Source organism: Alkalinema pantanalense CENA528 (assembly GCF_050753345.1).
Taxonomy (GTDB): Bacteria; Cyanobacteriota; Cyanobacteriia; order Leptolyngbyales; family Leptolyngbyaceae; genus Alkalinema; species Alkalinema pantanalense.
Genome location: NZ_JBLZFX010000012.1, coordinates 1 through 57,671 on the forward strand (window position 1 = coordinate 1; position 57,671 = coordinate 57,671).

The following is a 57,671-nucleotide window of genomic DNA, read 5'->3' on the forward strand; positions in this document are numbered from 1 at the left end:
TCTCCATAGAGTTGGCAATACTCATCGACAAAGCGAATCGTTGGTCGAGCTTCTCTGGAGGCGGACATCAGTTGCTAGGCTCTCTAAACTCTACTCTCTCTATTCTAAATTCCTCTGCTTAGAGTGACTGAAGAGGGATAAACTGACTTGCAAATGAGAACCTGCGTGGCAGCTAGTGTCGAGAGCGTTATGGCTTAGAAAACACATAATCTCCTTTAGCTCGAACGTCATATCATTAAAGTTGAGTGGAAGTCTTGTGATGGCAGCTTTTCGAAATGATAGTTTAGATCAGTCATCTGACTTAGATTGGAGTACTCCTAATCTGCAGCTTGAAAAGGTGATATGTACGGATAAGGTTTTCCGGTACTTATCCCAGGAGGAAATTGAGCAGTCTCCAGAAATTGAGGAGTTTGTTACACTGTTTTTGCACTCCAATCAGTTGCCCCCTGAGCAAGTAGTAAATATCTGTCAGCAGTTGAATTTACTTCAACAAAGATTACAGCATCATCTGATTGTCTTGTTTGAGGCCCTAGCCCATATTGGTGATTTACAATTTTGGTTACCTATGGAGAATCAAAATAATATCTCTATGGATTTTATTAGAGATACAAAAGATTTGTGGGAGAAGACAGAACATTTACATGCTGATTGTGAACAATTGATTGAGCTTACGAATCGATATGCTCAATTACAGCCTAAATTACAGCAGGGTAGGGAGCGAACAGAAGAAACCCTAGAGTTTTTCATTGATAGTATTCGTTATATCAATAAGTATTTAATGGAGCAAGTTCCTAACCTCATGTTTGGAAGCCGGGAAGATTGGCCACAGAATTCAAGGCGCTTGTATCGCTATATCAACGAACTACATAGTTTTATTAATCGCGTGATAAGACTTTTGCAAGGACACCTACGAGATCGCTTGCCGTCTGATATTGTACATCATTACGACTTAGACAATATCAAGCAACTTGAAGAGCAAAAAGGAATTAATCATGGGAATTAGGCAAAAACTTCGCACATGGCTATTGAATAATGGGCAGGAGCATGGATTAAGAGAAATAGTCCAGCCAGTTCCTAAAAAGGAACTAACAGTGATTGACAATGCTCAGTTTCATCACTTGTATAAAAAAGGGGAAACTGATTTTCGGGATTGTCGTTTTGAGGGAGTTGATTTTTCAGGCGTGACTCTACGCAACCTTGATTGTCGAGGATCTTGTTTTCAAGCAGTCAAAGATCTGCACCGTCATAGTGTGAATTTAGCTGGGGCTGATCTGTCTGGAGCTAACTTCAGTAGAATGAATTTAAGTGGACTCGATTTTAGTAGAAGCGTACTTTGTAATGCTATTTTTGTGGGTACAAACCTGAGTCGAGCTTGTTTTTACGAAGCGCAGCTAGATGGTGTAGATTTCACAAAAGCTGATTTGTATTGGGCCGATCTTGCAGGAACCCAAATACGCAACGCAATTTTAAATGATGCAAATTTCGAGTGTGTTGACTTGTATGGAGCTAATCTTGACGCTAGTGTAACAGGGTGTAACTTTACTGGAGCCAGATTACCCTATGGGATCAGCTTTAAAAAGCCTGAAGTGGCGCAGAAAATGAGGATTTTTGGGGAATACTGAGAATATTGTAGGTTTCAGCGAAGTGGTTGAGGTGTGATATGACTCAAGGTAATTACCTTCCAAAATTACCAGAGGATGACAACTGGAAGGATTGGCTTGCTAGCTCTATTAAGTATATCTGTCATAGACAGTTGAAAGATCGTACTCGTTATATTAATCAACTGATCACCGGCTTATACAAGAGCAAAGTCTGCTTCGCTTTCAGAACCAAGTTCTCTACCTTATCGCAGCATGATTACACAGATGCCCTTCATGCTGCGTTGCTAGATCTGAGGAATAATCTATGCGAGTCTATCTCAAAAGATGAAGGACGGCAGAGGAAGTCCTACCTAGACTGTGGAGTTGGGGCCTTGCCCTATTTTTTGACGGTTTTACGAAGTAGATTGATCGATATTACAAGGGCGGAACAAGCGATCGCTAGGAAAGAGGCTGCAGGAAGAGATCCCTCTGATCTATCGTCAGGTGCGGAGGAAACACCGGCAACGAAGAGCTTGCTGGAAACCTACAGGGAGCTCTTGCACAAGGATACCGATGGAGAACTAGCTAAAACATCAAGTCGTAAGTATCCTCAAATGACGGCTCAAGCTGTCTTGCTTTTGCGGGCGGAAGGTATGAGCTTCAAAAAAATTTCTAAGCAGCTGCAAGTGCCTTATGATCGCCTAGTCAATAAGCGTGATGGATTTTTCCCGACTAAATGTCATCCTCTGCAGGAGAAATATGCTGAACTGGCAATGAAAATGATTGATAACGATGAATAACTGACGTAATCATGTTGAATTGAGGTAACCCTATGGCTACGAACTCAGACTATTCAGAAGAGTGGCTGCCAACGGCAGAAGAATTAGCTGAAATTGTTGTTCCTAATGAGCCAAGTGATATTGAAAATGCAGTTCCAATTCCGATCGCGAGTCAGGCACGGCATTTAGCGAATACTTATTCAGCGGAGCAGCCTAACTCTGAGAAAGCGCAACAAGTTCGGAGAAATACATTAGCAGTTTTAGTATTACGGAGTTATCTTGCGTTTCATGGGTATGTGGTTGATTTAGAGGCAAGTGAATGCTGGAATCCGATTTTACGTCAGTTGGGGGATGTAGCAGATCTTATGGTTTCTGAGCTAGGTCGTTTGGAGTGTCGAGTTTTTGAAGTAGGTGCAGAATTTTGCCCGTTGCCGGAAGAAGCGCAGTTAGATCGCATTGGATATGTGGCGATCGAGCTGTGTGCGGATGATTGCTGGGGATGGGTGCTGGGATATCTGCCAGAGCCGGATCATGGTGAGATGATACCTGCTTTGCAGAGATCGCAATTAGTGCCGATTGAGCAGTTAAATGAGCAATTGGAGCGGCTGGGGCGGTTGAATCAGGTTATGCCTGTTGTGTTTCGAGAGCAAGGGCTGGAGGAGCCTTGGCCTGAGGAGGATCGATTGGCTGTTGTGGCACTACTAGAACGGATTTATCGAACGAAGGGTACTTTGAAACGAGTATGGGCTGCGGAGTCTGCGATTCAGGAAGAGTGGAGGGCTGAGGATGTGAGCACATCTGATTCTGAATTGGTGACGGGAAATCTACGATCTCTGAATGAGGATAGTAGGGCGAAATTACGTAGAGTGTTAACAGAAATATATAAGCAGTTAGCTGAATAATCTGTGTGTGAGTGGCTGAATACTTTTTAGCTGGATCTGGCAAAGGTAGGTTTTTGAATGGAAGATTGGATTACGAGTTACCAGGAGCAACTTAAGATTTACACTCGCTCTACTTTTCCGTTGCAGTGGGCCAAGCTTCAAAAGGATTTGGGAGATGGTTACCAGAAGCAAACTTTTGGAGATCGCAGCACGAATCTAGAAATGGCGATTATAGCCTATCAACAGGCTTTGGGTGTTTATAGCCAGGAGAAAAATCCTGAAGAATTTGCAGAGGCAGCATTTCAGTTGGGAAATGTCTATCGCGATCGCGGGGTGGGTAATCGATCTGATAACCTAAAGTTAGCAGATGCATCCTACCAGCAAGCATTGGCAGTTTTCACCTATGAAGCATTTCCTGATAAGTGGGCACTGGTTCAGATTAATTTGGGTTGTGCTTACCAACGTTTATCTTCCAAGACTTTAGATGATCTGGAAGTAGCGATTTCAGCCTATCAAAAAGCCTTACGGGTCTTCACACCGGAAAAAGATCCAGTCAATTGGGGCTGGACAATGTTTGCTCTTGGCTCGGTCTGCCGCGATCGCCCCTCTGAAGATCTACAGGAGAATTATGAGATTGCGATCGGTTATTTCAATCGAGCCCTAGAGGTCTATAACGTATCAACAGATCCAATTAATTGGGCGGGTACCCAGATTTGTTTGGGCAATTTGTATCGCAGCCGTTTAGCAGGCGATCGATCTGAGAATTTAGAGCAGGCGATCGCGATTTTCAATCATGTTTTCGATGTTTACACCAAGGAGCAGTATCCAGAAGGGTGGGCACTGGTTCAGCACAATCTAGGCTGTGTTTACTTTGATCGAATTGTGGGCGATCGGGCAGACAATATGGAGCAGGCGATTGCTTGCTACAATAGAGCGCTTGAAGTGAGAAGTCGTGAGAACCAACCCTTTGATTGGGCAAGTACGTTGAGCAATCTAGGAGCTGCTTATCGTAATCGACTCATTGGCAATCAACAAGAGAATACTGAGGTTGCAATCCGGCTATATTATCAGGCATTGGAGGTACGAACCTATGAAGCTTGTCCACAAGACTGGGCATTGACGCAACAGAATTTGGGTAATGCCTATAAAAACCGTTTTGCAGGTAGCAGCCGGGAAAATCTGGAGCAGGCAATTAAGTGTTATGAGTCAGCAGCTAGGGTTATTGGGTATGGTAAATTTTATGAGCAGTGGGCTAGTGCTCAGGAATCCTTAGGGCTATGGTTTCATGATGCTACAGAGGGCGATTGTGCAGAGAATCTAGAACGGGCTATTGAAGCCTATACTCAAGCGCTTTCATTCTATACAGAAGCAAATTATTCAGAGACGTGGGCAAGGCTGCAATATAATTTGGGATTAGCTTACCAAAATCGAATTGAGGGAGATAAGGCTGAAAATCTAGAATTATCCATTTTTCACTATCAGCAGTCTTTAGAGGTTAGAACCCGTGAGACTAATCCAGAAAAGTGGGCAGCTACCATTTCCAATTTGGGATTGTCTTATAGTGAACGCATTGAGGGCGATCGTGCAGAGAATCTGGAAATGGCGATCGAATGTTATCTCCAAGCACTAGAAGTACAAACTCGTGAAACTTTTCCTACGGATTGGGCTTGGTTACAGGCTTCTCTTGGATATGCTTATCGAAATCGAATTGAGGGAGATAGGGCTAAAAATCTAGAATTATCCATCTTTCATTATCAGCAGTCTTTAGAGGTTAGAACCCGTGAGACTGATCCAGAAAAGTGGGCAGATACTATTTCCAGTTTAGGATTCTCTTATAGTGAACGCATTGAGGGCGATCGTGCAGAGAATCTGGAAATGGCGATCGAATGTTATCTCCAAGCACTAGAAGTACAAACTCGTGAAACTTTTCCTACGGATTGGGCTTGGTTACAGGCTTCTCTTGGATATGCTTATCGAAATCGAATTGAGGGAGATAAGGCTGAAAATCTAGAATTATCCATTTTTCATTATCAGCAGTCTTTAGAGATTAGAACCCGTGAGACTGATCCAGAAAAATGGGCGGATATTCTAGCTACTTTGGGTGATTTGTATAAACACCAAATTGAGGACGATGAGGCTGCAAATTTAGAACGAGCACTTGAATGTTATCTCCAAGCACTAGAAGTAAAAACATACGAAGTTTTCCCTGTAGAGTGGGCTTCCCTACATGCTGCTCTTGGATCTACTTACGGATCTCGTCTTCAAGGTGACAAGGCTGAAAATCTGGAATCATCCATTTTCCATTATCAACAGTCTTTGCAAATCAGGACTTGTGATGCTGACCCTGAAGGATGGGCAGATACTATATTTTATTTAGGAACATCTTATAGTCAACGAATCTTAGGTGACCGTGCTGAAAATCTGGAACAGGCAATCGAGTGTTGTCTACAAGCGTTGTCAGTGAGAACTCGCGAAGCCTTCCCCAGAGAATGGGCCTGGTTACATTCTGCTCTTGGATATCTTTATAGGAAGCGCCTTAACAATGAGAAAGCTCAAAATTTAGAATGGTCTATTTTTCACTATCAGCAGTCTTTAGAAATTAGAACCCGTGAGACTGATCCAGAAAAGTGGGCAGATACCCTTTCCAGTTTAGGATTCTCTTATAGTGAACGCATTGAGGGTGATCGAATCGAAAACTTAGAGTGTGAGATCCAGTGCTATCTCCAGGCATTAGAAAAATTTGACTCTACTCAATTTTCGCAATTTTGGGGGAGCCTGATACTAAATCTGGGTGCGAGCTATGCAAATCTCTACTTGGCTGATAACCAAAGGCTGGAAATGCTAGAGGAGGCTATAAAGTGGTCACAATACAGTTTGCAATTTTTTGATTTTCATGATTTTCCGATGGAATGGGCTGGAGCTCAGCTTAATTTAGCAACAGCAAGTATTTACTATTCCAAGCACAGGAATGCTAAAGATAATATTGAACTAGCTATTCAGTGTTTTGAGAATGTACTTCGAGTTTATGAGTCTTGCACAGAATCTTGGGCTTGTGTTCAACTGAACTTGGGTGTAGCTTATGGAGATCGCATTTTTGGGGATCGAGCTAATAATATTGAACTAGCTATTCAGTGTTTTGAGAATGTACTTCGAGTTTATGAGTCTTGCACAGAATCTTGGGCTTGTGTTCAACTGAACTTGGGTGTAGCTTATGGAGATCGCATTTTTGGGGATCGAGCTAATAATATTGAACTAGCTATTCAGTATTTTGAGAATGCACTTCAAGTCTTCACTAAAGAGCTTTTTCCTAGACAATGGGCACTAATTCAACAAAATCTATGTGCGACTTATACTGACGGAATTACTGCTACAGTTGGTAGAAAGAACTTTGAGTTAGCCATTCAATCTGGTCAATTAGCATTAAAAGGACATGAATTTTCTTCAACTTCATGGGCACGTACACTACGTAACTTGGCAAATGCATATGTTTTGAACAATGAAACAATAAGATCAACTCAACATACTAACCTTATTGTTTCTTACTGCTATCAGGCTCTAGATGTATTCAATTATAGTATTTACCCAGAACAGTGGTCTGCAACCCAAAATACCTTAGGTCTGATTCATAGCCAAAACATAGTTAGTATTCATGATGATAATTGGAAAAAAGCATTATCATGCTTTCAAGCAGCTTTGACAATCAATACCCCATCAAGCCATCCTCTTCATTGCCGTATCTCAGGTGGAAATATGGGGGATATGGCTCTTCGCTTTGATTCTTGGAGTCTGGCTATCCAAGGATATCATTTAGCCATCGAAGCCACGGAGCAGCTTCGTAATTGGGGGATTACTGTCACGCGTCGTCAAGCAATCATTGAAGAATCATTTTCGATTTATGAAAAGATGATTCACGCTTGCATTCAGAACAATCAACTAGATCTCGCCCTCCAAACCCTAGAACGCACTCGCTCCAAGCGTCTCACCGACCTCATGGGCGCGCCCGATCTCTACCGAGACGGCAACATTCCTGAAATTGTCCAAACTCTACTCAAAGCTCTAGAAGAAACCCAACAAGAACTTAACCATCTCTACCATCAACAGAATGAAAACGAAGGGCGGACTTTCCTGCGAGATATTGTCCCCATCTCACTATCCCCCGAAAATCGCCAACAAAGAATCCAAGAACTAGAACTCCAAAAACGCACCATACTCGACGAACTAACCCGCCACGATGCCGTCTCCGCTGGCCTCCAACAAGTCCAACCCCTCCAAATCAGTACCCTCCAAACCAAACTCCTCACCACCCCCACCACCGCCCTCCTCAGCCTCTACACCACCGCTACTGATACCCACATCTTCATTCTTCGGCAGACCACCGTCGAACACTTCACCTGCCCTGGTCAAGGTCGAGATACCCTGCAAGCATGGTTGCTAGAAACCTGGATACAACCCTACGCCCAAGGCAAACTCCAGCGCTCCACTTGGCGCGAACAAATCCCTATCAAACTCCAACAACTCTCCCAAAAACTCGAACTCGATCGTCTCATAGCCCAACACCTCACCGACGTAACTGAACTTATCCTCATTCCCCATCTCTACCTTCACCTCATCCCCTTCACCGCCCTCCCCATCCACAACCAAACCCAGCTACTCGGCGATCGCTTCATTATTCGCTATGCCCCAAGCTGCCAAATCCTGCAATATTGCCACGATCGCGACCCACTCCCCCCCCAGCCACACTACGGCACCGTTGAAAATGCCACCGACGACCTACCCTGTGCCACCCTCGAAGGGAACTGGATCGCCCAACTTTTCAACGTTCCTAGCGATCGTCGGCTACGCGGCTCGCAACGAGCAACCCTCAACCAATATCGCCAACTGCTTGAACAAACTCAATCGATCGTCTCCTCCCACCACGCTACTTCCCGCCTCGATAATCCCCTCGAATCCGCCCTCATCCTAGGCAATCACCAACGCCTCACCCTAGGTCAACTCCTTTCCCCAGGCTGGCGATTTCCTCATCTCAATGATCTTTTTCTTTCCTGCTGCGAAACTGGAATGACCCTGCCCGAAAACTTAGCAGAAGAGATTCTCACCTTAGGGACAGGTTTCCTCTGTGCAGGCGCTCGTAGCGTCATCACCTCCCAATGGGCTGTCGATGACCTAGCCACTGCCCTCCTGTCCCGGTTCTACCATGAATATCGTCTTCCCACCAGCGATCGCCCAGCCTACAATCGCCCCCTCGCTTTGCAAAAAGCCCAACAAAAGCTTCGCACCCTTTCAGGCCAAGAATTTTCAGATCTTTATCAGCAAGAGATTGCAGCTTTTATCCAAGACGAGTGCGATCGTCTTGAGCAGGAATGCCAAATAATTGAGACTCACTATGAGCAAATCCCATCCAACTCCGAAGTCGCAGAACAGCTACAAACTCAGTACAACAACTATGCACTCTTAATCCAAAAGTTAGATGAGATCAAGCAATCTATTCCCTATCGAACTCAGCTAACCTTTCCGTTCCAGGAACCTTTCTACTGGGCAGGCTTCAAATGCGAAGGACTACCCTAGAAACACATAACACTCCCAAGCCGCTCCGTTAAGAAAGCAGAACCGATTAGATAGGTTCTAAAAGCTGTACTTACATATCAGGAGCTATTTATGCCTTGGAGTCAATACTACGAATGCCCCTTTAACGACAAAGGGGAGATTGATATGCGTCCCGTTGAGCACCATGCCCCTAACCGCAAGGGCATCTACGTCATTGCCACTAAAAACGGACGAACCTACAATCCGCAGTACATCGGTCGCTCTGGTAGCAGCATCTGGAAACGCTTGAAAGCCCACTTCTCTGGCAAAGGCAATCGAGTTGTTGCTTCCCTGCTGCAAGCAAAACGTAACGGTAACTACGGTGGCATTTTACCTAATGCTCTGTACTTCGCCTTTCTAGAAACCGATGAGCACAAGCTAATCGAAGCCGCTTACATTGATGCCAACGATCGACCCATTTGTAATCTCATTCGTGCTCGCTTGCCAGAAGGTCTACGAGAAGATGCTGTCTTGCATTCTGAACTAGAAGATTAAGCTGAACTCTCCAAATCACGATCGCTGTTCTCATAACTAATATTTTTAGGAGGGAGCAGCGATCTATTTTATGCCTGTAGATGAACCATAACTTCATTCAGAACAGTATGAATAATACCGTTCTATATCAAATTAGGAGATTCCTGAATGACTAGAAAAACAACTCAAAATAAATCCACAACGAAATCGACAAAAGGTAAATTTAGGATGCAATTTAAAGAAATGCTGATAAGCAGTTATTTGTGGTTCATCGCTAATCTTGTACCTGATCCAGAAGATTTCATGGGATTGGGGTACAAGTCTCCTGAACTGCGGAAAAATGCAGCGAAAGTAGCCTCTATTGTTTTTTGGGCAAGTTTTGTTGATTTGCTAACGAACCAATCACTGATGGAACTTTTCGTTGCAGGTCTACCTCGTCCTTTTCAAACTCTGCTAGGATTTGGCGTGAACTTTAGTCTTCTAGCCATCACCAATCACTTCGCCAGCCTTGCTACGAAGCAAACTGCAAAAACTCGTAAGCTTGCTAAAGTTGCAGTCACAGCTTTCATTGGTCTTAGTATTGTGAGATCGCTTTGTGCACCTCTCGGTACAGAGATCTTTCTAAACAGTGATGGCATTGCAGCCACTCATGCAAAAAATCTTGTTGCAGAGCAAGCGCACAAGATTGAAGAACTGCGCACTAACAAAGAGATCGAAACTTTAACAAAAAAAATTGCTGAATTAGACGAAAAATTGAAAAATCGTCAAGACCCAAACTGGGATAAGTATCAGATCGAAGTTGAAGGACGCTACGGTACAGATCCCTCCTGTGACCTCCCTGTCGAAAAACGTCCCTACAGAACTCACCTTAAGTGCCTCACTCAAGCAGTTGAGTCTCGCTATCAAGGGAAACGACAAGACTTCGAAAATAAGCGAATTGGGCTCGGCAACGATCTTCTCTTTCTAGAAAAGTACATGCCCGAAGTGTATGCCTTGAATTTTACCCCAGAGCGTCAGCTACGTTCTGGTATCGAAACCGCAAGGATCGCTATGCAGCACTTAGGTGGACGAATTCTGCAATTTGACTTGATGGGCTTAAGTCTTCCTCTAATTGCCTTTCTGATTTCAGCTATTACTAGCTATGGGGCTTGTGCATCTTCCATTAAGCTAGGTTTAAGTTCAGATGCAATGCTCTCCTACAATGAAGCTCTAGCTCGTGCACTCAACGCAAAAATAGCTGAAATCCAACAACTTCATCTATTGAAGCAATCAATTCTGGCCAAAAATGGAAGTAAAGGGGCTTAATAAGTAAAGGTTGCCCTCGGTGCAAGCACTAGCAGGCATTCCGTTACAAGCTTCAGGAAATCAGACTTCAGTCAAGTCAACCTAGTGAGGAATTTTCTTGCAAAATCCCTGTCAAAATTTATACTACAGTCAGACCTACTGGCTAGATTTTGCTTCTTATGACAAACTATACTCCCGGCTCAATTGTTACTTGCCGCGATCGACAATGGATCGTTTTGCCTTCTGATAGTCCAGCAGTTGTGCGGCTGCGTCCCTTGAGTGGGAGTGAAGACGAAGTTTGTGGAATCTATGAACCACTGGAGATTGAGCAGCTTAATTCTGCGACATTTCCGACTCCGCAGGCACAAAGTGTGCAGGATCATACAGCCGCGATTTTATTGATGGATGCAGCGCGGATGAGTTTGCGGAGTGGGGCAGGGCCATTTCGGTGTTTGGGACGTTTGTCAGTGCGGCCTCGACCTTATCAACTGGTACCTCTATTGATGGCGTTGCGGTTAGATACCGTACGGCTGTTGTTGGCAGATGATGTAGGGATTGGGAAGACGGTTGAAGCGGGACTGATTGCGCGCGAGCTACTGGATCGCGGAGAGATTCGCCGTATTGCCGTGTTGTGCCCACCCCATTTATGCGATCAGTGGCATTGGGAATTGCGGGATAAGTTCAATATTGATGCGGTAGTGGTCAGGTCAGGAACTGTTTCCAAACTCGAGCGGCAATTGCCGAATGGCGATCATCATATTTTCGGCTATTACCGTCATGTAATTGTGAGTTTGGATTATGCCAAGTCAGATCGCAGAAGAGCAAGTTTCCTAACCCATTGTCCCGATTTTGTAATTGTGGATGAAGCACACACTTGCACTGCTGTAAGTGAACAAAAAGGATCTGCTCAGCAGCAACGACATCAACTAGTAGAGGCCATCGCAGCCAAGCCTGAGCGCCATATGGTGTTGCTAACGGCAACGCCCCATAGTGGGATTGAGTCGGCATTTTTGTCTTTGTTGGGGTTATTGCAGCCGGAGTTTGAACAGTGGAACTTAGAGTGTTTGACCGAACAGCAGCGGGATCGGTTAGCTAGTCACTTTGTGCAGCGGCGACGGGCAGATGTGAAGCAGTGGCTGGGAAATGATACCCCCTTCCCGGAGCGGGACGCGATCGAGTCAGCTTACAAGCTATCTAAAGATTATCGAGATTTATTCGATCAGGTTTATGGGTTGGCAAGAGGTCTACTCACCGGAGCAGACGGATTATCTTATGCTCAGCAACGGGGACGCTATTGGGCTGCATTGGCATTGATTCGCTGTGTCATGTCTTCTCCAGCAGCAGCGATCGCGACTTTGACCCGGCAAATGGATAAGACAGTGGAGAGTGAATTACCGGAGGAAAGCCTAGATGAGGCACTGATGGGGGCTTATGTCTATGACCCAACGGAGCAGGAACAGGTGGTGGATGCAGCTCCATCGATGGTGGTGGAGCAGGGAACAACGTTTTATAAAGAGTCTGAACGACGGAAGCTAAAGTCGTTTGTGCAGGCGGCAGAGAAGTTGGTTGGGGCGAAGGATTCTAAGTTTCAAGCGGTACTATCGATCGTAGAAGGGCTACTAAAGGAAGGACTGAATCCAATCATTTGGTGCCGCTATATTGCCACAGCAGAATATGTAGCAGATTTGTTGCGGCAAAAGTTAGAGAAGAAAGGGCGACAAATCCGTGTCATGGCAATTACGGGAACGCATTCGGAGGATGAGCGGGAGATTCGGCTGGAAGAACTGATGGAGTATCCCCAACGAGTGATGGTTGCAACGGATTGCTTGAGTGAAGGGGTGAACCTTCAGGAGCATTTCAGTGCAGTAGTTCACTATGATTTACCCTGGAATCCCAATCGTTTGGAACAACGGGAAGGTCGCATCGATCGCTACGGCCAACCTGCAAAGGAAGTGAAAAGTTTCTTGCTACATGGTGATAATAATCCGGTGGATCAGGCTGTTCTGGATGTTTTGATTCGTAAAGCGGTGGAGATACACAAAGCATTGGGAATTACGGTACCTGTCCCGATGGATAGTACGTCGGTTTCAGAGGCAGTGTTCCAGTCGTTGTTCGACCGAGCCGATCGAGCGGAGCAGTTGACGCTGTTTGGGCAATCGGTGGAAGCCGAACAATTGTCTTTAATAGATTTATTAGAAGATGAAGTTTCTGCAATTGGTCTGGTACATAAACGCTGGAAGCAAGCCGTCGATCGGGAACGGGCAAGTCGGACGAAGTTTGCTCAAAGAGCGATTAAGCCAGTGGAAGTAGAACAGGAATTGCTAGAGTCGGATCAGGTTTTAGGATGTGAAGCGGATGTGGAGCGGTTTGTAGTAGAAGCTTGTAAGCGGTTGAACTATCCACTAGTGAAGCAAAAGCATGGCTACCTTTTGAAAACGATTCCGGTGTTTTTGGAGTTGAGTTTAGGGAATCGATCTCGGACAATTGCGTTTAGTACGCCCTTAGCTGAAGGGGTAGAGTATATTGGGCGGAATCATCCGTTGGTAGAAGGGTTAGCACGATATTTGTTGGAGGAGGCGCTGGATAAGCTGGAGGAACCAACTGCCGCGCGTTGTGGCTTAGTAGTAACGGATGGAGTAGAAAAGCGAACAACCCTATTGTTGTTACGGTTGCGCCATGTACTAGAGGAAAAGCATCGTGGGGCAGCGGGGCAGCAGCTTCTGGCAGAGGAATGTTTGGTAGCGGGGTTTGTGGGACCTCCCTCTGATCCGTTGTGGTTGAAGGATGAAGCGGCACTGAAATTATTACAGTCGGTGGAGCCGGTTGCTGATGTTCCGATCGCCTATAAACGGGCAGAAATTGATGAGTTGTTGGAGCGCTTGGATGAGTTGGCAGAAGATTTGGCACTAGTTGCACAAATTCGGGCAAAGGTTTTGGAGCAATCACACTGTCGGGTGAGAAACATCACCAAAGAAGGACAAGTTAAGGTGCGACCTCAAGTGCCAATGGACGTGCTGGGGATTTATATATTAGAACCAGGCAATCGAAAAAAGTAATGTTAGATAGGCATTACAGTAGGTCTTGATGCAGCAGCAGTCGTGGTTGAGCTGCCATGCATGTTTGATATGTGTATCGGATAGGGCGGCTCCCAGCGATCGCGAAATCTGCCTACATCAGACGGTGCACTCTAGTTTTTTCCTGCTTCATATTAGTTGGTCAAAACTTTAGAAATTAGTCGTGATTGTCAGTGCTATATTATTTTCTGTTAGATGAATATAATAAATAACTCTTTTGTGTGATTGCAGAAGTGATGTTGTTTATGCAGGTTTTAATGATGCAGTTCAGGTGATTGGGGTTACTGAAAATTCCAAAAAAGCCTGAGAAATCTTGATAATCAGTCATTTTTTGTGGGCACTCTATCTGGGAAAGAAAAATTTCCCTGTTTATTCCTGATGAGTGTTCTCGCGATCTGTACAGAGAACAGACTACGTGGATCTGCGGTACTCAAGGCTATGTATTTGACTTTACTCGGCTAACGGTTAGATCCATCTACCCACTTCTCAATCGGAGTTACGAAAATGACTGTTGCAGGAATCTCGCTCGTTGGGGTGCAGATTGAAGGCAATTTGCTGGCATCGGATATGCCTATGGAGCTTTTGGCCGGTGGGCTAAAGGGGCAACAGAGTGAAGATTTTGGGTTGAGCCGATCGGATAAGTTGGCGGATGAGATTGCGATCGCTTGGGGTGATGCAAAGGCTTATTGGGCAGCGTTTCAGCGGATGGTGGCGCGGTTGCCGGAGGAGGATACGGCGACGAGTGTGACTCGCGAGTATTGGGTAGTACCGTTGCTGAGAAGTTTGGGGTTTGATCCGGTTTATACGCGGACTGCGGAAGTGGTGGATGGGCAGACGTTTGCAATTTCCCATCGAGCGGAACCGGGGGAGAATAAGCCACCACTCCATGTTGTGGGTTGTCGGGTGGATTTGGAGAAGCGGCCTCCGAGTGGGAATCCGCGTTTGTCGGCCCATGCGTTGGTGCAGGAGTATTTAAATCGGACGGAGCATTTGTGGGCGATCGCGACCAATGGTTTGCGTTGGCGCTTGTTGCGGGATTCGTCGCTGATGACGCGCTTGACTTATGTGGAGTTTGATTTAGAGCAGATTCTCAATGGGGAGAATTTTGCGGAGTTTTGTTTATTTTATCGATTATTCCATCGATCGCGGTTGCCGCAGGGGATGGAGGATGCGGATGATTGTTTGTTGGAGTTTTACCATCAGGAGTCGATTCAGCAGGGTGGGCGAGTGCGAGATCGCTTGCGGGATGGGGTGGAGCAGGCTTTGGTGACGTTGGGGAATGGATTCCTTCAGCATCAGGCGAGTGGGGCTTTGCGGGAGCAGTTGGCGAGTGGGGAGTTGTGTGCGACGGATTATTATCGGCAGTTGTTGCGGTTGATTTATCGGTTGCTGTTTTTGATGGTGGCGGAGGCGCGGGATTTGCTGCTGGAGGGCAGTGATGATGAGAAGCGCCGGGTTTATCAGGAATATTACAGTGTGGAGCGGTTGCGGTTGCGATCGGAGAAACTCAGTTGGCGACGGGAGGGGTTTCAGGATATTTGGCAGGGCTTGTTGGTGACGTTTCGCTTGTTTGAGGGGGATACGGAGAATTGGCGGGGTGCTCTGTTGGGGTTGTCGCCGCTGAATGGAGATTTATTTGGGAAGGGCAGTTTGCCTGCGCTTTCCGCCTGTGGGTTGGATAATCATGATTTACTGACGGCAGTTCGATCGCTCTCCCTCTACGAACAAAAAGGTCAGTTGCGGCGGGTAAACTATGCGGCTATTGACGTAGAAGAGTTTGGCTCCGTGTATGAAAGCCTGCTCGATTTTCATCCTCAGGTACGGCAGCGTAATGGCATTTATGAGTTTCTTTTGGTGTCAGGAAGTGAACGAAAAACGACGGGAAGCTATTACACGCCACGAGAGTTGGTGCAGCAGTTAATCAAGTCTGCATTGGAACCTGTAATGATGGATCGATTGCAGGGATTGACAACTGCTAAGGAAAAAGAAACGGCTCTATTGAATTTGAAAATCATTGATCCGGCTTGTGGTTCAGGCCATTTTCTGTTGGCGGCGGCAAGGCGAGTTGGACTGGAGTTGGCGCGGGTGCGGACGAATGAATTGGAGCCGGGGGATGCACCGCGTCGGGAGGCCCAGCGGGCAGTCATCCAAAACTGTATCTATGGGGTGGATTTGAATCCGTTGGCGGTGGATTTGTGTAAGGTTGGGCTATGGATTGAGGGCTTTTGTAAGGGGCGGCCTTTGTCGTTTTTGGATCATCGGATTAAATGTGGGAATTCATTGGTGGGGGTGTTGGATTTGGAATGCCTGAAGGATGGCATTCCGGATGAGGCATATAAGCCTGTGACGGGGGATGTGAAGGCGATCGCAGCGGATCTCAAGAAGCGTAATAAGAAGGAACGATCGAATCGTGATCAGTTATCGATTTTTGAGGAGTCGATCGAGGCAGATTTACCGGAGATTGCTGAAAAGTGGAGTGCGGTGGGAGCTTTGCCGGAGGAGACGGCGGCGGATGTGCGATCGAAGAAGCTGCGGAATTTGGAGTTGAAGCGAGATCGGCAATGGCTGACGAGTGTGGAGGCTTGTAATCTCTGGACGGCGGCGTTTTTTATGCCGTTGACTGAGGAGAATTTGGCGGTGTTGCCGACGAGTGAGGGGTTGACGCGGTATTTGCGGGAGCAGAAATCGGGGACGAAAGTTAAGAATTCGCTGGGAGAAATTGTTGCAGCCGCTAATGAGTTGGCGCGGAAGAATCGCTTTTTCCATTGGCCGCTGGAGTTTCCGCAGGTGTTTGAGCAGGGTGGTTTTGATTGTGTTCTAGGAAATCCACCTTGGGAACGGATTAAGTTACAAGAGAAAGAGTTTTTTGCAGCAAGAGAGCCTGAAATTGCTAGTGCAGCCAATAAAGCTGAGCGAGAAAAACTAATCAAAAAATTAGCGCACGAGAATCCATTGCTATTGCAGCTTTTTGAGGATGCGAAACATCAAGCAGAGGCTCAAAGTAAATTTGTTCGTGAGTCGGGTCGGTTTCTTTTGACTGCGGTAGGTGATGTCAATACTTACGCAATTTTCTCGGAAACTGCACGTAATCTGCTTTCCACATCAGGCAGTGCAAGCATTATTGTCCCGACTGGAATTGCGACTGATGATACTTGTAAGAGGTTTTTTGGAGATTTAGGACAATCACAAACTCTTGCAAGTTTATACGATTTTGAAAACCGAGAGAAACTTTTTGCTGCGGTTGATAGCCGTATGAAATTCTCGCTGCTAACCATGACTGGGAAAGCAACTGACATGAGTAAGTTTTCGTTCTTCTCAACGAATGTCAGACATTTGGATAATCCTCAGCGGGTCTTTAGGTTATCGGCTCAGGAAATTGCGTTACTGAATCCGAATACTTTGACATGCCCGGTGTTTCGGACAAAAGCTGATGCTGAATTAACCAAGAAAATCTACAAGCAAGTTCCAGTTTTGGAAAATGAAAAAACTGGCAAAAATCCTTGGGGTATTTCATTTGCTCGATTATTTGATATGTCCAATGACAGTGGATTATTTCATACGGACGTAGACGATTCGGATGAAAAATTTGTGCCACTCTATGAAGCGAAAATGCTGCACCAGTTTGACCATCGCTGGGCAACCTATGACGACGAAGGCAACACTAGCGACATCACTGATGCCGAAAAAGCTGATCCGGAGTTTCTGCCATTGCCGCGCTATTGGGTAGAACGATCGGAAGTGAACGATCGATTGAGCGATCGATGGAAAAAAGATTGGCTCATCAGTTTTAGGGATATTTGTCGATCGACCGATGAACGCACAGCCATTTTTAGCTTGCTACCAAAAGTTGCGATTGGAAATAATGCACCTATTGTCATTCCGGCTATTGATGACGCTCGAAAAGTAAGTTGTCTACTGGCTAATTTTTGCTCACTAACGTTTGACTTTGTAACTCGCCACAAAGTCGGCGGAACTCACATGAACTTCTTTATCGTGAAACAACTCCCCGTCCTCACCCCCGAAACTTACACCCAATCCGACATCGACTTCATCGCCCCTCGCGTCCTCGAACTCGTCTACACCGCCTGGGACATGCAACCCTTCGCCCAAGACATGGGTTACACAGGCGCTCCCTTCCCTTGGAACCCAGAACGTCGTGCAACGCTCCGTGCCGAACTCGATGCCTACTACGCCCATCTCTACGGCCTCACCCGCGACGAACTGCGCTACATCCTCGACCCCGCCGACCTCCACGGCCCCGACTTCCCCAGCGAAACCTTCCGCGTCCTCAAAAACAAAGAAATCAAAGAATACGGCGAATACCGCACCCAACGCCTTGTCCTCGCAGCTTGGGATCAAATGTTCGAGCAATCCACCCGCAAATCTCCCCGTCAGCAGGCAGCATAACCATGACCTACACCAAACAAAACCCACCCGTAAACCCTTGGCAGAACCTCGTCGCTCAAAGCATCCATGAGCCAGGAACGATCGAATGGCTGGAATCCAACATCGAAAACATTTACCGTTCCACCCTGCACCAAATCGGCTACTACGGCAACATCGACCACCTCTTCCCCACCCCCAACCTCGAAAACCAATGGCTCTATGACGAAACCACCAATAGCTGCATCGGCTACTTCATCACCCGCTACGAAGAGCTTTACGGCAGTTGGAGCCATGACTACGCCTATCGATCGCACTTCTTCCAAATCCACTGCGACGATCGCCCTGCCTACTACACCGCAGGCGATCCACCAGAATTCCTAATCGAGCAATTTCGCGATCAAGGTAAGGAAATCGTGCCCTGGGAAAAAGCACTCAGTTCAGATCATCCCCTCTTACAAAAAGCCAAAGCTGAATGCCTAGAACTGGGACTCAACAAAGGAACAGCAACCCGCATCTGGAATAAAACAATCCCAGATAGCTTTTGGGAAGCCTGGGAAAGTCGGAAAAATCAAAAATAACACCACCACTGCGATTTATTTATTCTCCACCAACCATGCTTCCAACTGTTTCACTGTCTGCAAACCAAACATGGCTTTCCCCAAATCACTCATCCGTTCCGGAGACATCATAGAAACCTGAGCCGTCACCGTTTCTGGCAAATCTCCCAAATGATTTGTCAATAACTCCAGCAAGAAGCTCGATTTGACGGTATTGCCCTGCTTCTCAGCAATCTCCTGATAAGCCCGCGTATCTTCAATCCGCACATCTTGAATATTAAACATTGCCTCTACTCCTTCCCAGCCTAACTGTGGAAATCGATAAACCATGATAGTACTGATCCACTCAATTATATCGCGCCGTTGCCCAAGCACTGTCCCCCGCTCCAGCAGTACCCTCGCCCGATCGACAACCTCCGCATCCGACACCACCGTCAACAACGCCAACCCCACTGCTAGCGGCTGATCCTGCCAATCTTCAATCTCATCCAGATAAATCCGTACCACCTGTTCACCCAACAGCAGCGATCGATACCACCCCCACTGCGTCGGCTCCAAACTCCGCGAACCAAAAATAATCACCCCACCCCAATCGTCATATGCCACTTCCGATCGTCGTAGGAAAACAAACAGTTCCGCAAAAAAGCGCTTGTAAAGCTCCTCATCTTTCTGAAACTGCACCTCCCCAAAAAATACCACCTTGGGCGATGCATCCTCCGGTGGCAAAAAGACCCCATCGATCCGAAACGCCGTTTCCTTCACCTCAATGGACTCAAATCGATAGCGTTCAGCATTGGGAAAATTCGGATCAATCAAATCAAACAATAATTCCGGCGATCGCTTAAACAATTGATAAAAAATCGAATCCCGTTTCATTCTCAACTCAGCAATCAGAATCAATCAATCGTACTACTGGCGGATACACTATGAAATTCTCAGTCAACCTCCAAGACCTGCTCCAACAAAACGAAGAAGCGATCGTCGCCATGAGCACCTTCATTGCCCAAGGCATGGCCGAGGTTGACTGTAGCGCTGTTGCAACAATCCCCCCAACCCAACTCGAGCTCCTCTTCAGCAACATCCCAACCACCTGGACAGAAACCAACCTCACCAACGCCTTTCACAACGCTGCCAACGCCCTCCAGCAGCAATTCCTCCAACACCTCGGCCTCACCCCCGTCATCCCTACCCTCAGCCCAAAACAACACACCCAATCCAATCGCCTCGATATCTTCAACCTACGCGATGAAGTCGTCCAAGACTACCGCAGCTACATCGAGAGCTTCCTCCGTATCCGCGACTCTCGCGTCAAAAACTTCGTCTCCGACCAACTCGACAGCGGTGCACTCTGGAAAGCCCCCCTCCTCCAACTCAACCCCGCCTACAAACCCGGAGCAACGGTCACAGAACTCATCCAGCAAGGCATCTTCCATCCAGACTGCGCCAAATACTTCTCCAAAAACGGCCAACCCTACCGCTACCACTACCACCAAGAACAAGCCTTCCGCACCGCCCAAAGCCAACAGCCCTACGTCGTCACCACAGGCACAGGCTCCGGCAAAAGCATGACCTATGTCGCCCCCATCTTCGACGACATCCTCAAAAATCCCGACATCAAAGGCGTTCGGGCCATCCTTGTCTACCCCATGAACGCCCTAATCAACTCCCAAGAAGAAGAACTCAACAAATTCCTCAGCCAAGTCCCCGATACCCCCATCCGCGTTGCCAAATACACCGGACAAGAATCCCTCACCCAAAAAAACGACATCCAAAATAACCCGCCCCACATCCTCCTGACCAACTACGTCATGCTCGAACTCATGCTCACCCGAATGCATGAGAAAACCCTAATCGAATCTCCCGACCTCAAATTCCTCGTCTTCGACGAACTCCATACCTATCGCGGTCGCCAAGGAGCCGATGTCGCCCTGCTCATCCGCAAACTGCGCCAACGATCGGGCCGTGACATCCTCTGCATTGGTACTAGCGCCACCATGTCTAGCCAAGGCAATCGCAGCGATCGTACCCGCACTGTCGCTGCCGTCGCCAGCAAGCTCTTCGGCATCGAAATCAAACCCGAAAACGTCATCGGCGAAACCCTCCAACGCGCCATCACCCGCCCCGATCCCACGATCGCCGAACTCCAAACCAGCCTGACCCAAGGACTTCCCCCTGCAACCGAACAGACTCTCGAAACCTTCCAAGCCCATCCCCTTGCTGCCTGGATCGAAATGAACTTCGGTCTAGAAAACGAAGACGGGCACCTAATTCGTCGCACTCCTATCTCTTTAGAGACTGGCGCTAGAATCCTCTCTCAGCAAACGGGTATTAACTTCGATCGTTGTCTTGATACCCTCAAGCAAATGTTCCGTTGGGGTAGCCAAGCTAAAGGACTCGCCTTCCGCCTCCACCAATTCATCTCCCAAGGCGGCAGCGTCTATGCCACGATCGAACCGCACGCCAAACGTGAACTTACCTTAGAAGGCCAATACACCACCACCGAAAACCGTCTCCTCTATCCCCTAGTATTCTGCCGAGAATGCGGCCACGACTACTACGTCGTCAAATACGACACCGAGCAACAACGCATCGAACCACTCCTCCCCACCGCCCTCAACACACCCACTGACGACAACATCTACGAAGGTTATCTCACCCTCAATGAACCCGATTTCTGGGAAGACGGCGACATTGATCGACTCCCCGACACCTGGTTTAAGGAAACCAAGCGCGATGGCCGCGCCCCCAAAAAGGAATACGCGGCCTTCATCCCCCGTCGTCTTCAAGTTCTCGCCGATGGCACCATCGCTAACTCTCTGCTTAAAGGTACCGCCTGCTGGTTCATCCCAAAGCCCTTTCTTACCTGCCTACAATGCGGTGTTGTTCACGATCGTAAGAAAAACGAATTTACCAAACTCGCCCGTCTTAGCAGTGAAGGACGCAGTACCGCCACCACACTACTGTGCCTATCCACCGTCAGCCGTTTAAAGCAAGTCCTCGGCAAAAACTCTGAAGCCACCAAAATTCTCAGCTTCACCGACAACCGTCAAGATGCCTCCCTCCAAGCAGGCCACTTCAACGATTTCGTCCAAACCAGCTTCCTCCGCGTTGCCCTCAACCAAGCTCTCCAAGCCAACCAAGCCCTGACCCACAGCGAATTAGCGATGGCCACCTTTGAAGCCATGCAACTCGACCCGATCGCCTATATCAAAATCGTCAAAGAACACCCCGAAACCATCCTCACCGAAAGTGCCAAACGCCGTGCCGACGAAAAGTTCCGTGAACTGATCGAATATCGTCTCTACGAAGACCTTCGACGCGGTTGGCGCATCATCCAGCCCAATCTTGAACAGAGCGGACTCCTTGCGATCGAGTATCTTGATCTGCAAGAAATCTGTGACACAATCGATCACTGGCAGCATCCCATTCTCCGCCAAGCTACCCCACAGCAACGATTTAGAGCCACTAAAGCCCTCCTCGACCAACTTCGGCGCGAACTCGCGATCGACGCTGCCCTCCTCCAACCCACCCGCCTCGAACAACTCAAACGTGATGTTCAGCAATCGATCGCCGAACCCTGGAGTTTTGATGAATTTGAAATGCTCCACAAAGCAACCTGGGCAATCAGCAAATCCCAAAATACAGCGAACGCAAAAGCCCAAGACCGAGGTATTAAACTAACTGCCAAGAGCAAAGTGGGCCGCTTTCTCAAATCGTCTAAGGCTTGGGATTGGCTGACTGATTCTATTAGCGATCGTGAGTACGATAATTTAATCAGATCGTTATTAAACACATTGCGTAATGCTGGACTGCTACTTGAAAAAGATAGCGCCTTCCAACTCCGCATCGAAGCATTAATCTGGCGATCGCAACTAACCGATACAATTCCCGCCGACCCACTTACCAGCCGTCGTCTACAAGGCGAAGAAGACGCATTTCTATCAATTAATCAATTCTTCCAAAACTTCTACAACACCCCAGGCACCACTGTCCTCGATATGGCAGGTCGCGAACATACGGGTCAAGTCCCTGCCAGAGAACGTCAAATTCGCGAAGCCAAATTCCGCCAAGGAGACTTAGAAGCCCTCTTCTGCTCCCCCACCATGGAACTAGGAATCGACATTTCCGACCTCAGCGTCGTCCACATGCGCAATATCCCCCCCAACCCAGCCAATTACGCGCAACGTAGCGGTCGCGCGGGCCGAAGTGGACAGGAAGCCCTCGTCATTACCTATGCCTCCGTCGGCAGTGGCCACGACCAATACTTCTTCCGCAACCAAAACCAAATGGTCGCGGGAGTCGTTATGCCCCCCAAGCTCGAACTGGGCAACCCCGATCTCGTCAAATCTCACCTCTATTCCATCTGGCTAGCAGCCACCGGAGTCCAGCTAGGCGACTCCATGAACCAAATTCTGGATTTGGAACAAGAAACCTATCCACTCCGCGAAAGCCTTGCTGCAAAATTACAACTCCCCACCGCCACGATCTCAAAATGTGTTAGTGACGCTTACACCATTCTTTCTGACATTTATGCCCAACAGGATCTAACTCGATTTAGCTGGTATTCAGACGAATGGTTAACCCAAGTATTTGAAGGTGCTTATAACGCATTTGATAGAGCCTGCGATCGATGGCGTAGACTCTACAACGATGCAAATAAACAACTTATTAAGGCTCGTGATCTCAGCGATCAATTTCGTCGTGGCACGATCAACCAGGAAACCTATGATAACGCTGAAAGCCTAGAAAAAGAGGCACAACGCCAATTAGCCCTATTAGTAGGTCAAACAACTAGCGGAAAGGGGAATAGTGAAATGGAATTCTATCCCTATCGCTATTTCGCCTCTGAAGGCTTCCTACCTGGCTATAACTTCCCACGACTTCCCGTTCGGGCCTTTATTAAGTCTGGTGACACAGGAGACTTTATTTCACGCCCTAGAGTTGTTGCATTACGTGAATTCGCACCGAATAACGTTGTTTATTACGAAGGGAGCAAGTTTCAAATCGATCGAACTCGTCTCCCGGCAGGCGAAGTCCCTTATAACCGCGTCAGCACCTGCTTCCATTGCGGCTATTTCCATACAGGCGACGACTGGAATCGTGATACCTGTGAAAACTGCGGTGCTAAACTCACGGATGCCAACGGGAATCATGCAAAACTGAATCGTGTTCTAGCCATGGATACAATGCTAACCCGTCGCCGAGAACGGATTACCTGCGATGAAGAAGAACGTCTAAAATACGGTTACAAATTCACTACCCATTTCCGCTATGCCGAAAACAAACAGCAATCGGCTCAAGTCATGGCTGAGAGCGGTTCTACCTTACTCGATCTAAATTATGGAGAAACAGCTAATATTTGGCGGATTAATCGTGGCCTTCGTCGCAATCAGGAGCAAGGATTCAAACTAGATATTCAAACTGGCACCTGGAATCCTCAATCCGGAAACACTAATAATACAACTCTGCATCAAGATGTAAACTTGATGATTCAGGAAACTTCCAACATCTTAATCATCGAACCAAAAAATCTGCCCGTGGCCAATACGGAGGCATTTCTAGCAACACTACAACACGCCTTAACCCGTGCCATTCAAGCTATCTATAAACTAGAAGACAACGAACTTTCCTCCGAACGACTCGGCCAAGGAAAAACACTGCTCTTCTGGGAATCGGCTGAAGGTGGGGCCGGAGTGCTAACGCAGATCCTCGAAGATCCTAAGGCATTTCAAACGATCGCCCAAACCGCTTTAGAAATCTGCCACTTTACAGAACCGAAGAACAAATGTATACATGCCTGCTACGAATGCCTTCTGTCCTATAACAACCAGTTTGACCATCCACTCATCGATCGGTATTTAATCAAAGACTGGCTCATTCAGCTCCAAAGTAGCCAAGTCAAGAAAAATCAAGAAGATAAAGCACGGAAAGCACAATATGAAAAGCTACTGCAACTCGTCGATCCCAATTCTTCCTTGGAGAAAAATGTTCTAGAAACCATCTACATTAAGGGCTTACCATTACCCGATAGCTGCCAAGAGATCATCAGCGAAGCCAACATCAAACCTGACTTCATTTACAAAGATGCAAAAATTGCCATCTTTTGTGATGGCTCCGTCCATAACGCACCGGACAAGCAGCAACAGGATCGCATTGAACGAGATAATTTGAAGTATCAGACTGGCTACAGAGTGATTACGCTGAGATACGATGAAGACTGGCAAACCCAGCTCAACAGCATCCAAGGATTAGTTAATTCAGGGCTGTTTTCATAAACTCTTTTGGATTTTAGAAAATCGTCTGATTCATGAGACACTCAAAGTAAAGCGATGGTTAAAGTAAGATACACAACAGATAGTGTTTGTTACACACATACTTTCTGGAGAAGACGTGAATGGAATCTTTGCTTTAATTGTCAAATCGGCAGGACTTACGCAAAGCCACTAAATATGAGGGGTGTCACTGCTCAATCGCATGGGTAGAGTGGATGACTTCAATTGCTCAATCAAATAGTTCGATAGCAACCGAGTCCACACCAGCAACGCACAGGCAATAGGATTGCGCTGAATCCGTTGCTTACAACACTGACAAGCCTCAAGGCCCGTTGTTGGCTTGAGTTCCCGGTGAAATTGCTTAATCTTCCAGCGCACAGCACACAATTTTTGTGTGTCGTCCGTCGAATCTTGAGACAAGTCGTTGATAGCGATTAATAGTGTCATGGCTAAACGTTTGCAAGTACTCAGCCAAGTGAGTCAGCATAAAGTTTATCTGACTGCTCAGTAAGTATTGGCAATAAGCGAGTTTGCTAAAGGACATATAGAACCCATTTGACATCTTTGTCGTAACCCTTTCTGGGAACGGATTTCAAGGCGGATTCTCCAATTTCGCTGAAAGCCTTGTGTAATCAAGGTTCTAGCTATAGATTTCAAATAGGCTCTATAAAGTCAATTACGCTCAGCAATAGAGTTACTGTACGGGATATTCTCTCCCTTGACTAGACCCTACCCATAGCGGTCTTGCGTAAGTTCTGATCGGTACTTGTTCAAGGTGTGGGCGTAGTGAAGCAGTGGTTACTCTTGCTAAATCTCGATTTTCTCAATCCACTTGGTCTTATCTCACGCCCGCCCGATTGCTCAATTTAAAGTGTATTGACAGGAGCAAAGCCTATCTGCTGACTCGATTACTCTAGCACTGATGACTTGGATGAGTTTCTTTAAATAGTTTCGCGCTTACCCAGAGCAGATTGCCCATAATCTAACTACAGTAGTGGAGATGGAGTGCGTCTGTAGCAAGTTTTAAACAATCTGACAAGCAAGCAATTCAGCGGCGGAACGGGCATTCTATCAGTCCATTGGGGAAGAACCTCCGCAGAATCGTCAACTGAAATGAGGCAACTCACCAAAATCGGTGTTTAATTGAACGAATCTTGATACATACTATTGGTTAGGTTTATCGCGTCTGACTGATGCCTGAAGAGGTTGTTGAGACAACATTTTCATTCCAATGTCTAGAATTGTAGTGAAGCTGAATTTGCTTAAATTTTTTGCTCTCGTTTTTGATGATCTCCAGCTCGTAGGGAGACTTCAAAAATGCTCTACAGTCTGTTTTTTGAGGTGAACCACAACGTTGTGGTTCAGAAATTAACGAACTCTAATCCTTGGAAAAAGCCTAATGAGTCGGATTATTGCCTTGTTTAACCAGGCGGGTGGAGTTGGCAAGACCTCGCTTGTCAATCAGCTCGGATACATGATTGCTTGTTGTAAACGGTTAGATCTAAAGACCAAGAAGCGGAGTAAGAAGAAAGGCGACTATTATCGAGTCCTTGTAGTAGACATGGATCCGCAAGCCTCTCTGACAATATTTATGGGGCTTGATCCCTATGAATTAGATCGGACGATTTATCACGCTATCTTGCAAGAGGAGCCCTTACCCGTTCATAAAGGGATTTATGCCCAGACTCAGCGAGAAGATGGGACTCCTGGTGTTGATCTAGTTCCGGCCAACTTGGGGCTTGCTCTAGCCGAGCGCGAGTTGATGTCAGCGGTAATGAGTGATTTCCGTTTACGAGAAGCATTACAGCCGGTCAAGGATCACTACGATTTTATTTTGATCGACTGCCCACCCAGTTTGGGGAATTTGGCGTATATTTCTTTGGTGGCTGCAACCCATGTGTTGGTGCCCGTTCAGTCTCAATACAAAGCATTCAATGGAGTACAGCAACTCTTTGACACCATCAAATTGGTCAAGACACGTCCCAATCGAGATCTGGCGATCGCCGGTTTTGTTCCAACGATGTATGACCGGCGTAATTCCCATGATGAGCGAACATTGGCAGCGATCCATGAACAGCTTTCACCTGTAGCAGCGGTCTACCCAGCGATCGCACGGTCTACAATCTTTGCAGACGCTTCTGAGGAGCATCTGCCGTTAGCACTTTATGATAAAAAACATCCTGCACTGAAGACGATGAAGCAGATTATCGAGGGGCTGGAACGGCTATGACACAATCCAAAGCTTCGAAAAAGAATAAGCCCTACGGGGGGAATATTGATTTAACTAGATTATTTGGTTCTACAAGTCAGGAGGTAGAACCGTCGGATTCTAGTGAGACCAAGAATTTCCTACCGATCGCTCAGATTCACCGTAAGCCCGAGCAAGTCAGGCGCTATTTTGATCCTCAGAAAATGGAGCAGATGACTGCATCTGTAAAGGAATACGGCATTTTAGAGAACTTGTTGGTTCGTTCGATGCCAGGGAAACCGGGGGAGTACGAGCTGATTGCCGGGGAGCGTCGTTACAGAGCTGCTCAAGGAGCAGGCTTAACAGAAGTTCCAGTAACCATTCTTGAACTAACCCACCAGCAGGCACTTCAAATTACGCTGGTTGAGAACTTGCAACGGGAAGATTTGAACCCTGTTGAAGAGACAGAAGGGATTCTACAGTTATTAGCGATTCGGCTGGAGGTCTCGGTTCAAGAGGTTGTCTCTCTCCTATATCGAATGCAGAATGACTCAACCCGAAACTTGAACCACAACGTTGTGGTTCAGGAAGAAGAGGTGGTTGAAGAAGTATTCAATGCTTTAGGGAGAATAAGTTGGCAGTCATTTGTGAAACATCGATTGCCTTTACGAAATCTTCCTGAAGAAGTGCTTGAGGCGCTTCAGCAAGGAAAAATTGAATATACAAAGGCGCAAACCATTTCACGTATCAAGGACGAAGGGCAACGTCAAAAAATTCTGCAAGCGGCGATCGACCAAAACCTCTCGATCAGAGACATTCGTGACCAGATCAAACAGCTCTCCCAGGCACCAAATGCTACCCCCCAGCCTTCCAACTATCTCAAGCGATTCAATGCTTTGAGCCGCCAGCTTAAGAAAGCAAATGCCTGGGAGGATAAGCAGAAACGTGATCGTTTGGAAAAACTGTTAAAAGCCATGGAGGAATTGGTGAAGTAAGACTTGAGGTTTTAAGGATGGAGTAAATCGAATTGAACTTTGAAGAGCGTCCCTTTACCCACTTCAGATTCAACTTCGATCGATCCGTGATGGGCTTCCACAATTTGTCGAGAGAGATAAAGTCCTAATCCATTTCCCGGATGGTGAGGATTCCCCTGTCTGAATCGCTCAAATAGACATTCCTGTTCTTCTGGAGAGATACCAACTCCCGTATCTTTCACGCCCAGTAGGATAAAATTTTTCTCTGAAGCAGCATGAGTTAAATACTCTAGATGAAGCTCTACTGAACCTGTCTCAGTGTAACGGATGGCGTTACTAATCAAATTGGTTATTAGCCGACGAAGCTCCAAGCGATCGCCCCCCATCCACAAAGAAGTTTCATCAGTACCTGTGGCTAAACATAGACTCAGCATTAAGCCCTTATTTACCGCTAGAGGGACTAGTTCTTTAACAACACTTTGGCTTAATTCCCAAAGGTTAACCTTATGAAAGTAAAGATCCTTACAGCCTGCTTCGTACTGATAGATTTCTAGAAGAGTATCAACCATCTCTAATAAAGTTTGGTTGCTTTGAGCAACTTGCTCTAGAGAATCTCGCATTTTGGGCAGAGTATTTCCAAAAGCACCCCGGCGGAGTAAATGTAGAACATGATCCGCTGCAATCAGAGGGGTGCGCAGATCATGAGTCAAACTGGCAATAAATTCTTCATGCTGCTGGTTAATTCTGATTTGTTCATCAATACTGTCTTTAAATCGCAACATTGCTAGAATCCTAGCAAATAGCTCTCGCTTTTTTACCATCGGAGGAATGACATCGTTTGCGCCTAAAGCGAATCCTTTCACTACATTGGAATGGTTATACTCTCCTACCAGCATAATTGGAAAAAAAGGTAGCTCTGGGTTCTTCCGAACCCGTCGCGTTATTTCATAGCCGTCTATGTCAGCAGTCTCTGTATCCAGCAGTAATAAGTCAGGGGGATACCGTTCCATCTGAACAAGTGCATCAAAGCCGCTATGAACACTGTCTACATGGTACCCACGCTTTTTCAGCATGGAATGCATGGAACGAAAACTACTAGAAAGGGTTTTCACCAGCAGAATACGTTTTGCTCCAGATGAAGCAAACCCGACCATGGGTTTTAAAGGTTTTGAGAGCATATTTCTATCCAACGCTTTATTTGCTTTATTTGTCGGTTTTCGGTGAAACTTACGGCAAACTGGCGGTATCCTATGCCTCATAACTGGCTCTAAGCCTGCTTAATACAGACTTCCTTACCCTTCATTCCAGGAAAATAAAAACGTACAAGGGAGAGAAGAAGACTTCTGGAGAGGGAACAGCAATGTAAAGAAATCAGTCTAGCGAATTTATCAAAACTTTGCAGCTCGTCAACAGCCTGTTTGATCTGGGGTTCGCATCTATCTGCCGTTAGGAGTCGTCACGATCGAGTGAATTATGGAAAAGATGCGAATTGCAATTATCGAGGATCACAGCCTGACCCGAACCGGGATTCGTAGCTCTCTGAATGAACAGCAGGACATCACTGTTGTAGGAGATGCTGAGACAGGGGGGGCAGGTTTAAAGCTACTTCAAGCAATAAAACCTGACTTGGCGATCGTAGATATCGGTTTACCAGACATTGATGGTGTGGAGGTTGTGCAACGGTATCGGAGTAGCCGCCCTCTAGCGTCAGAGGGGCAAACTCGGTTCATTATGTTAACGTCTTACACGCAGGAAAAACTGGTATTAGCAGCATTCGCAGCGGGTGCTGATTCGTATTGTGTCAAGAACACGAAGTTTGAGCTTCTACTAGAAGCAATCCGTATGACCTACGAGGGACAATCCTGGATTGATCCGGTGATCGCCCGCATTGTCCTTAAGTACGTTCGGCAATCAGCATCACCACCCTCAAGTACTAATGAGCCCCAAACAGTAACCATTAATGCCCTTGATTCTGAACAAGCTACAATTCTGGAATCTGATCCTCTCACGAAAAAAGAGTTGGAAGTGCTGGAGCTGATGGTTCAGGGCTACACCAATAATCAGATCGCTGGACAACTTTATATGAGTCTTGGCACAGTCAAAGTTCATATCCGTAGCATTCTCAATAAATTGTGCGCCAGCGATCGTACTCAAGCTGCTGTACTGGCAATGCGGGCGGGCCTCATCGCGTAACATATCAGCTTTACTTCGACACCATTGGTACAAGTTTACTTATCTGCTAACAGAGAATTCTTAAAATCCTGAATCGTAGTAGCAGTCAGGGAATAGATAACACGTCGTCTACGTTCAATGTGCGTGCCATCAACTGGAATTCCCTGCTTCCAGGCAGCGATGATCGCTTTCTTGTCGGCAGAGTATGTAACTTTCTTTTTGCGAAACTCACCCGGTAATTCCTTAGCATCCACTAGTAGCTCGCAACTGGGAGGGTTTTCACGAATCGTAATGCGGAGTGAATGACCGACGACTTCATCGGATAGCCCTCCTGCTATGTTTTGCTCCAGAATACTCTGGTCAAGGGCCTGCCGCCATCGTTCCAAGCGATCGAGTGCCTCTTGATGAACAGCTTTCAGGTGTTCTAGTCGCTGTTTGATCCCTGCAATCTCAGCTTCAAGCTGAAAGGCAAGCTCGGCATGAAGATCGATCGCATCTTCCTGGGCTTCCTGGGTTTCCCAAATTGCGGCGAGAAGTTCAGCTTCTTCCTCGGCAGTTTGGGAGTGAGTCAGCAAATCCCAGAGTTCTGCTGCTGCTTGAGAGAGTCCCGTCAGGGATTTTTGAGCGAGAGGAAAGGTCATGATTACCACCTCCCGCAAGATTCGTAATAGTCCCGTGTAGCTTCGATGTCTGCCAAAATCATCAAAGTGCTGGGGTCAATGTCTGCTTCTGAGAATTGATTGTATTCAAGAGATAGATCAGAATAGGTGCTACTCAGGCTGGTTATTAGAGTTTGCATAGAAGGTAACCTTGATCACACTGCATGAACCAGCGCGATAGCGCCCTACATCTACGTTTGATAAGATCTCAGGAGATCAGCAGCCAAATTTTTGTACCCGTTAAAATTTGTCTGTGCCTGAGAAAATGTTGTTACTCCTTAAGTAGCGTTAGCTGACCTTTGACGATCAAAGTTCTAATTCTCGTGAACAATTTTTTAACAATTTTGATTCCTGTTCATTTTTTGCCTCATTTTTACTTTTTCTACTATTTTCTGTATTTAGTATCTGTGTAAATGATTTTGTTTCGATTCTAATTTCAGATGATGAACTAATAGATTGTTCAATGAGTTTTTTAATTGATTCATAATCTCGGCATGATTCATAATCTACTTCCCGGTATTTCTGCAAACCTGTAAAGGTGTAGGCTTTTCCTAAATGAGTTCCACTGAAGGCGATACCCTTTAATTCGTAGCTAATTCCCTTTATCTGGTCAGTCTGCTGATTACTGACTCGAACGTTAATTCCCTTCTGCTGCAATTGCTCAATCAACTGAGGCATGGTGAGCGAATATTGAGTGAGTTGATCGAGCGATCGCTGAAGTTGCACTCGCACACTGTCTTCACCCGTGCGAGCCAGTAATCGCTGTTCTCCAGTGGTAGGGCTACGGCTGATTTTTTCCTGGTTGGAGTGGAGCGATCGCAATCCATACTCCTGTTCTAACTGACGAATTGCGGCTTCACTGCGGTAATAGTCCCAGCTATCTGAAACTGTTGTGCTGTCCAAACGAATCCGGCTAGCGACAATGTGAGCATGATCATGGCATGAATCGGTATGCTTCACCACCACATACTGATTCATGCCAAACCCCATTGTCTGGAGATAGTTCCAGGCAATTTCGTGCCAAGTATCATTATCCAGATGTTCCGTGGGCGGCAAACTCAGAGACGCATGGTAAACAACTCGATTTACCTTGGGATTGAGCCGCTGCGAAAACCGGAATTCGGCTGCCAGTTCCTGCACTGTCGTTCCTTCCATGTTGCTGCCAATAAAGACCGCTCCATCCTTGCCCAATAGGTAATAGAGCAGCTTACTGAAGCTCTGCCCTTTCATTTGTTTGCCAATCACGGGCCTACCTCAATTTCTATGATAGAGTCCAATTCCACTAATTCCCGACGCACCTGCCTGAGGAGAATTCTGGTTTGGTTCAGCAACTCGCGATCGACCACGATCGCAGGTCTTCCAGAGTTAGGGCCAAGTGTTGCCCCTGCAATCTGACCCAGGCTGTTACTGATTTTGGTTAATTCCCAATAGGTCAAACCAGCAATGCGAGTGACGCGGCGAGGGAGTTGATTGTTCAACGTCTTGGCACGAAATAATTCTGCCATCGTCAGGTTGTTCTCCGCTGCCATGCGGTATACTTGCTCCTTCTCCTCAACGCTAAGGGAAATATGAAATTTAATTGGACGTTTTTGTGGGGACATTTCAACAGGCCAGAAAGACGGCTATAAACCTAGCTTTGCCAGCCTTGAGCATTTTTGTTATCCTCCAGTTGGCGATCTCTTTTACGGCGATCGCAATGTCATATTTTATCTATGAGTAAACGAATATACACTCCAACATGGCTTGCTCTCTGTCCTGCATTTTGAACAAGTGCTGGCATGCATTGGAACTATGTGTGGCGATGGTGGAAAGTCGTGAGACATCTGTGGATAGTTGTGAGCATTGGGTTTCAACAAGTCCAGACTATTGAGAACTCGATCGTCTCATTCGATGTGGAATTGTGGATGACGATGAATCATTGGGCAAAATTGCAGCATAATGTGACGCTCTGTGGAACCAGGAATGCAAGTTGCGCCTTTTTATCCACCTGGATGAGGAGAGCTCCCGCAGGGCCCGCTAAGTTAAGGAAGCGTCAACTTATCGATCAATCCACAATGGCTGACCTCACGTTGACTTTCGATCCAGGTTCTTCACTCAGTAAAGTGATCTACCACTTGCTGGATGGAACCCCTCGGTTACTACTAATGGAGCCCGAAGTGATTCAGCTGAGCATACGTTCGATTGAGGCTCACCAAGTAACCAGAGGGAATCTTAATGTGGCTAGATCAAAGGATGATGCTTGGTTACAATGTGGGCCAGGTGAGCAATGTCAGGTTATTGGCTATCTAGCCCGTCAGTTTTTGGCAACTGTGCGAATGAATGAGGTGAAATATGAGCGGGCATTATATAAAGTGCTAGCAGCAGTAGGCACGATCGCTCAAGAAACAAATTTACCCCGAAAGTTTTCTATCGCTCTTTCGGCCCTATTACCCTATGGTGAATATCAGAATGCCCAGCGGTTTCAACAACTTCTGAAGCAGCATCTCAAGCATTACCGCTTTCGCGGTGAACGCCTTCAAGTCAAACTCGAAACCTTTGAGTGCCGTCCAGAGGGCGGTGGATTGGCAATGGCACGGGTAACGCAGAAGGGGGCCGAATGGTTCCAGCAACAAACCCTGGCAGTGTTAATGTTTGGACACCGGAACACCAGCCTGTTGTTGTTTGAACGAGGAAAGCTAGCGATCGGCAACACAACCGATTTAGGCTTTCATCAACTAGTCGATAAAGTGTTACATCGCACATCGGGTCAAACTATAGACGTATTAACCAGTGCAATTTATAAGATCGGTAATCGGATTACGCCCACTAATTTAAAGATTCAAGACTTGCTAAAAACACGATCGCCCACGGAGCAAGAATTGGAACGGGAACAGATTACCACCGCAATTTTAACTGCTAGAGAGGAATATTGGTCACGATTGCAGGACTGGTTAGATACCGTTCTGCCAAATGCCACAGAGGTCATTATTTCAGGGGGTGGGGCTTTTTATCTTCATGATGAATTAGAAACGTATTTCAATCGAATTCCAACTTACTGGGGCACAGATTTACAACAACAGTTACAAGAGAAATTGGGACTGGACTATCGCTCGAACCATCTGGATATTGAGGCTTTGTCCTTTCGCATGGTAGACGTTTTTGGCCTGTATTGCGATTTTGTTGAACAGTTAGCGGAGGTGGCATGAACGATATTCCCCCAACCTGCCGCAAACGTGAGGATTTCAGCTTTCGCTATTCACCCTATACAGGCACACAAGACGGTGCATTAATGGCATTTCTGAAGAAAGGGGATGGAGTCAAACAAGGCAAAGAATTAATGTTGGAGTCTGTCAGAGCATTTTGGATGGTAGCCGCTTGTCGATCGGAAGGACTATTGAGCCAAGAAGAGTTACATCAACTGGGACTGAACTGCTGCCGTGCTTTGGAGCGTCAAGTAGATTACATCCGGGAATGTTTACAGTTGCCAATTCCATCTACAGAATCTTCAACGATCTCACCCACAAAGGGCGATCACCAAAATGGCAGCATCAAGCCTGTTGAACGGGCGACCCGAACCATGTGGCAATAGGAGAGAGCATTATGGCAATCATTCATTTTATCGATGGTGAAAAAGGCGGTGTCGGTAAATCTCTATTTGCTCGCGTGATGGTGCAATATTGCATTGATCGCCAGTTATCTCATGTGTTGGTAGAAGCCGATCGCAGCAATCCTGATGTCGGTGACATCTACCCTACAGGCTGTGAACGAGCAATTTTTAGCGAAGCCGAACGTAAAGCCTACGATGCCGATCGCATCTTTGATCTGGCAATTAAAACTCCAGTCATTGTGAATCTTCCTGCCCAAGTTTTTCCAGCCGTTACCGATTGGATTGAACGTAATGGAGTACTGGAGATGGGCACACAGCATGGGGTCAGTATTTGCAAGTGGTTTATTTGCACCGGCGGATATGACAGTGTGCAGCTTTTCATTCAATCCCTAAAACAGTTCGACAGAAAAGTCCAACACGTCTTTGTCCGTAATTGGGGACTGTGCGACGACTGGTCACACCTAGAGGACAGAGATGAATTACAACAACTCCTAGCAAAGCAACAAACTCCTATCATTGATTTCCCCAAATTTAGCTACAGAGAACGGGATTATCTGGATGCCAAACGGATATCCTTTTCCGCAGGGAGAGAAAGCAGTGACTTGGGAGTTTTAGGTAAGCAGCGACTTCATACCTTCCTTAAGAATGCCTATCAGGCGATCGATCAAGCCAAGCTCTGGAAACTCACACCGTCGGAAGTCAGTCTTTCAAAGACAGCTGAGATTGAGGATGAAGTCACCAGTAAAGTCGCTATGAAAACGGCTACATCGGTAGTGAGCAGCTCTAAATCCCGTAGTAGCAAACGTTCCAGCCCAGGGAGGTGAGGATTTATGACCCATTCTGGTCAGGTAGAAGAACCTTTAGATTTGGATGATGATTTTCTGGCATCCATGGCGGCTAGGGGCAAAGGGCTAAACCGGATTCCCTACCCAACCCTGCTCGATCTGGCTATTCGGGGGAAGGATGATTCCTTTAAGGCCAGAGTGTGGGAAATTGTAGTGCAAACGGGAATTGACCCGGACGACCCAGCCTTCTTGATGCTGGTTGCAACTGGTAGGCTCGAGGTGCTGTTGGAAGACAGTCCCAAAGAAATGGAGGAGATGTTTGATCAGTGGCAAATGCAACTCTATGATCGGCTCCAAACCTATGAAAAGGTCGCGATCAAGGGGCATCAAAAGGCGATCGCCCAAACCGTTTCTGCCCTGATTCGTCGTACCGAGTTTGAACGAGCTATTCACTCAGTTCCCTCATTGATCGCAGCCGGAGTATTGCTCCTCATTACAGCCGGACTAGGAGCGCTCTTGGGCATTGTGGGCATTGGCTGGCAGCAAGCCAGTCGCCCAAGGGATCCCACTGGCCCTCGCCAATTAACGTTAGAACAAGCCAAGGCATTAGACTGGGCAACCAGTACCGAGGGACTATTTGCCCGGAGTCTAATCAACTGGAATCAGGATTTATTGAGCCGCGATCGTAATGGTCAGCTCGTTTGCACCAATGAAGTGAAACGCTTGGGGGTCACTCTGGAAATGCGACCCAATCAAAAAGCGACTGCTGGCTTCTGCACATTATGGGTTCAGCCTCCTAATCAGCGTGAATTTGCACTGGTTCAAGGAAACTGATCCGCTATCCAAAAATGGAGGGGATTTACCAATGGGAACTTGTGAAACGATTCAATTCTGGACAGTTCTGATATTAATCGGGTTAATTGCCGTGGGTTGTACGCCTCGCACAACCACAGGAACTCGCAATGAAGCCTCTCAAGCACAAAATCCTGCAATCCCAGAATATCCACCACTGTATAACGTAGATGTGAAGGTCTGCGGCAACATTATTGCGCCCTTGAAGGATGGAAAACGTTGCATTACAACTCAGCTCCAACTTTGGGGGCCAGTCGGAGCAGCTAAGCTGGTTCAGACTGGGGTTTCTCTACCATCGGTATCTGCTGTGCAGCATAAGGTTGCGATCGCCTCCGCAGGTTGCTACCCAGCGTACTCCCAGCCCTCACAAGAACAGTTTTACTGGGCAGACACGATTATCCAGGTTAACCGGGGCGGGGAAACGACTATCGAAGTAAAACCCACTCAACTCGCCAACCAGGAAGTTCATGAATTGCTGACTGGGAAGCTTGCAAATCCCAGGGTTTCAACGTTCAGCGGCGTTAGTTGTGAACCTGCACCCGTCAATTGACATTGAGCGTCTTAGCAATTGTCCAAGACCGCTTGGACAATTAAGGGTTAGATGAGTTTATAGCTTTGTTTTGCCTCCTGTTACCTCAAATAATCGAACCGATCGCACGGTATAGTAGAGTCTGGATTAGGCTCTCTGTACTGGTTTGTGAAAGGCATGGCAAGTAATTTGTCTCCAGATAGCTACGATCGCTTTTTGGACGATCTCAAGGAATGGATTCAGAGTGCCCAACTACGAGCCGCGACGGCTGTCAACCGGGAGCTCGTCATGTTGTATTGGAGAATTGGACGTGCCATTCTGGCTAAACAACAGCAGGAAGGTTGGGGCACGAAGGTCATTGAACGCTTATCGAAAGATTTAAAACATGTCTTTCCTGAGATGAAAGGCTTCTCCCGTTCTAATTTGCTCTATATGCGAGCTTTTGCCCAGTCTTTTCCGGATGAAACCGTGATTCTGGCTGTCATGGGACAAATTACCTGGTACCACAACATTGCTTTGCTAGACAAGCTCAAAACCAATGAAGAACGGTTATGGTATGCCCAGAAGACGATCGAACATGGCTGGAGCCGCAATGCCCTGGTGCACCAAATTGAGAGCGGGTTATATCAGCGGGTTGGGAATGCCGTTAATAACTTTGACCATACCTTACCCCAAAGCCAATCGGATCTGGCCCGCCAGATTTTGAAAAGTCCCTACAATTTTGAATTTTTGGAACTGGCGGAAGCGGCCCAAGAGCGGGATTTTGAACGAGCACTCGTAGATCATATCCGGGATTTCTTGCTGGAATTGGGCGTAGGCTTTTCCTTTCTGGGCAGCCAGTATTCGCTGGAGGTGGGCGGCAAGGAATATAAACTTGATCTGCTCTTCTACCACGTCAAACTGCATTGCTATGTGGTCATTGATCTAAAAATGGTGGAGTTTGAGCCGGAGTTTTCGGGCAAGATGAGTTTTTACATTGCGGCGGTGGATGACCTATTGCGGAGTGAGATGGATAATCCAACGATCGGGATTGTTCTATGCAAGTCTAAAAACAAGGCAACCGTCGAATATGCTTTGCGCTATATTCAGCACCCAGTGGGTGTCGCCACCTATCGGCTGAAGGACACATTACCAGAACCGCTCCAGGGCAGTTTGCCCAGTATTGAGCAACTTGAAATGGAGTTAAACACCTTATCCGTAGAGGCTCGCACAGACTCAGCAGAGGGAGACAATTAAACTTCAATAGAAAGAAATAATTGTCCAAGACCGCTTGGACAATTAGCAGGTCTTGGGCTTAACTGGATGGGATTCCAGCAGTGTTTGAGCAGCTTTGATTCTGGAAGTTTCCCCGATCAGAATGCAATCTGACAGCACTTGGAGATCGATCGAGGCAAGCCCCGGAATCCGACTGTGGGTCACTTTTTCGGGGTTGCCAGACTGGAGGTGGTAAACCGTCAGGACGCCATCTTCCCACATCCATACTTCATGGACTCCTAGTGCTCCATAGCGCTCTAATTTTGAGGCATCACCACTGGTGAAATTGACTTCGATCGCCAGTTTAAATCCCTCAATCTCGTAAGATTCATCCGCTTCAGCGGCAGCAATCCCTTCCTTTTCCTGGGTCATTGACCCTGTTGGCTTGAACTCAATGCCCCAATTGAACAGAAACGTCTCAATCAGAAAGCCAATAATGCTTTTGAACAACTCGTGGGCTTCACCGGGCATCAGAATCTCTATGGTACCGTTGTAATAAAACAGTCTGACCCCACGGGTGTTCTCAAACCCCTTTTGCAGATGTTTAAACTGCTCCCAGGTTCTTCCCCATTGAACCGTGCGGATATCTCCTTGACTAGTTTCAACTCGAATGGGTGAAGGGCTTTGGGCGACTGTCATGGGCATTGTTGAAGGCTAACTACTATCTATCATATCTAGCGGGGAAGCGATCGTTTCAGGCATAAGAATATTGCCCTGGGTGCAGCGGCATCCAGCAGGCACTGCCTTTGTTACCTCCAACTGGTCATGGAGAGAAAAAAGAACCCTGCATCAGTCCAACTCATGCAGGGTGAGCAATCAGGTAGTGAGCAAGGCTGAATGGAGATTATTCCTCCTCCAGATCCTCGTCTAACTCGTCATCTAGATCGTCATCTAATTCGTTGCTGATTTCGTCATCCAGTTCATCACTAAGATCGTCATCCAGCTCATCATCTAAATCATCCAGATCGTCATCTTGCTCGGCTTGGAACGAGTTGCGACGCTCCAAGGAGGCCCGGTTGAATTCCACCAGGTCTGCCACGGCTTGCTCTGGGTCAGTGCGAATCGTGTCATACAGCAAGCTCAGGACGATCGCGACCACTTCAGGCGGGTACTTCAACGCATCTGGCTGTCCAAATAGTCGAGGGAACACCTTTGTATTCCACCGCTGCCAGTCAAACTTATTGTTACCACCTTTCTTTTTTACTTGCGCGGCAATGTCGAGACCTAGTTTTTCACGAGTGGCATGGCCAACTTTTGTTGAGACGCGAGCATCCCGTAGTTGCAGCTTCACGCCATACTCCTTGAACACCAGATTCCGTAATTCCTTCAGCAATGCTGCTGCATGAGTTTCCGGTAATCCATCGACGATCGCGACTTTAGCAGTTGCCGTTGAGGCTGTTCCATTGGTTTTCGATGCCTTAGAAATCGCACCATTGCGATGACCGTTCAAGCTGCGAGGTTTTGTCGTTGTTGCCATAACATAAACTCCAAATTTCAGATTTTCACCCCCTCGCCGCATTAGCGGCATTTCCTTCCAACCCTCCATCACAGTGTTGGCAAAAGTGTCCAGTTGACTGAGGTCAGGAAGGTCTGTGTTTCGTTAGAACCAGGGAAATCCTTACGGTTTCAGACCATGCAACAGTTGCAGGATTGGATAAAACTGATTGAGCAGAACGCTCCGATCGTAGCGTTAGAGTATCAAATTCCGGATCGCATGGCAGTGTTGAACCAATTTTATCGATGGGGTGCGGCACGATCGCTGCCAGTGTACATCTGGAATCCTGGTTTTTCAACACTTCAACAGTTGTTTACATCACAAGAGCAAATCATTCTGCAATCCACAACGTCAACGATCTCACAAGACATTCTCCAATTCCTGTTAGATCAACCGCAGTCTGGTATTTATCTACTGGAAGGGGTTCTGAATAGCACGGTTGCAGAGATGAGTCAGCAACGTTGCTACCAACTCCTAAATTCCTACCATCAGGCGCTATGGAACTCAGTGCCTCATTACTGGGTTTTGCTAGAAACTTACGTTCAATTGCCATTAGAACTGCAACCCTTTATTCCAGTACTGTCTTATGCAATGCCCGATCGCCATCAGGTAGAAGCGATCGCTACCCAGTTTTGTACCCAGCACCCCTGGCTGGTCAAAGATGACCCGGAAGCTACACAAAAACTGGTCACGGCTTGTCAGGGATTGCCATTGGGTGAGATTGAAATGGTGCTGGATAGACTGTTGATGTTTGCGAATACTCCTGAGCAACTGGTTCAACGGATTCTGGATCACAAGATCAACAAACTGCGGGGGCGGGGATTGGAGTACATTGCAGACCCCGATGTACCCACGGCTGCCGGATTAGATTTGCTAGAGCGCAGGTTGGAGGCGATCGCTGCCCTGTTGCGACCCGAAGCTCAACAATACGGGTTGAGCTTGCCTACGGGTATGGTGCTGTGGGGACCACCCGGTACAGGCAAGAGCCTATCTGCCAAATTAGCAGCTAAAAAGATGGGGTTGCCCTTGCTAGCTGCAAATTGGGGAGTTCTTTTGAGCAGTGCTAATCCTGATCGCGCCTTGAAGGAATTCATTGCGGTGGTCACGTCTCTGGCTCCCTGTGTGCTTTACTGGGATGATTTTGATAAGGGCTTTGCTGGTTGGGATTCAAATGCGGATGGTGGGATTGCCCGTCGTCTTTCGGCGGCTCTACTGACCTGGATGCAGGAACACCAGGAACCGATCTACACGATCGCAACGGTCAATCGTTTAGGGCTGCTACCCCCTGAATTGGTAAGGCGATTTGAGGACATCTTCTTTGTGGATTTGCCCCATGAGGGAGCCAGATATGAGGTGATCAATCTGCATCTGGCAAAGTACTTTTCGGTGTTTCAGGAAGACGAGCGATCTCACTGGACAGATGACCAGTGGCGCAGGCTATTGACAGAGTACCGCATTTGTACCCCTGCTGAGATTGGCAATGCGGTGCGGCGTTGTGCAGAGGAGGCGTTTTACCAGGGGAAACCAGGGCAGATTAAACTGGAGGATTTGTTGGAGCAGCGACAGCAGTTTACGCCAGCAATGGAACGGGAGTCAGAACAGATGCAGGCAATTCGGAATTTAGCAACCTATGCAAGACCTGCGAGTGGGGGCGATCGATCGAGATTTGCCTATGTGCATCGGGAATTGTTTGATTGAGAACAGAACTCTGCCGCTCTGTTTTCAATCACTTTAATTAAGTCTACAATTGCCCCTTCTGCTTGGGCACAAATGAGCCAACACCTGCTATGGAGGCATTTTTATCTAGTAACCTGCTTGTCGATCAACGACATTCTTTAGAGGCTGTCCCTGCCGATACCGCTCCAAATTCGCTAAAAAGAAATCAACAACCCTACGGCGCGATCGAGGTGAACTCCAGGAAATGTGTGGTGTAACAAAGAGATTAGGGGCTGACCACAGGGGGTTCTCTGGTGGGAGGGGTTCTGTCGCAAAAGCATCGATCGCGGCTCCAGTAATCCACCCTTGCTGGAGGGCCGTTAATAAGGCAACTTCATCCACAAGCCCTCCCCTTGCAATATTGATGAGGTAAGCCGAGGGACGGAATAATTTCAGTACATCAGCGTTGATAATATGTTTAGTCTCCGGTGTTAACGGTAGGGCCAATACAACAAAATCAGCTTCAGGGAGGAGTTCATGCCACTGATTGGCTCCAACCACTTTCTCAAAATGGGGATGGGGTGCGGGATGTTTTCGGCTACCCCAGACCCGCATGCCAAAACCACTGGCTCGTTGCGCGATCGCCTGTCCGATCCCGCCTGCACCAATAATTAAGACTGTAGCCTCAGATAATTCTTGTAGGAAGATGCTGTTTTTCCAATGCTGATCCCACTGGTGTTGGGCTTGGAAGCTATGGAGTTGGCGTAGCCGTTTCGCCCGATCGAGAATCAAGGCTAGGACAAATTCTGAAATGGGGATAGCATGAACCCCCGCACTATTGGTCAAGATTAAATCTCGTGCCAAGGCCGTAGGAGTCAGCAGATGATTAACCCCAGAACTGGGCGTATGTTGCCACCGCACCACTGGAGCCGCATTGAGTACCCGATCGAGAATGACTGGTTTCAGTAAGCCCGCACTGAAATAAATTTCAGCATCACTGGGATCACCCTCAAAATGCCCTTCTCGATCGACTGGAACCACTTCAAGATCATTGGGTAATCGCAATTCTAGAAAGGGAAGGAACTCGATCGAGATCAGGACTTTCATGGATCTAATGAGCTAGTTTTTAGTATTGAGAACCTCGGGGGGCAGAATCTTGGCGTATTCTTCGGGTTTTAAAAATCCTTCTCGCACCTTGGGCACATTGGGAATCTGCTTGAGATCAAACCAGAGCTGGGCAAGTTCTTCCTGCTTTTTGATGACATCTTCATCAATCCCGCGAACCCCAAAGGTTAGCTTGGCATGCATTTTCTCCAAGATGTTGGGCTCTAGCTTGGTGATAGGTGCAAGAATTTGAGCGGCTTCTTTAGGATGGGTTTTCAGCCATTCTTCCGATTTTTGTAACTCAGTAAAAAAGATCCGAATCAGTTCCGGATTATCTTCGTAAAATTTGCGGCTAGTGCTATAGAAGTTACGAGTGTCGGCGTACTTTTCACCGCTCTCTAAGACCCGACCTGCACCACTCACTTCTGCTCGTGTCACAAACGGTTCCCAGATGTACCAACCATCCACCTTCGCTTGGGCAAAGGCTGTAGCCGCATCCGGTGGTGGCAAAAAGACACTTTCTACGTCATCCAGTTTTAGCCCAGCCTGCTGTAGCCCTTTGTATACTAAATAATGACCGATCGAGGCTTTCTGGAAGGCAATTTTCTTGCCTTTAAGTTCAGAAATATTTTGAACTGTCGATCCCTTGGGAACTAAAAGGGAAATGCTACCTCCATTGATGGGAGTTGTTGCGAGATAAACTAATTGATTGCCCGCAGCTTGAGAAAAGACGGGTGGATGGGCCGCAGTAGAAGCAATGTCTAATCCGTTAGCATTAATGGCTTCTAACTGTTGGGGGCCAGCAGCAAATTCAGCCCATTTGACGGTCACTCCCAAGGGTTGTAGCGCTTTCTCAAGATTACCTTGGGACTCTAAAATGGCTAAGGAAGTTAATTGTTTCGATCGAACAATGCGAATTTCCTTTGCTTTAAAGCCATTATTCTGTCCACTCGTCCCAGCAGTTGAAGCGCTAGTAGCAGAATTGTTGTTAGAAGTTTGAGGCTTGTCTCCGCAACTCACTAGGCCAGTGGATAAGCACACTAAGGCACCAATGGAAAACAACGCTGCTCTACGAGTAATCTTGGAACCGTATCCATGAAGATACTTAAACTGAAACCGTTTCATGCACTTTTTTCTTTTCAATACGATGATTAGTTTACATGGTCAATATTTAATCTCTTAGTTCATCTATATACAATTTTGATTCTCTACATATATTTTTCTAAGTTTTTTGAATTTATGGCACTGGTTCCGCCGCGTGGGAAAAATCGCCGAAACCCTTATGATTAGCCAATTCTGAGAATTGCGCCTTTGAACGGCTGTATCCCCTACTGGATAAGGATTTCAGCCCAAATGCCCCGTAACACGGAACCAGTGCCGTCATATTAGCTACGAAAATCAATTAAATACTCAACAAAAAAGAGTCAAGTCATCTCCCTAGTAACAGGCATGATTCTTGACTCAAGAGTTGCAATGAGGATTTTAAAATCAACTTTCTAAATATAGACGCAATGGTCTTCTATTGGCTAGTAGATCCCCAAAGGTAGACAATTTTGTAAGACAGCGTAGCGGTTCTACCCGCTACACATTATCAAAATGGATACAACTAATTCACCCGTAAAAGTTCCTTAGATGAGACCCCAATTGACTGGAGAATCACAATCAACTCTTGTAAAGAAGCTTCTAAGCGTTGTTTAATTTCCTCATCTGGTATCACACTGCCATCTTCTTGCCGCTGTAATTGCTGGTCAACTGCATAAACTGTACTCACAAATCTCCGTGCACCCAATTCTCCCAAAACGGGTTTGAGCGAATATTCGATCGCCAGTAGGTGGGCGATCGTGCCTGCGGTCACCAACGGTAACACTGCTTTATTCACCAGTGCTTTTTGGGGGAGTAAATCTAAAAAGGATTTGAGCAGTCCCGTATAGGAGGCTTTATACACAGGGGTTGCAAGCAGAATCGCATCAGCCTTCTCCAACTTTTCCTTAATCGGAACTAAAGCTGGACTATCGTAGCGACCAAAGACCAAATCCTCAGCAGGCAAATCCCGAACGGAAATAATGTCCACCTCGATTCCTTCCTGCTGCAAGCGCTGTGCTGCCAAGGATAACAATCCATAGGTTCTCGATGGATGGGTGGGACTCCCCGCGATCGCTAATACCTTTGCCATTGATAAAACTCCTAATACAAGAACAACTATGTACAAGAACGACTATGTAACAGTCAAAACTTCGTAATCGTCATTACTCCGTAACAACGAAGGAATGATTAAGGATCACTGGAATCATCGTGTTTGCTGGAATCACAGTGATCGCTGGGATTACTGTAATCATCGTGCTAACGTGAAACCATTACTCGATCGCGCAATCGATCCCATCACGAGCACAATCAAACCCAACGCTGACGATCAAATCCTTAGCTAGGGCTCGCTAACTCAGGCCATTGAACTGCAACCCCCGACGGCTGGGCATTCGGATTTGGGAAGCTCTCATTCGCCACAATTTCACCAAAGGGACTTAAGACTGCCTGGGTTTGCAAGCGGGCTTGATTCTCCAAAGGCAAGCGTGGGAACAACAATTCTGCTACGCGATAGGCTTCCTCTAGGTGGGGATACCCCGACAGGATAAAAGTCTCAACACCCAGTTCTGCATATTCCAACATTCTGGCTGCTACGGTATCGGCGTCCCCCACTAGGGCTGTCCCAGCACCACCCCGCACTAAGCCCACCCCTGCCCATAGATTCGGGCTGACTTCCAAGGAGTCACGGCTGCCATTGTGTAACTGCGCCATCCGTTGTTGGCCGACGGAATCCATACTGGCATAAGCCTTTTGAGCTTTAGCGATCGCCTCATCATCCACATAACGAATGAGTTGGTTCGCCGCATCCCACGCTTCCGCATTGGTTTCTCGCACAATCACATGGAGACGAATGCCAAACCGCAGGGTTCGTCCCTGGGCTTCGGCTAGCTTGCGGACGGCGGCAATTTTTTCGGCCACTTGGGCGGGCGGTTCCCCCCACGTTAAATAAACATCCACATGCTTAGCTGCCACTTGCAACGCCGCATCGGAGGATCCCCCAAACCATAATGGGGGATAGGGTGCTTGTACAGGCGGAAACATCAGCTTCCCATTTTGGACATCAATGTATTCGCCTTTAAAATTGACCGTTTCTCCGGCTTCCAACTGCCGCCATACCGTCAAAAACTCATCGGTGAGGTCATAGCGCGCGTCATGGTCAAGATGAACCCCATCCCCCGCTAACTCACTGGCGCTGCCTCCTGCCACCACATTAATCAGCAACCGTCCTGCGGACATTCGATCGAAGGTAGCCGCCATCCGAGCCGCCAATCCCGGTGACATCAATCCGGGACGAATGGCCACCAAAAACTTCATGCGCTGCGTTACAGACGCTAGGGCTGAGGCCAAAATCCAGGCATCTTCACACGATCGTCCGGTGGGCAGTAATGCACCTGTAAATCCCAAATTGTCCACCGCTTGAGCAATTTGTTTTAAATAGGGCAAATCAGTCGATCGGCCCCCCTGGGAAGTTGCTAAATATCGTCCATCACCATGGGTGGGAATAAACCAAAGTAATTGCATTGCTTAAATCTAAACTCCTTTGATTGCCGAGTGCAGAGGAACTCAATGGAAAGCAGAGAAACTGAATGGGAATGAGAATGGGAGTGCGATTGAATGTCGAGGTCAGCAACGATGGGGCAAACCATTACACCGGGTTTCAGGCGACTGAAATCTCCGAATGCAATCCCTAAAATTACAGCTACTTAAAAGGCCAGAAGGCTACGATGGAGCGGCCCAACGAGACAGCCCAAGGGGATAACAGCCACTAGGAAAACCGACGATCAAGATAAAACTAGTGAAGCTAGTTAAAAAGGTAAAGCTAGTGAAACTAATTAAAGCTAGTAACATTTGCCAAAACTACGGTAACTTGATCGATATACCGTAGTTTCCATAGCTCAATATCTCAGAAATCTGACAGAAAAGCAAGGTTGAGGAAAAATCTAAGCGCATTGCTAGCACAGGGAAGCCTGCAAGCAAGCTATTCCTAGGGCCTAGCATGGTGTATTCTTTGGAGCGATCGCACCATAGCATCTAAGCCATAGCCCAACGCACCAATTACTAAGATCACAGCCAGCAATTCAGAATAGGCCAAGCGATCGCGCGTATCCAGAATGTAGTATCCCAAGCCAGCACTCACCCCTAGCATTTCCGCAGGGACTAAAACAACCCAAATAATTCCAATAGCCAACCGAATACCCGTCAAAATATGCGGCACAATCGCTGGAAGAATCACCCGAAGCAGAGTTTCCCAGGATGTTGCACACAGACTCCGAGACAGCAATAGCCAGCGTCGATCGACGGCTGCGACACCTGCGGCAGTATTGAGTAGAATCGGCCAAACCGCTGCGATGGTCAACAGAAAATAAACGGGACGATCGCCCACTCCAAGAACCATCACTGCCAATGGCATCCAAGACAGGGGAGAAATCATCCGAATAAACTGAAACAATGCTGAGGTGACTTGATCCAAAGCACGGGAAAGACCAATGAAAATCCCGAGGGGAATTCCTATAAGAGTTGCCCCCAGCAATCCAACAAAAACCCGGCGGAGACTAGTTATCAAGTGGGGGAAAAGGGCCCCCGATCGTAATAACTCTAGTAATGTGCCTAAGGTCTTTTCAGGAGAAAAATCACTGAAAATCATCCCTTGTTGCCAGGGCAATCCCTGGAAGACTGGACTCGTCCACAGCCACCAAACCAGCCCTCCTACACCCAAACCAACCATGGGTCTTAGCCAGCGCCAATTGAATGATTTTTGAGCAGCAGATGGGTTGGAAGAGGTTGCTAACGCCATAGATTTCTGGTTTAACTAAGCGGTCTGACCAATTCGCGTTGCTTCAGGAACTTCAATTAATCGCCCTGTTTTGACATCATAGATATAGCCATAAATCGGAATGGTTGCAGGCACTAAAGGATGCGATCGAATCCGTTGCACATCCACCACTACACTCTGGGCTAAGTCTTGGAATGTCAGCCAATCGACAAATTCTGCTTCCGTTGATCCTGGCCCACTGCCCACGTCTTTCCAGCCTTGATCATCCACAACAGCGGTCACTAAACTCTGGCCTAACAAATCACGAATAATTTGATCGGTGAATAATTGCATCCCGCAGTCCGTATGGTGAATAACAAACCATTCACGGGTTCCTAACAATTTGTAGGAAATCACCAGCGATCGAATGGCATCATCACTCGCCCGCCCGCCCGCATTCCGAATCACATGGGCATCGCCTTCAGCGAGGCCAGCGTATCGTGCCGGGTCAAGGCGCGCATCCATACAGGTCAAAATCGCCAATTGACGACTTGGGGGTAAGGGCAGTTGCCCCTTTTCGCCGAATTGTTCAGCGTAGGTTTGGTTAGCAGCAAGCACTTCTTGCAGAATTTGGCTCATAGAGATTTACGTGAATGGATCATTTCAGAACTCTTGCGGAGGGGGTGTGGGCGATCTTCCGCAGCAATCTTCCGCGATCGCCCAAGCAATCAGCATTAAATTGCAAACGTCTCTGTGCGGATTAAACTATCGTCTAAACCGAATGCAGATGGCCCACCCACTAACGGCAACGCATTTTTGACAAACGAAGCATCCACCAGATCCTGCGCGACTTGACTCGGTTGCAGGGCTTGCAAGAAGCTATTCTCCCCTTCTAGTTGGGTTTCCTGTAATAACTTCACTAAAGACTCCGTGTAGGAGGGAAAGGGATAGGGTTGGAAATCAATGCGGCTTCCAGGCCAATCAGGATGGGTAATGGCCCCTTGTTTACCATATACCTCCTTATCGTAATAGCTCAGTGTCCGTTGCAAAATTGGCAAGGGATGGGGGGTATATTTACCACCATCCTTCGATAGGATTTGGGCAACCTCCCCACGGTGCTCCCGCATCCAATGCTGCGCATTAACCAGAGCGTTGACGACTTTCTGTGACCAATCTTTGCGCTGCGTTAAATCATCTTCATGCATAAAGACGACACAGCAGGCATGATCTTTCCAAATATCTCCAGTGAAGCGTAAGATTTTACCTTTTTCCTGGGTTTCTGCCGCTGCATTAAAGGGTTCCGCCACGATATACCCACCAATGCTCTGATTCGCCAACGCAGACACCATTTCAGGCGGGGGCAGAACCAGTAGATTCACCTCATTGGCTGCTAGGGGAGCATCCTTAGGCTTCCGCACTACTTGCAATCCCGCTTGTTTAAGCACTTGCTGTAGGACTACGTTATGAATCGAATACCAAAAAGGAACCGCAATCGATCGACCGCCCAAATCTGCCACTGTGGAAATGCTGGGTAGTACCGTTAATGCAGAGCCATTCGTATGATTCCAGGCCACCACTTTCCCTGGAAATTTTTTCCCGTAGCGAATCCAAATCGTTGCTGGCATGAGAATGTGAATCACATTGACTTGTCGCGCCAGAAACGCTTCTACAATCTGTGCCCAAGAACGGAATAGGGTTGGCTGATCAGCGCTTAACCCTTCGGCTTCGTAGAGCTTCTGGGAGTGGGCAACCAGTAAGGGAGCCGCATCTGTAATTGGCAAATAACCAATCTTGACGGCAGGATTTGCATTTTCTGGGGATGGTGAACTTAGGGTTCCTTGTTTGGATGCGGTATTAGATTGACACCCCCCAATCGCCGCTGTAGTAAATGCAGAAGTGCCTAATAGACCACTAAAGCGAAGGAAATCGCGCCGACTCATGCCACAGCAAGCACAATTGAGGGGATGGAGAAAAGATCGATTCAGTTTAGACATCAGTGATCTACTAGGGTGGAAAGTTCAGTCAAAATGGACAAGCGTAAAGCCGTAAGTGCTTGGGTTTGGTGAAATCGCGGTTTAGGGGGTGGAATTGACCATTCCCGGTGAATGCGTCCAGGACGATGGTTCATTAAAACAATTCGATCGCCCAAGAGAAGAGCTTCATCAAGGTCATGGGTCACCATCAAGACGGTACTGTGATGCTGTTCAATCACCTTTAAGAGCAATGTCTGCATTTCCAAGCGGGTAAAGGCATCCAGTGCACTAAACGGTTCGTCAAGGAGTAAGAGTTGAGGATGACGGATCAGGGTTCTGGCCAAGGCAACTCGCTGGGCCATGCCCCCAGACAGTTGATGGGGATAGGCAGATTCAAAACCTTCTAAATTGACGCTATGAATCACTTCTTCAAGGCGTGCTTTCACTTCCCGCCGAGAAAGACGGGGCATATGTTTTAACTGCAACCCCCAGACAATGTTCTGACGCACGGTCAACCAAGGCAATAGAGCTGCATCTTGAAACACTAAGCCCACTTGGGGTTGGGGATGGTGAATGAGCTGACCTTTGAGATAAATCTCGCCCCGATCGGCGGATTGTAAACCCGCGATCGTGGACAGTAATGATGATTTACCACAACCACTCAATCCCACTAAGCAAACCACTTCCTGGGCTTGAACCGTTAAATTAATATCGGTAAAAGCGGTCAAAGCCCGTCCACGAACTAGATATTGTTTAGATAAATTTTCTACTCTTAACAGACTCGTAGAACGTTGGCGAACCTGTAAGGATGCGTGTGACTGTGACGATTGTGATCCATCGACTAATCCCAACTGATTCAGCTCGAAATGTGAGGGTTCCAACGATAATACTCCCAGATATTCTACGGGAATGAATTTGTTAGAGATCTGCTAGGGATTTGCTAAGGATTTGCGTAGATAAGACAGATCATTTATTAGGAAATTTATTTAGAAATCCAGATGAATCATTCATCAGATCAATTTAATTAGAAAGCAAATTAGACAAAGACATTGGAAGTCACTTTCTGTTCTCCTGAAACTGTTCGCTGTAATTCAGTCTCGAGCTGAACTAAACTCGGGGTTAAGACTGCCAGAAATCCAACTTCTCGCAGTCGTCGAGCAGTACCACTGGATTTGAAGTAGGCCATGCCACCCGTGGCTTCTAGTTCTAAGCCCACCGCATCGATCGCAAGGCGAGTCAGTGCAACTCGCACCTCAAAAATCTGACGTTCCTGCAACAGGGATCGAACGGACAATTGACTAAGCGATCGTAGTTGAGTCTCCAATTGCTCTAAGGTAATTTGAATATATTGAATTCGAGGTTGCAGAATAGCAATGTTGGGGTGCAGATGAGCCTGAATTTCTTGGAGAGCACGGCGCACCATCCCTAGGCTTAGACCACATTGCAACAGAATAAAGGACGATCTCACTTGGGGTAAAAAGGATTGCGCGTTATCACTAATAATCCATTGCGGCGAAAGTTCCACGGCATCCAATTTGAGGGTACTTGTCCATGACGCCTGTAGACCTAATAACTGGAGATCGATCCCCCGCTGCAACCCTGGGGTCTGGGATGGGATCGCAACCACGATCGCCTCCGCTGGACTGACTTGAGCCGCCACTGCCACCAGAAAATTATTCGGCTGTAAGTTAGACACCCAAGGAAGAAAGCCCGTTAAAGTAACCGATTGCGCCGTCCGTTGAGCTTGTAACCGTAGGGGTTCAATGCCTGCTAAATGTTTCATCGCATTGGATAACCCCGTTGCTCCAGAAATCTCAGCGCGGAGCACCTTTGGCAAAATTTCTGCTTGCAACCCAGTATTCTGGGTGCGGACTAAATATTCAATAAAGGCTCGCTGGCACCAGAATACAAAACCACTAGTCAAACAACGACCGGAAACCGTTGCGATCGCTTCAATGGCATCCAGTAAAGTTCCACCCCCGCCGCCTAGCGATTCTGGCACTCCCCAGCCAAGCCATCCGGCATCTGCAATGAGTGACAACGAGTGACCCACACTCACCGTGGAGTCCCCTTCATCTAATGCATTAGCCTGTTGTTCGAGCAATGATTCCACTTGCTGAGTCTTAAGCATTCTTTTCCATTCCCTGAGCCGAGAGACATTAAGCTGTCAAGGAATGCCTAATGCACATTCCGAATTTCAGTTAAACGATCGATCGGGACTCCAACGACTTCCCGCGCTTCTTCAACGGTTGCGGCATCAGGGCTATCGTAAAAACAGAGGCATTTGCTCAGGTCTTCACACACATAAGTTCGCTCAAATTTCACCGCCGGAACCTGGGCATACAAAGGCGATTTCTCCGCCTTACGTTGCAGGTAGGCTTCCATGGTCAAACCCGCAGGCAAATTCCATTCCACTAAGTAATTGGCCTGTGCTTTGCGATCGTGCACAGTTTGTAGATCTTGACCAACTAATCGAACGGGCTGTAGGGACTCCACCGTCCATCCAATGTCTCGAAAACTTGCTTGAGCCTGTTCTGGGCTGGGGGCTTTTAAGATAATAAATAGTTGCTGTAAATCTTGGCTGACCTGCGCTTCAATCAAGTCACTAGATTGCTGAAGGGCACTCGCTGCAAGTCGATCTAATGAGGCTGCTAAAGCATCAGGATTGTGAGCTTCATCAAGCTTGCTTTCAACTAAATATAAGGTCATACACAACGACTCCAGAACAGACTTGCAGAATAGATGACATTCCACTACTTATAAGCCTATGGGCAGGAGTCTAGGGAGAAATAGTACAATGGATACAATTACAATGAGTTTTAATAATTCTCAGCCATGGGCAAAACTGAAGGGTTGGCTAGTACAATCGATACAATTAGAGTTAATTTTGACAAAGATTCTAAGCAGAATTCTCAGCAATTCAGAACTTTCAGTTACTCAGAATGCTAATCAATTTCAATTAATGTGTGGAGTAATTCCTGGAGCCGATCGTGGCCATCTCGGAAAATAGACCACCCATCTCCCACTAAAACCGCTTCAATTCCCTTCAATATAGCTAGACGTTGCACTGATGCGATCGCGGCGGCTCGATCCTGCAATTTAGCATCGGGTAATAGCGCTAAGGATCCTGCACGAGGAGCCCGGATTAAATCCCCGGTAATCAGCGTATGGCCCCCTAACAGTAGGGCCAATTCTCCGGGGGTTTTGGAGCCGGATAGTTCGATCACTTGCAGTTGAGGAACGAGTTCATCTCCATCTCCCAACCAGCGAATCGTAGAACCTAGGCTATCCTCAAGTTTGACCAGGGTTGCCCGTTCGGCTTTGGGCGCTGCAACCTGAGCCCCCGTTTGCTGAGCGATCGAGAGGGTATCCCGCAAGTGATCGGAGTTTGTGATCACAATCCAGTCTGCCCCTCCCAAGGATTGGAGATGCCTCCAATCATGCTTACTTAAAGGCACTGGATCAATTAAAATATTGCCACTAGGACGACTCCAGACAATTCCATTAAAGTCTATATTTCGATCTGAGTCGAAAATTGACCAACTATACAAATCTGAACGATGAAGAGACTTCATAACAGCTAAAATCAATAAACTTTAAATTGTTCTTTCTAGGATCCTAATGTATCGATAAAGGAGCAGTTTTGGCTAGCTTCTATAACATCTTAGAACAAGTGAAAGATTCTAGAGTTGATTTTTTCATTCAATTTTTTTCATTCAAATTTGTATCCTAAATGCTTGTATTTTAAGTGGGACTATGAAATACTCCCATTCAATTCACCTGTAATTATTTCCAATTCTTATAGAGTGAACGTAAAAATTCAGTCATCTTATCTTTCAAAGTATCCCGATCGATTGACTGAATAGACCTATGCGGAAAATTTAGCCTCTTCAGTTAGGCTTTCAGCACCCTTCGCTGACAACCTTGTAAGCATTTGTTCAATTACCTTAGTTTCTGAAGGAAAGTTTACCATGGCAACATTAGAGCTCTACTTTTCAAAAGCTTCAACGTTTTCTCAACGTACGCGCGTAGTTCTCTTGGAAAAGAAGATTGCCTTTACTCCCATTGAGGTGGATTTTCAAAATAAATCACCAGAGTTTTTACAGATTTCTCGTTATGGAAAAGTGCCAGCTATTCAGCATGGAGAGGTTAGGCTCTATGAATCTTCCATCATTAATGAATACCTAGAAGAAGTGTTTCCCGACCCAGCACTACTCCCGAAATCCCCTGCTCAAAGAGCGATCGCGCGGATCTGGATCGACTATGTCAACACCCGTGTTGTGCCCGCTTTCACAAAATTGCTGCGGGGCAAGAATGTCGAAGAACAGGAACAAGGACAGCGAGAATTCCTAGAATCCCTGCTTTATCTAGAACAGGAAGGGTTCAGTAAGCTGTCAGGCGATGGGCCGTATTGGTTGGGTGAGAACCTTAGCTTGGTCGATATCAGCCTCTATCCTTGGTTTGAGCGACTTCCTGTGTTGGAACATTTTCGTCAGTTTAGCCTGCCAGATGAAACACCCCAGTTACAAGCATGGTGGCAGGAATTGCAGAAACGTCCTTCCATTCAAGCCGTAGCCAATCCAACTAGCTTTTACATTGAGCGATTTACTAAGATTTTAGGTAATCCAACCCCTTCCCCCCTTCCCCTTTCCAATCATCAATAAAATCAGAACGCTGAAAGCCAGGACGTTGAAGGTCAGGACATTTTTGAACTCGCGTCCAATGGCTTTCGGAACAATTTGCGATCCATCTTTGCTATCTAGCATCACGACTGTCCAGCATTCACGACTATCCAACATATTGTTGCAGCAACCACACTATGAAGCTGAGCTACTTTCCCCTCGAACGGCCAGTCAGCCGTCGTAAATTTCTCGCAACGGCAACCGTGGCAACCGGGTTTACCTTAGCAGTACACCCCATTTCCGCTGAAGTGATTACAACCGATGCCAACGGTATCGTAGCTGGTCCAGTCACGATCCCAGTTAAGGGAGAAGCCATTCCTGCCTATCGAGCAGCACCTGCCACCGGCGATAAATTTCCCATTGTCCTGGTCATCCAGGAAATTTTTGGAGTACATGAACATATTCAAGATATTACCCGTCGGTTAGCTAAGTTGGGCTACTTGGCGATCGCACCGGAATTGTTTACACGGCAGGGCGACGTCTCCAAACTTAGCAACATTGACGACATTCGCAAAATTGTAGGCACCGTACCCGATGCCCAAGTGCTGGGGGATCTGGATGCCACTGTAGATTGGGCCATTCACTCCGCCCAAGGCGACGGCAACCGAGTAGGAATTACGGGCTTTTGCTGGGGAGGACGAATTACTTGGCTCTATGCCGCCCACAATCCCCAAGTCAAAGCGGGGGTTGCCTGGTATGGGCGCTTGGTTGGCAACGCAACGGAACTGACCCCCAAGCATCCAGTGGACATCGCTGCAAACCTCAGTGTCCCTGTGCTAGGACTGTATGGCGGACAGGATACGGGCATTCCGTTAGAGACCGTGGAACAACTCCGGGAAAAACTGGAAGCCAGCAAGAGTCGATCGGAAATTGTGGTCTATCCCGATGCACCCCATGCCTTTTTTGCGGATTATCGGCCCTCCTACCGCAAGGCTGATGCGCAGGATGGTTGGAAGCGCTTACAGGCATGGTTTAAGCAGCATGGAGTTTGATGAGTCGAGAGCCTATATCACCACCACCATTCTGTTATTTAATGTGAGTTCGACAGGCACAATTGTCCCTCACGAATCCCCTGTCCATTGACGGAGAATTTACTTTCGGGGGGTGTCGGGGGAGTAGAGTCCCCTGACAAAGCAGGGGGGCGGGGAGAAGTTCCCCGATCTTCGCTGCGGAGCAACCCCCGACGATCGAACCGCCCCACGAATTCATCGAACTCACGTTGATTGAAACCAACATTCCCCAAAAATAGTGCGATCGTAAAACCAACCACTCGGAGATCTCTGGGCGGAATTACGATCGCACTATCAAACGTCGATTAGAAATCGATTAGAAACGCTAATTCTTAGGCTGGATTTCTAACGTCTTGAACGTTGCTGGCGGTTAAAATGGGCGACTTCCTGCGAGACTCACCCGCTTCAACACTCGACGATAACGCGGATCGAAGGGTTCACGATAATGTAGAGTTGCTTGATTATCCCAGTAAACAATATCCCCTACCGACCATTTATGTTGGTAATAAAATTGTGGCTGATTGAGGTGTTTGCGCAACTTCGCAATCAGTGCCGATCCTTCTTCTGGTTCTAGCCCGACGACTTCCACCTCTGTCTCAGCCCCCAAGAACAGAATTTTTTTGCCACTTTCTGGATGGGTACGGACTAGGGGATGGGGAAACACTGGGCTGATCAGTGGAATACTCCGATCGTGTCGATATAGCGGCGCAGGTTGACTCCGATCGCGCACGAAAGGGTTATAGGTAATGAGCTGCAAATCCGCAATCTGCTCTTTGGTTGCATCATCCAAAGTCTCATAGGCTAAATTTAAATTCAGCCAATAGGTATTTCCTCCTACGGGAGGAACTTCCTCTGCATACAAAAGGGACCCACTCGACGGATAGGGAGTCCAATGGTGATCAGCATGGAAAGATAATTCCCCTGTTCCTGTATAGCCGCCTTCAATGTTAGCCACGGGAATCACGCGGGGGGTCACACCCGGTGCAGAAGCCAGAACGGGCGTTTCGTCAGAGGGTACAAAGAGATCGCCAAAATAGGTCGCAAAATTAAAGAGCTGATCATCCGTGAGTTTTTGATCTTTAAAGATCAGAATATGCCGATCGCGCAGGGCTTGCTTGAGTTGCAGAATGACCTCGGGCCGCACGGGACGACTCACATCTAACCCTCTGACCACTGAACCTAGGGGGGCTTCTAAGGGTTGAATCTTGAGTTCATCACGGGTTAATGTAGTCACCATAGTTTCCAACCTGAATGATTTTCTAACACAAAGCCCAGACTCACAGGGTCTAAGTACCGAACTGTCCAGCACCCTTGAGTCTCAGGACTGTTGCATTAACTGAAAGTTGTCTTGTTGTTGCGAATGCAGTGATAAACTTCACCAATTACGTCGGCTCTAAATTATTAGTCATAGCAAAATATCAAGCACTCAATTCTTCTTCCCAATCCTTGCAGTGAAGAAGTAATTTACACCCTTTGCAATCTTTGCGCACCTTAACATCTTTTATGACAAGACAGGCTTGCTTGCTAAGCGAATTAATTGTCAAGTCAATTGATTATTAATTCAATTAATAGAGTCCTAGAAATGGTTAGTTCTCTAGCATTCCCATGAATAACAGTTTCATACTCCTCTAAAAAAGACAAGTAACAGGATATACATTTTTCAATTTCACGGACTCTTCGATCATTCCTAAGAGTGATTTACATTTTTTCTCACCATCAGCTTAACGAACTTTTACCATCAGTTCATTGCCTTGTAAGTCATCATTGACCGATCATCGATCAACAATTTATAGAAATTAAGAAATATTATGGGAGCGTAAAATAACCCACAGGATGAAGAATGTATTAACTGTGACATACAAAACGATTGCAGATAGGACAGATAGTTGCAGAAGAAACAGCATGGAGTTTACTAGGCTAAATATCAACTTGAAGGAAGCACCTGAGTTTTAGTTTTTGTATGATAGATGATAGCCTAATCAACGGGGTGTAGTTTTCAGCACGCTTGAGTTATATAATTTGGCTGACATGATAAAGTGCCTATAAAAAGGATCGTTGATCCTTAAAGAATTTCTACCTGCAAATTAGAATTCTTGTGTTGGAATTCTTGCATTCCCCTATTTGCCTTAACCTGGCTAACATCCAGCTACAACTGTGTTATTGGACTTCACGCCCCTTTAATTGATCCATGAAATACAACCAACTTGGTAATAGTGATTTGAAGGTCTCAGAAATTTGTCTGGGAACCATGACCTTCGGCAATCAAAATACGATCGAAGAAGCACGCCAACAACTCGATTATGCCTTTGATCGCGGTATTAATTTCCTAGATACGGCTGAAATGTATCCCGTTCCTCCCCAGGAGAAAACCTATGGGATTACGGAAACCTTTGTAGGCGAGTGGTTGAAAAATCAGCAGCGAGATCGCGTGATCGTAGCGACCAAACTGGTTGGTGCAGGCCGACCCTTTACATGGGTACGGGGGGGCTCCAATCAGGTGAATCGTAGCAACATTGAAGCAGCCATTGATGCCAGTTTAAAGCGATTACAAACTGACTATGTCGATCTCTATCAAATTCACTGGCCCGATCGCTATGTTCCAACCTTTGGCCAGACGGTTTTTAATCCAGAACACGATCGGGACACCGTTCCCATCGCTGAACAGCTTGAAGTGTTTGCAGACATTATTAAAGCTGGCAAAGTCCGTTACCTTGGGGTCAGCAACGAAACCCCTTGGGGCATTGCAACCTTTAGCCAAGTTGCGCAACAACTCAACCTCCCCAAAATTATCTCGATTCAGAACGCCTATAATTTGCTCAACCGAGTCTTTGATTCAGCCCTAGCAGAAGCAAGCTATCGGGAAAATGTTGGATTGCTAGCCTATAGTCCCTTGGCCTTTGGGTTTTTGACTGGGAAACATTTGCCAGGCGCATCCGACCCAGGTGCAACACGCATTTCTCTGTTTGAGAATTTCGGTCAGCGATATTTCAAACCCAGAGTGACGGCTGCGGTGGCTGAGTATGTCGAAATTGCCAAGCGGCATAACCT

General features: G+C 47.0%; 44 protein-coding genes (1 of these 44 running past the window's edge). 24 read left to right on the forward strand and 20 right to left on the reverse strand.

Translation table 11 applies throughout. The annotated features are described in order from the left end of the window. Window positions 1-259 precede the first annotated feature (259 nt). The 10 genes from ACN4EG_RS06090 to ACN4EG_RS06135 all read left to right on the forward strand — a co-directional run bounded on the left by ACN4EG_RS06090 (window position 260) and on the right by ACN4EG_RS06135 (window position 18,619). Window positions 260-1,003 (forward strand): hypothetical protein, encoded by a 744-nt coding sequence (locus tag ACN4EG_RS06090; RefSeq protein WP_431628389.1) that lies wholly within the window; start codon window positions 260-262, stop codon window positions 1,001-1,003. Then, on the forward strand, window positions 993-1,622 hold the full coding sequence (locus tag ACN4EG_RS06095) for a pentapeptide repeat-containing protein (protein ID WP_431628390.1): 630 nt from the start codon (window positions 993-995) through the stop codon (window positions 1,620-1,622). The genes ACN4EG_RS06090 and ACN4EG_RS06095 overlap by 11 nt, the downstream gene beginning before the upstream one ends. A 38-nt stretch (window positions 1,623-1,660) precedes the next feature. Next, window positions 1,661-2,380 (forward strand): hypothetical protein, encoded by a 720-nt coding sequence (locus ACN4EG_RS06100; RefSeq protein ID WP_431628391.1) that lies wholly within the window; start codon window positions 1,661-1,663, stop codon window positions 2,378-2,380. A 32-nt stretch (window positions 2,381-2,412) separates the two neighbouring features. Next, on the forward strand, window positions 2,413-3,261 hold the full coding sequence (locus ACN4EG_RS06105) for a DUF1822 family protein (RefSeq protein ID WP_431628393.1): 849 nt from the start codon (window positions 2,413-2,415) through the stop codon (window positions 3,259-3,261). 57 nt (window positions 3,262-3,318) lie between these two features. After that, entirely contained in the window at window positions 3,319-8,805 is a 5,487-nt protein-coding gene (locus ACN4EG_RS06110; RefSeq protein ID WP_431628394.1) for a CHAT domain-containing protein, read from the forward strand. 90 nt (window positions 8,806-8,895) lie between these two features. Then, window positions 8,896-9,318 (forward strand): GIY-YIG nuclease family protein, encoded by a 423-nt coding sequence (locus ACN4EG_RS06115; RefSeq protein WP_431628395.1) that lies wholly within the window; start codon window positions 8,896-8,898, stop codon window positions 9,316-9,318. Between the two features lie 147 nt (window positions 9,319-9,465). Beyond that, window positions 9,466-10,602, forward strand: coding sequence for a hypothetical protein (locus ACN4EG_RS06120; RefSeq protein WP_431628397.1), 1,137 nt, complete (start codon window positions 9,466-9,468; stop codon window positions 10,600-10,602). 158 nt (window positions 10,603-10,760) lie between these two features. Further along, window positions 10,761-13,637 (forward strand): helicase-related protein, encoded by a 2,877-nt coding sequence (locus tag ACN4EG_RS06125; protein ID WP_431628398.1) that lies wholly within the window; start codon window positions 10,761-10,763, stop codon window positions 13,635-13,637. Window positions 13,638-14,159: 522 nt separating this feature from the next. Beyond that, window positions 14,160-18,062, forward strand: a complete 3,903-nt coding sequence (locus ACN4EG_RS06130; RefSeq protein ID WP_431628400.1) for an Eco57I restriction-modification methylase domain-containing protein — start codon at window positions 14,160-14,162, stop codon at window positions 18,060-18,062. A 2-nt stretch (window positions 18,063-18,064) separates the two neighbouring features. Further along, window positions 18,065-18,619, forward strand: a complete 555-nt coding sequence (locus ACN4EG_RS06135; RefSeq protein ID WP_431628401.1) for a hypothetical protein — start codon at window positions 18,065-18,067, stop codon at window positions 18,617-18,619. Between the two features lie 15 nt (window positions 18,620-18,634). Here the strand turns inward: ACN4EG_RS06135 and ACN4EG_RS06140 are convergent, their stop codons facing one another. Next, window positions 18,635-19,474 (reverse strand): DUF2887 domain-containing protein, encoded by an 840-nt coding sequence (locus ACN4EG_RS06140; protein ID WP_431628402.1) that lies wholly within the window; start codon window positions 19,472-19,474, stop codon window positions 18,635-18,637. Between the two features lie 50 nt (window positions 19,475-19,524). Here ACN4EG_RS06140 and ACN4EG_RS06145 point away from each other — a divergent pair, with 50 nt between their 5' ends. After that, window positions 19,525-24,873, forward strand: a complete 5,349-nt coding sequence (locus ACN4EG_RS06145) for a DEAD/DEAH box helicase (RefSeq protein ID WP_431628404.1) — start codon at window positions 19,525-19,527, stop codon at window positions 24,871-24,873. A gap of 168 nt (window positions 24,874-25,041) precedes the next feature. On the opposite strand, the gene ACN4EG_RS06150 is transcribed toward ACN4EG_RS06145, so the two are convergent. Then, complete coding sequence (locus tag ACN4EG_RS06150) at window positions 25,042-25,317, reverse strand: hypothetical protein (RefSeq protein ID WP_431628405.1); 276 nt, start codon at window positions 25,315-25,317, stop codon at window positions 25,042-25,044. A 952-nt stretch (window positions 25,318-26,269) separates the two neighbouring features. Here ACN4EG_RS06150 and ACN4EG_RS06155 point away from each other — a divergent pair. Next, a complete protein-coding gene (locus tag ACN4EG_RS06155; RefSeq protein WP_431628406.1) occupies window positions 26,270-27,100 on the forward strand; it encodes a ParA family protein in 831 nt (276 codons plus the stop codon). Next, window positions 27,097-28,053: a ParB/RepB/Spo0J family partition protein gene (locus tag ACN4EG_RS06160; protein WP_431628407.1), complete on the forward strand. Its 957-nt coding sequence runs from the start codon at window positions 27,097-27,099 to the stop codon at window positions 28,051-28,053. The genes ACN4EG_RS06155 and ACN4EG_RS06160 overlap by 4 nt, the downstream gene beginning before the upstream one ends. Before the next feature lie 11 nt (window positions 28,054-28,064). Here ACN4EG_RS06160 and ACN4EG_RS06165 read toward each other — a convergent pair whose 3' ends face one another. After that, a complete protein-coding gene (locus ACN4EG_RS06165; protein ID WP_431628408.1) occupies window positions 28,065-29,210 on the reverse strand; it encodes a hybrid sensor histidine kinase/response regulator in 1,146 nt (381 codons plus the stop codon). 295 nt (window positions 29,211-29,505) lie between these two features. On the opposite strand from ACN4EG_RS06165, the gene ACN4EG_RS06170 reads away from it, so the two are divergent. After that, the gene (locus tag ACN4EG_RS06170) at window positions 29,506-30,225 is read left to right on the forward strand and encodes a response regulator (RefSeq protein ID WP_431628410.1); all 720 of its coding nucleotides are present in this window, start codon (window positions 29,506-29,508) and stop codon (window positions 30,223-30,225) included. Window positions 30,226-30,260: 35 nt separating this feature from the next. Here ACN4EG_RS06170 and ACN4EG_RS06175 read toward each other — a convergent pair whose 3' ends face one another. From ACN4EG_RS06175 to ACN4EG_RS06185, 3 genes are all read right to left on the reverse strand, one after another. Next, window positions 30,261-30,845, reverse strand: a complete 585-nt coding sequence (locus ACN4EG_RS06175) for a siphovirus Gp157 family protein (RefSeq protein ID WP_431628412.1) — start codon at window positions 30,843-30,845, stop codon at window positions 30,261-30,263. 324 nt (window positions 30,846-31,169) lie between these two features. Continuing rightward, window positions 31,170-32,108 (reverse strand): relaxase/mobilization nuclease domain-containing protein, encoded by a 939-nt coding sequence (locus ACN4EG_RS06180; protein WP_431628414.1) that lies wholly within the window; start codon window positions 32,106-32,108, stop codon window positions 31,170-31,172. Then, entirely contained in the window at window positions 32,105-32,464 is a 360-nt protein-coding gene (locus ACN4EG_RS06185; protein WP_431628416.1) for a plasmid mobilization protein, read from the reverse strand. Before ACN4EG_RS06185 ends, ACN4EG_RS06180 begins: the two co-directional genes overlap by 4 nt. Before the next feature lie 615 nt (window positions 32,465-33,079). Here ACN4EG_RS06185 and ACN4EG_RS06190 point away from each other — a divergent pair. The 6 genes from ACN4EG_RS06190 to ACN4EG_RS06215 all read left to right on the forward strand — a co-directional run bounded on the left by ACN4EG_RS06190 (window position 33,080) and on the right by ACN4EG_RS06215 (window position 37,851). After that, a complete protein-coding gene (locus ACN4EG_RS06190) occupies window positions 33,080-34,048 on the forward strand; it encodes a ParM/StbA family protein (protein WP_431628418.1) in 969 nt (322 codons plus the stop codon). Beyond that, window positions 34,045-34,431, forward strand: coding sequence for a hypothetical protein (locus ACN4EG_RS06195; RefSeq protein ID WP_431628420.1), 387 nt, complete (start codon window positions 34,045-34,047; stop codon window positions 34,429-34,431). The genes ACN4EG_RS06190 and ACN4EG_RS06195 overlap by 4 nt, the downstream gene beginning before the upstream one ends. An 11-nt stretch (window positions 34,432-34,442) precedes the next feature. Further along, a complete protein-coding gene (locus ACN4EG_RS06200; protein WP_431628422.1) occupies window positions 34,443-35,273 on the forward strand; it encodes a P-loop NTPase family protein in 831 nt (276 codons plus the stop codon). A 6-nt stretch (window positions 35,274-35,279) separates the two neighbouring features. Further along, on the forward strand, window positions 35,280-36,068 hold the full coding sequence (locus ACN4EG_RS06205; RefSeq protein WP_431628424.1) for a DUF6753 family protein: 789 nt from the start codon (window positions 35,280-35,282) through the stop codon (window positions 36,066-36,068). 31 nt (window positions 36,069-36,099) lie between these two features. Continuing rightward, on the forward strand, window positions 36,100-36,636 hold the full coding sequence (locus ACN4EG_RS06210) for a hypothetical protein (RefSeq protein WP_431628426.1): 537 nt from the start codon (window positions 36,100-36,102) through the stop codon (window positions 36,634-36,636). 156 nt (window positions 36,637-36,792) lie between these two features. Beyond that, window positions 36,793-37,851, forward strand: a complete 1,059-nt coding sequence (locus tag ACN4EG_RS06215) for a PDDEXK nuclease domain-containing protein (RefSeq protein ID WP_431628428.1) — start codon at window positions 36,793-36,795, stop codon at window positions 37,849-37,851. Window positions 37,852-37,893: 42 nt separating this feature from the next. On the opposite strand, the gene ACN4EG_RS06220 is transcribed toward ACN4EG_RS06215, so the two are convergent. Next, window positions 37,894-38,508 (reverse strand): Uma2 family endonuclease, encoded by a 615-nt coding sequence (locus ACN4EG_RS06220; protein ID WP_431628430.1) that lies wholly within the window; start codon window positions 38,506-38,508, stop codon window positions 37,894-37,896. A gap of 205 nt (window positions 38,509-38,713) precedes the next feature. Beyond that, window positions 38,714-39,346, reverse strand: coding sequence for a hypothetical protein (locus ACN4EG_RS06225; protein WP_431628432.1), 633 nt, complete (start codon window positions 39,344-39,346; stop codon window positions 38,714-38,716). A gap of 156 nt (window positions 39,347-39,502) precedes the next feature. Between ACN4EG_RS06225 and ACN4EG_RS06230 the strand changes: the two genes are divergently transcribed. Continuing rightward, window positions 39,503-41,062 carry an ATP-binding protein gene (locus ACN4EG_RS06230; protein WP_431628434.1) on the forward strand — a complete coding sequence of 520 codons (1,560 nt, stop codon included), beginning with the start codon at window positions 39,503-39,505 and terminating at the stop codon, window positions 41,060-41,062. A 105-nt stretch (window positions 41,063-41,167) separates the two neighbouring features. On the opposite strand, the gene ACN4EG_RS06235 is transcribed toward ACN4EG_RS06230, so the two are convergent. From ACN4EG_RS06235 to ACN4EG_RS06285, 11 genes are all read right to left on the reverse strand, one after another. Beyond that, window positions 41,168-42,127, reverse strand: coding sequence for a D-2-hydroxyacid dehydrogenase (locus ACN4EG_RS06235; protein ID WP_431628436.1), 960 nt, complete (start codon window positions 42,125-42,127; stop codon window positions 41,168-41,170). A gap of 12 nt (window positions 42,128-42,139) precedes the next feature. Continuing rightward, entirely contained in the window at window positions 42,140-43,249 is a 1,110-nt protein-coding gene (locus ACN4EG_RS06240; protein WP_431628438.1) for an aliphatic sulfonate ABC transporter substrate-binding protein, read from the reverse strand. 481 nt (window positions 43,250-43,730) lie between these two features. Continuing rightward, window positions 43,731-44,297 carry an NADPH-dependent FMN reductase gene (gene ssuE, locus ACN4EG_RS06245; RefSeq protein WP_431628440.1) on the reverse strand — a complete coding sequence of 189 codons (567 nt, stop codon included), beginning with the start codon at window positions 44,295-44,297 and terminating at the stop codon, window positions 43,731-43,733. A gap of 245 nt (window positions 44,298-44,542) precedes the next feature. Further along, entirely contained in the window at window positions 44,543-45,727 is a 1,185-nt protein-coding gene (gene ssuD / locus ACN4EG_RS06250; RefSeq protein ID WP_431628442.1) for an FMNH2-dependent alkanesulfonate monooxygenase, read from the reverse strand. Window positions 45,728-46,190: 463 nt separating this feature from the next. Further along, window positions 46,191-47,000: an ABC transporter permease gene (locus ACN4EG_RS06255; protein WP_431628444.1), complete on the reverse strand. Its 810-nt coding sequence runs from the start codon at window positions 46,998-47,000 to the stop codon at window positions 46,191-46,193. A gap of 15 nt (window positions 47,001-47,015) precedes the next feature. Continuing rightward, entirely contained in the window at window positions 47,016-47,597 is a 582-nt protein-coding gene (locus tag ACN4EG_RS06260) for a beta-class carbonic anhydrase (protein ID WP_431628446.1), read from the reverse strand. A 95-nt stretch (window positions 47,598-47,692) separates the two neighbouring features. Next, window positions 47,693-48,898 (reverse strand): ABC transporter substrate-binding protein, encoded by a 1,206-nt coding sequence (locus ACN4EG_RS06265; RefSeq protein WP_431628448.1) that lies wholly within the window; start codon window positions 48,896-48,898, stop codon window positions 47,693-47,695. 53 nt (window positions 48,899-48,951) lie between these two features. After that, window positions 48,952-49,659 (reverse strand): ABC transporter ATP-binding protein, encoded by a 708-nt coding sequence (locus ACN4EG_RS06270; protein ID WP_431628450.1) that lies wholly within the window; start codon window positions 49,657-49,659, stop codon window positions 48,952-48,954. Window positions 49,660-49,967: 308 nt separating this feature from the next. Further along, on the reverse strand, window positions 49,968-51,062 hold the full coding sequence (locus tag ACN4EG_RS06275) for an acyl-CoA dehydrogenase family protein (RefSeq protein ID WP_431628452.1): 1,095 nt from the start codon (window positions 51,060-51,062) through the stop codon (window positions 49,968-49,970). Window positions 51,063-51,109: 47 nt separating this feature from the next. Further along, window positions 51,110-51,640: a DUF4242 domain-containing protein gene (locus ACN4EG_RS06280; protein WP_431628453.1), complete on the reverse strand. Its 531-nt coding sequence runs from the start codon at window positions 51,638-51,640 to the stop codon at window positions 51,110-51,112. Window positions 51,641-51,876: 236 nt separating this feature from the next. Next, a complete protein-coding gene (locus ACN4EG_RS06285; protein WP_431628454.1) occupies window positions 51,877-52,506 on the reverse strand; it encodes an MBL fold metallo-hydrolase in 630 nt (209 codons plus the stop codon). A 396-nt stretch (window positions 52,507-52,902) separates the two neighbouring features. Between ACN4EG_RS06285 and ACN4EG_RS06290 the strand changes: the two genes are divergently transcribed. Together ACN4EG_RS06290 and ACN4EG_RS06295 are read left to right on the forward strand one after the other, a co-directional pair. After that, a complete protein-coding gene (locus ACN4EG_RS06290; protein WP_431628455.1) occupies window positions 52,903-53,595 on the forward strand; it encodes a glutathione S-transferase family protein in 693 nt (230 codons plus the stop codon). Between the two features lie 155 nt (window positions 53,596-53,750). Further along, complete coding sequence (locus tag ACN4EG_RS06295; RefSeq protein ID WP_431628457.1) at window positions 53,751-54,605, forward strand: dienelactone hydrolase family protein; 855 nt, start codon at window positions 53,751-53,753, stop codon at window positions 54,603-54,605. Between the two features lie 388 nt (window positions 54,606-54,993). Here ACN4EG_RS06295 and ACN4EG_RS06300 read toward each other — a convergent pair whose 3' ends face one another. Next, window positions 54,994-55,860: a TauD/TfdA dioxygenase family protein gene (locus ACN4EG_RS06300; protein WP_431628458.1), complete on the reverse strand. Its 867-nt coding sequence runs from the start codon at window positions 55,858-55,860 to the stop codon at window positions 54,994-54,996. A gap of 951 nt (window positions 55,861-56,811) precedes the next feature. Between ACN4EG_RS06300 and ACN4EG_RS06305 the strand changes: the two genes are divergently transcribed. Beyond that, window positions 56,812-57,671: the 5' portion of an aldo/keto reductase gene (locus ACN4EG_RS06305; protein ID WP_431628459.1), read on the forward strand. 184 nt of this gene lie beyond the right edge of the window; 860 of the gene's 1,044 nt are visible here — the first part of the coding sequence; it begins with the start codon at window positions 56,812-56,814; its stop codon lies off the right edge, out of view.

Bases quoted from the DNA above. Each gene is read 5' to 3' on its own strand.
- ACN4EG_RS06145 (WP_431628404.1), top strand. From the start codon at position 19,525: ATGAAATTCTCAGTCAACCTCCAAGACCTGCTCCAACAAAACGAAGAA.
- ACN4EG_RS06205 (WP_431628424.1), top strand. From the start codon at position 35,280: ATGACCCATTCTGGTCAGGTAGAAGAACCTTTAGATTTGGATGATGAT.
- ACN4EG_RS06135 (WP_431628401.1), top strand. From the start codon at position 18,065: ATGACCTACACCAAACAAAACCCACCCGTAAACCCTTGGCAGAACCTC.
- ACN4EG_RS06115 (WP_431628395.1), top strand. From the start codon at position 8,896: ATGCCTTGGAGTCAATACTACGAATGCCCCTTTAACGACAAAGGGGAG.
- ACN4EG_RS06210 (WP_431628426.1), top strand. From the start codon at position 36,100: ATGGGAACTTGTGAAACGATTCAATTCTGGACAGTTCTGATATTAATC.
- ACN4EG_RS06090 (WP_431628389.1), top strand. From the start codon at position 260: ATGGCAGCTTTTCGAAATGATAGTTTAGATCAGTCATCTGACTTAGAT.
- ACN4EG_RS06280 (WP_431628453.1), bottom strand. From the start codon at position 51,640: ATGACCTTATATTTAGTTGAAAGCAAGCTTGATGAAGCTCACAATCCT.
- ACN4EG_RS06165 (WP_431628408.1), bottom strand. From the start codon at position 29,210: ATGCTCTCAAAACCTTTAAAACCCATGGTCGGGTTTGCTTCATCTGGA.
- ACN4EG_RS06150 (WP_431628405.1), bottom strand. From the start codon at position 25,317: ATGACACTATTAATCGCTATCAACGACTTGTCTCAAGATTCGACGGAC.
- ACN4EG_RS06290 (WP_431628455.1), top strand. From the start codon at position 52,903: ATGGCAACATTAGAGCTCTACTTTTCAAAAGCTTCAACGTTTTCTCAA.
- ACN4EG_RS06195 (WP_431628420.1), top strand. From the start codon at position 34,045: ATGAACGATATTCCCCCAACCTGCCGCAAACGTGAGGATTTCAGCTTT.
- ACN4EG_RS06110 (WP_431628394.1), top strand. From the start codon at position 3,319: ATGGAAGATTGGATTACGAGTTACCAGGAGCAACTTAAGATTTACACT.
- ACN4EG_RS06275 (WP_431628452.1), bottom strand. From the start codon at position 51,062: ATGCTTAAGACTCAGCAAGTGGAATCATTGCTCGAACAACAGGCTAAT.
- ACN4EG_RS06265 (WP_431628448.1), bottom strand. From the start codon at position 48,898: ATGAGTCGGCGCGATTTCCTTCGCTTTAGTGGTCTATTAGGCACTTCT.
- ACN4EG_RS06235 (WP_431628436.1), bottom strand. From the start codon at position 42,127: ATGAAAGTCCTGATCTCGATCGAGTTCCTTCCCTTTCTAGAATTGCGA.
- ACN4EG_RS06130 (WP_431628400.1), top strand. From the start codon at position 14,160: ATGACTGTTGCAGGAATCTCGCTCGTTGGGGTGCAGATTGAAGGCAAT.
- ACN4EG_RS06095 (WP_431628390.1), top strand. From the start codon at position 993: ATGGGAATTAGGCAAAAACTTCGCACATGGCTATTGAATAATGGGCAG.
- ACN4EG_RS06240 (WP_431628438.1), bottom strand. From the start codon at position 43,249: ATGAAACGGTTTCAGTTTAAGTATCTTCATGGATACGGTTCCAAGATT.
- ACN4EG_RS06140 (WP_431628402.1), bottom strand. From the start codon at position 19,474: ATGAAACGGGATTCGATTTTTTATCAATTGTTTAAGCGATCGCCGGAA.
- ACN4EG_RS06185 (WP_431628416.1), bottom strand. From the start codon at position 32,464: ATGTCCCCACAAAAACGTCCAATTAAATTTCATATTTCCCTTAGCGTT.
- ssuE (WP_431628440.1), bottom strand. From the start codon at position 44,297: ATGGCAAAGGTATTAGCGATCGCGGGGAGTCCCACCCATCCATCGAGA.
- ACN4EG_RS06220 (WP_431628430.1), bottom strand. From the start codon at position 38,508: ATGACAGTCGCCCAAAGCCCTTCACCCATTCGAGTTGAAACTAGTCAA.
- ACN4EG_RS06125 (WP_431628398.1), top strand. From the start codon at position 10,761: ATGACAAACTATACTCCCGGCTCAATTGTTACTTGCCGCGATCGACAA.
- ACN4EG_RS06300 (WP_431628458.1), bottom strand. From the start codon at position 55,860: ATGGTGACTACATTAACCCGTGATGAACTCAAGATTCAACCCTTAGAA.
- ACN4EG_RS06215 (WP_431628428.1), top strand. From the start codon at position 36,793: ATGGCAAGTAATTTGTCTCCAGATAGCTACGATCGCTTTTTGGACGAT.
- ACN4EG_RS06230 (WP_431628434.1), top strand. From the start codon at position 39,503: ATGCAACAGTTGCAGGATTGGATAAAACTGATTGAGCAGAACGCTCCG.
- ACN4EG_RS06255 (WP_431628444.1), bottom strand. From the start codon at position 47,000: ATGGCGTTAGCAACCTCTTCCAACCCATCTGCTGCTCAAAAATCATTC.
- ACN4EG_RS06225 (WP_431628432.1), bottom strand. From the start codon at position 39,346: ATGGCAACAACGACAAAACCTCGCAGCTTGAACGGTCATCGCAATGGT.
- ACN4EG_RS06100 (WP_431628391.1), top strand. From the start codon at position 1,661: ATGACTCAAGGTAATTACCTTCCAAAATTACCAGAGGATGACAACTGG.
- ssuD (WP_431628442.1), bottom strand. From the start codon at position 45,727: ATGCAATTACTTTGGTTTATTCCCACCCATGGTGATGGACGATATTTA.
- ACN4EG_RS06170 (WP_431628410.1), top strand. From the start codon at position 29,506: ATGGAAAAGATGCGAATTGCAATTATCGAGGATCACAGCCTGACCCGA.
- ACN4EG_RS06200 (WP_431628422.1), top strand. From the start codon at position 34,443: ATGGCAATCATTCATTTTATCGATGGTGAAAAAGGCGGTGTCGGTAAA.
- ACN4EG_RS06105 (WP_431628393.1), top strand. From the start codon at position 2,413: ATGGCTACGAACTCAGACTATTCAGAAGAGTGGCTGCCAACGGCAGAA.
- ACN4EG_RS06260 (WP_431628446.1), bottom strand. From the start codon at position 47,597: ATGAGCCAAATTCTGCAAGAAGTGCTTGCTGCTAACCAAACCTACGCT.
- ACN4EG_RS06160 (WP_431628407.1), top strand. From the start codon at position 27,097: ATGACACAATCCAAAGCTTCGAAAAAGAATAAGCCCTACGGGGGGAAT.
- ACN4EG_RS06120 (WP_431628397.1), top strand. From the start codon at position 9,466: ATGACTAGAAAAACAACTCAAAATAAATCCACAACGAAATCGACAAAA.
- ACN4EG_RS06175 (WP_431628412.1), bottom strand. From the start codon at position 30,845: ATGACCTTTCCTCTCGCTCAAAAATCCCTGACGGGACTCTCTCAAGCA.
- ACN4EG_RS06155 (WP_431628406.1), top strand. From the start codon at position 26,270: ATGAGTCGGATTATTGCCTTGTTTAACCAGGCGGGTGGAGTTGGCAAG.
- ACN4EG_RS06295 (WP_431628457.1), top strand. From the start codon at position 53,751: ATGAAGCTGAGCTACTTTCCCCTCGAACGGCCAGTCAGCCGTCGTAAA.
- ACN4EG_RS06285 (WP_431628454.1), bottom strand. From the start codon at position 52,506: ATGAAGTCTCTTCATCGTTCAGATTTGTATAGTTGGTCAATTTTCGAC.